The organism is Microlunatus endophyticus (genome assembly GCF_014646195.1).
Classification (GTDB): domain Bacteria; phylum Actinomycetota; class Actinomycetes; order Propionibacteriales; family Propionibacteriaceae; genus Microlunatus; species Microlunatus endophyticus.
In genome coordinates this window covers 1-57,671 of the sequence record NZ_BMMZ01000005.1, presented here as the reverse complement: position 1 = coordinate 57,671, position 57,671 = coordinate 1, and the positions used below count along the sequence as shown (strand labels likewise).

Here is a 57,671-nt window from a genome sequence, read left to right as displayed (position 1 = left end):
TCGCGGCCGTCCGGGATGCGCTCGGACCGCTGGGCCGGATCCGGGTCGATGCCAACGGCGCCTGGGACATCGAGGAGGCGTACGCGGCATTGACCGACCTGAGCGCGTTCGATCTCGAATACGCCGAACAGCCGTGTGCCGCGGTCGAGGACCTGGCCAGGCTGCGGCGTCGGCTGTGGGCCGGCGGAGTCGCGGTCCCGATCGCCGCCGACGAGTCGATCCGGCGCGTCGAAGATCCCTACCGGGTCGCCGAGCTCGAGGCCGCCGACATAGCCGTGCTCAAGGTGCAGCCGCTGGGCGGGGTGCGGGCCTGCCTGGAGATCGCCGAGCGGATCGGGCTGCCGGTCGTCGTGTCCAGTGCCGTGGAGACCAGCATCGGGATCCGGGCCGGGATCGCTCTCGCGGCCGCGTTGCCCGAGCTGCCGTACGCCTGCGGGCTGAACACCATTCGGCTGCTGGCCGATGATCTTGCCCGGGCGCCGCTGGTCGCGGTGGACGGGACGCTGCCGGTCGGTGACCTCGAGATCGATGCCGGCGCCGTCGGCAGGTGCAGGGCGTCCGACGAGCTGGCCGACGGCTGGGCGGCCCGGCTCGCCGAGACCCTGGAGCTGGCCGAGTTGGAGCTTGATGATCTGCTGGTCGATGATCTTGGGACGACCGTCCAGGGCGTGGCGCGGTGACCGGGTCGACGGCCTGCGCCCGGGTCGTGGTCGAGGAGTTGATCAGCTACGGCGTCCGAGACGTGGTGCTGGCACCCGGATCGCGGAATGCACCGCTGGCGTACGAACTCTTCGAGGCCGACAAGATCGGCTTGTTACGGCTGCACATCCGGATCGACGAGCGCAGTGCCGCCTTCACCGCACTCGGGCTGGCGAAAGGATCCGCGACGCCGGTGCCGGTGATCACCACGTCCGGCACCGCCGCCGGCAACCTGCACCCTGCGGTGATGGAGGCCTGGCACTCTCGGGTGCCGTTGATCGCGATCACCGCCGACCGGCCGCTGTCGGTGGTCAACACCGGTGCCAACCAGACGACCCGGCAGTCCGGACTCTTCGCCGGGCACGTCCGGGCCGAGGTGCAGCTGTCCAGTAATGATCTTGCCCCGCGGGCCTGGCGCTTCCAGCTCAACCGTGCCCTGGTCGCCGCCTCCGGTCTGCGGAGCATGATCGGCGGACCGGTGCACGTCAACATCGGCTTCTCCGAGCCCTTGGTGCCCGAGCCGGTCGATGCCATCGAGGAGGACTACCGCGAGGTCACGCCGAGCACCGGGCGGCCTCCCGTCACCCGGTTGCCGGTCGGCCCGCAGACCGTGGTGGTCGCCGGTGATCTGCCGCCCGAGGATGGTGCGGAGATCGCCGCCATCGCCGAACGGGCCGGCATCCCGCTGCTCGCCGAGCCGTCCAGCAACGCCCGCGGCGGCGGCACCGCGATCAGCAGCTATCGGCTGCTGTTGCAGTCGTCACTGGTCGACGACATCGAACGGGTGATCGTCGTCGGGCACACCACGTTGTCCCGTCCGGTGACGCGACTGCTGCAACGCCAGGACATCGAGTTGATCATCGTGGATGCGGCTCCGGAGTGGAGCGATCCGGCCATGAACGCCGACCGGGTGATTGCGGCTTTCGAGCTGTCTCCCGGGTCCGCCGAAAGTGACGGACCCGACGAATGGCTGGCCCGATGGCAGCAGGCGGACCGGGCACTGCGGCCCCTGATCACCCGGACGATCGCCGATCCGGCCACCGACGCGCCCATGATCACCGGGCCGGCGCTGGCCGAGCTGGTCTGGCAATCGCTCGGGGCCGAGGACCTGCTTTTCGTCGGATCGTCCAACCCGATTCGTGATCTTGACCTGGCCGGCCGGTCCGCAACGCCGCCCGTGACCTACGCCAACCGCGGCCTGGCGGGGATCGACGGCTCGGTGTCGACGGCGATCGGCCTGGCGCTGGCCGCCGACCAGCCGGCGCACGCTCTGCTGGGCGATCTGACCTTCCTGCACGATTCGAACGGCTTGATCATCGGTCCGGCCGAACCGCGGCCGCGGGTGCGCTTCATCGTCGCCGACGACAACGGCGGCAGCATCTTCGCCACCCTGGAACAAGGTCATCCGGCCCAGATGAGCGCTTTCGAGCGACTCTTCGGCACACCGCATGGGACCGATCTGGCGGGGATCGCAGCAGCTTCAGGCGTCGACTACCTCAAGATCACCAGACTCGACGATCTTCGCGAGCACCTCCGGCTCCCGCCACACGGACTGGAGATCATCGACGTACGCGTCGACCGCGATCACCGCCGGACGTTGGACGAGCGGCTCAACTCGCTCGCAGCCACGCTCTGACCCGGGCCGTGGCGATCACGTCGTCCTCGTTGTAGTTGAGCACCCGCACTCGGGCCAGCTCGCGCAGCTCCGCCGACTCGGCGTGCACCGCGTCGGTGAACCAGCGCGTCGAGTTCAAGCCACCGGCGTCGTCGTCGCGCCAGGCGAAACCCGCGCCGGCCGTGGCCACCGGCTTGAGCCCGATGCCGTGCACGCCGAAGTAGTTCTGCCTGACCAGGGTCAGCAGATCGCAGAAGTGCTCGGCCGCGAAGTCCAGCGCCCAGCTGAAGATCGGCTCCGCCGGATGAGCCTCGGCCAGCCGTCGCAGCGCGGCGGTCTCGAAACCGCTGTAGTGGTAGACGCGTACGCTGCCGGTCTGCTCGGCCTGCTCTCGCAACCAGGTCAGGGCCCGGACCGCCAGCCGGTGCTCGTCCTCGGCATCGACCTCGGTGAAATCGGCGAACGGGTGGTAGACCCCGTCACTGGAGTCGCGGAAGCCCCACAGATAGATCGTCCCCTCGACGGTGGTCTCGATGTCGAAGTCGATCTCCAGCTCGGCGCCTGGCACCTCGATCGGACCGCTGGTGATCCGCTCGTACTCCACCCCGGCGGTGATCAACCGGGCGCGGCGGGCGGCCTGCCGCAGCCGCTCCTCGGCGCCGGCCCGATGGGTGACCTCCGGCAGATACCAGCCGAACAACTCGTCCAGATCGACGCCGGCCAGCTGATCGACGGTGGAGATGCCATGCGCCCGCAGGGTGGCAATCTCGCGGACGTCGAGCGAGCCCTTGCCGATCCGCAGGCTGACGTCGTCGTCGGGCAGTTTCGAGCGGCAGTAGTCCCACCACTGGCAGCCGGAGCACTCCGCCACCACGATCGGCTGGACCAGCAGTGGCGGGTCGTCGGGCCGGCCGGTCTGCCGGGCAGCGATCCTGGCGACGTCGACCCGGAAGGCGTGCTCGTGGTCGTACCGCTCCAGGGCGCTGCGCGCCGTCCAGCCCGAATCGTCACTACGGGAGAAGGTTCGCAACAGCGGCTCGGCCAGGTCCATCCAGGTGACCATCGCTTCCCGAGCCCAGTCGTCGGTGCCGATCAGGCCGGCCAGCGGCCGGCCGGGCGCATCCCAACCCAGATCGCCGAGCATCCGCTGATAGTGCGCGAGTTGCAGCAGATCCGCCTCCCGGGAGGTCAGCCGGAAGCCGTAGCCGGCGACTTCGTCGGCGAAGTCGGGCGCCGGTGCCTCAAAGCTGCTCACCAGCACCGAACTGTTTGGCCGCGGGGCGGTCGTCGGTCTCTTGCGCTCGTGGATCTTGTGGTGCTTGATGTCGACGACGTGATAGCCGGGGCTGCCGTCGGCCCGATCCTCGCCGCGGACCAGCACGTCGGGCCGGCCGGACCGATGCCGGACGGGGTCCCGGGGCAGCAGGCCGCCGACGATCAGGCCGGCGCCGGAGGCCACGGCCTCGGCGAGCGCACCGGACTGGATGTGGGCCGGCAACTCGTCGGCCAGCCGCAGATCGATCACCTGGCCCCGGGAACCGTACGCAGCGATCAGCTGGGCGAGCACTTCCTCCTCGAACTGCTCGCCGCCCTCGAAGAGCTCTGCCAGCCGGTCGTCGACCTCCCGGGCCTGCAGCGGGATGGTCGCGTCGAAAGCGTTCTGGGTCTTGACCGCGCAACTGCGGGCCGCGTAGGCGCCGAGCACGAAGGAAGCGGATCGATCACCGGCGGTGTCCCCGGTCGGATCCGTGTACTTCCCCGCATCCCTGGTCCTGGCAGCCGTCGTCATGACAGCCAAGGGTGCCACCCGGCGCCGACAACCTGCGTTCCGCCGCGCATTCGGGGCGAGTGTGTCGGGTGGGGCACAATGCTCTATATGGCAAAACGCGGTTCAGTGGTGTTGAAGGTGTCCGGGCTGCGGCGCGCCTTCGGCCCGGTGACCATTCTGGACAAGTTCAATCTCGAGGTGCGCGAGGGCGAGGCGGTCGCGCTCACCGGACGCAACGGCGCCGGCAAGTCCACCTTGCTGCGCTGCCTGGTGGGCGCCGACAAGCCCGACGACGGCACCATCGAGGTCAACGGCACCAAGCTGACCGAGTCCGCGGTCGAGATCCGCCGCGATATGGCCACGGTCATCGACGACCTGGACTTCTTCCCCGATCTGAGTGTGGTCGAGCATCTCGACCTGCTGGCCCGCGCCCATGGGCTGAGCGATCCGGAGCCGGTGGTCGACGAGATCCTGCACGAGGTGCAGTTGATCCCGCAGTCCGGCCAGCTGCCGGGCACGCTGTCCTCAGGCCAGCGGCGCAGGCTCGCCCTGGCGACCGCGTTCGTACGTCCCCGCAAACTGCTGATCCTGGACGAACCGGAACAGCGCCTGGACACCGAGGGCATCGCTTGGCTGTCCGGCCGGCTCAAGGAAGAGCGGGAGAACGGTCTGGCGATCGTGTTCGCCAGTCACGAGCCGTCCCTGGTCAACACCGTCGCGACCCGGATCCTGCACCTGGGAGCCGCTCGCGCCGGGGAGCCGCTGGCCCCGACACGTGACGAGAGCCTGGCCGAGCCGAGCCTGACGCCCGAGGACGTGGTGGCGGGGACCCCGACCACCGCCGAGCCCGGCGGCCAGCAGCCCGCCCAGAAGACGACCCAGAAGCAGCCGGCCAAGAAGCCGCGGCCCAGCCAGGGCCGCAAGCCCAAGACGCCCAACCAGCGGTCGACGGCCAACCAGCGGCGCAACCGGTGAGTGACCGATGAGTACCGCAGACTTCCCGCTCGCCGAGAACGGGCAGCGCGCCCCCCTGATCGCGGAGGATCCGGCAACAGCCAAAGAGCTGAAGCTGATGATCAAGGACTGGCGGACCGGACGGGCTACCCGGTCGCTCGGTCAAGCACTGTCCGACGGTTACATCGCCGTCTTCGGCTTCCTGCTGGTCGGCGCCATGATCGTCAACGTCGTCGTCCAGGCCCAGGGCGTGGTCTCCGAATGCAGCAGCCAGGCGTGTACGTCGGCGCGCGAGTTGCTGCCCTGGGCGACCTTCGCCCTGTGCGTCGCCGCCGCGCTGGTCCTCAGCCGGCTCTTCGGCCCGGTGCTCGCATCCGCGGCCGAGGGCTTCTGGCTGTTGGACGCGCCGGTGCAACGCAGCCGGCTGCTCTGGCCGCGGCTGCTGGGCATCACGATCGCCGGACTGGTGATCGGCATGCTGGCCGGCGGGCTGATCTCGGCACTGACCGGCTCGCCGCTGGACGAGATCATCGTCTGGGGCATCGGTACGGGCCTGGCCGCGTCCGCCTCGATCGCCTTCGCCGCCGCCGAGCAGGGTGCCGAGCGGCATCTGCCGACCCGGCTGGTCAGCTATCTCTTCGGCTTGGTCGGTCTGGTCGCGCTGCTGGCTGTGATCGCGGTCGCGGCCGGCTGGCTGGCGCTGACCATCGACGTCACCCGCGGCACCCAGATCGGTTTCGCGCTGATCGCGGCCTCGGCGATCGTGCTGGTGCTGTCGGCGGTCCTTGCGCTCGGCCGGCTGAACCAGATCCGCCGCACCCGGCTGCTGTCCGGCGGTGCGCTGGTCAGCGGCATCTCCGGCGCCTTCTTCGCATTGGACTTCGGCCTGATCCGCGACATCGTCGTCGACCGCCGGGCAATGGAGATCGGCCACGTACGCTCCAAGCCCGGCCGGGGGATCGGCCTGACCCCGTTGATCTGGCGCGAGGCCCAGCGATTGGCCCGCAGCCCGCAGCCGCTGCTGTGGGTGGCCCTCAGCCTGGTCGTCCCGTACGCCGTCGACGCGCTCGGGATGGGCAGCGTGATGCCGATCTTCGCCGCGCTGGTGCTCTTCGGTGCGATGGTGCCGATGCTGAACGGTCTGCGGGTGCTGACCCGGACCGGCGGACTGGCCCGGTCCATGCCGTTCTCGACCAAGGCGATCAAGCGTGCGGTGGTCGCCGTCCCGGCGGTCGTCGCGCTGCTCTGGGCGATCGCGGTGGTGCCGGCATTCCTCGGCTTCGAGGGCGAGCACCATCCCTTCGGCACCGCGGTCCTGATGGCCGTCGTCACCGGCGCCGCGGGCTTTCTGGGAGCGGTCCGCTGGACCACCGGCAAGCCGCCGAATTTCGGCGGTCCGGCCGTCGCGAGCCAGTTCGGTGCCATCCCGCCCGGCCTGATCATCGGCCTGATCCGCGGCTTCGACATGGCGCTGCTGATCACCGCGCCGTTGTTGCTCGGCCTGTCCCCGGTGATCTCGCTGGTGATCGCGGCGATCGTCGCGATCGTGCTGCTGAGCCTGGACTGGGAGTCGATGAAGTCCCAGGCCGAGGAGCAGCAGAAGCAGCTCAGAGCCGAGCGGGAACGCCGCGGCTGAGCCGATCGGCGATCACCGCACCGAGCGCGTCGATCCCGGTCCGGATCTGCTCCTCGGTCGAGGTCACGTAGCTGAGCCGTAGCGTGTTGCTGCGCGCACCGGTTGCGTAGAACGGCCGTCCGGGGACGTACGCGACGTTGCGGTCGACCGCCTCAGCCAGCATCGGCTCGGTGTCGATCGTCTCGTCCGGCAGCGTCACCCAGCAGAACATCCCGCCCTCCGGGTTGGTACAGGTCACACCCTCCGGCAGCTTGCGGGCGACCGCGTCGATCATGATCGCGGCGCGCTGTCCGTACGCCTCCCGGATGATCTTGATCTGGTTGGTCAGCACGTCGTCCAGCAGCTCGGTGATGATCATCTGGTTCAGCGTCGGGGAGTGCAGGTCCGCAGCCTGTTTGGCCTGAACGAGTTTGTCGATCACATGCCGTGGGCCCTGCACCCAGGCATCCCGCAGTCCTGGAGCGAGCACCTTGGAGAAGGTGCCGAGCATGATCACGTTGAGCTCGTCGGGACTGCTGTCCCGGCGTGCCAGCTCGAAGATCGTCTCGACCTCGCCGCCGCGGAAGCGCAGCTCGTTGTAGGGACCGTCCTCGATGATCGTGACGCCGCGGCGCCGGGTGATCTCCAGTAGCGCCTCGCGGCGGGCGAGCGGAAGCGTACGGCCGGTGGGATTCTGGAAGGTCGGGATCGTGTAGAGCAGCTTGGCGTCCAGTCCGGCGAGTTGATCATCCAGAGCCTCGGGGACGATCCCGTCGTCGTCCGTGGCGACCTCGACGAACCGGGGAGCGTACGGCGCGAATGCCTGCAGGGCGCCCAGGTAGGTCGGTGACTCGACCAGCACCACGTCACCCGGATCGATCAGCACCCGACCGAGAAGATCGAGTCCTTGCTGGCTGCCGCTGGTGATCTGCACCATGTCCGGCGAGATCCTGCTGCGTTCGGCGATCCAGTTCCGCAGCGGAAGGTGACCTTCGGTGGTCGAATACTGCAGTGCCGCGGGACCATGATCGGTCAGCACCCGGTCGGCGGCATTCTTGATCTCCTCGATCGGGAACAGCTCCGGCGCAGGCAGCCCGCCGGCGAAGGAGATCACCTCGGGCCGCTGGGTGATCTTGAGGATCTCCCGGATGGCGCTGGAGGTCATCGACCGGGCGGTGCTGCTGATCGGGATCATGACGGCAGTGTGCCAGGGGCGAGCAGCGGCCGTACATCCTCCCAGCCGAGCCGATGATCAGCGATGTAGTAGAGCGTCATGCCGGGGTTGAGCCGGGTGTCCGACGGGGGATTGGTGGTGAAGCTGCCGTCGTCGGCGAGTGCGCAGACGGTGACGTTGTGGGTGTCCTTGAGCCGGAACATCAGATCGCCGAGCCGGTGGCCCTTCGCGTCGTCGAGGAGTCGTACGGAGTAGGTGTCGGCACCGCGTCCGATGGTCCTGATATCGGCGTAGAAGCGGGTCACTCCCGGGACCGCAGCGGCCTCGCTGAGCATCGGCAGATCGTGGCGCTCGACACACTCGAGCTGTGGACCGAAGGTCCGCAGCAGCCGCTGGGTGGTGTCGGTGTCATGCGCCGCGGTGACCACGTGCAGATCGGGATGCAGTTGGTGGACCAGCAGCGTCGTGACGATCGCCCCGTCGTCGTCACCGTCGTGCTCGTCCACGATCACGGCCCGGGCGTTGCCGATGCCGGCCCGGTCGAGCACCTGCGGATCGCGGAAGTTGCCGCGGACGAAGCTGACGTCGTCGCGGTGCGGCAACGGATGCTCGTGCGCCTGTTCCGGAAGCGCGCAGATCACCACGTGCGCCCCCTTGTCGTCACAGAGCTGCTCCGCCAACGGTCCGGTCCGGTCGGCGGCATAGCCGAGGATCACGAAGTGATCGGTCTTGTCCACGCGGGCGACTCCCTTCATCCGTTTGGTCCGTCGCGCGGCAGCCGCGTCCAGGACGTCTCCGACCAATGCCGCCACGATGCCGATGGCCGTCATCATCACCAGGACCCCGGCGATCCGACCGGCGACGCTGACCGGGGTGAAGTCGCCGTAGCCCACCGTGAAGGCGGTCACCAGGAACCACCACCAGAAATTCTTCGGCCTGGTGATCGCGGCCGATGACGGTTCGGCGATCAGCATGATCACCCAGGCGATGACGAACACCGCGGCCAGCATCAGCACATACAGCCGCCAACCGCGAAGCCGTGAAGCGGCGGCCCGCAGGATCAGCCAAACCAGCACCGGGCGATGTCCCTCTCACGTCGACTGCCGACCATCGTGCCAGTGCAAGGGGGCGAGCCGCCGCCGCAACACGAGAGCAGGACCGCAGTTGTCGCCAGTTCAGTGGTGGCGTAACGTGAATTGCGCCGTTGGTTCGTGAGACGGGACTCAGGATGAATCCGGTCGCTTTCGGTGTACGTCAACGGAGCCCACATCTGGGGGCTCGGGACGGAAGCCGTTGTGGCCGATCGTCAGCAGCATCCCCGTTCCTACCGACCGTCTGCGCCGGCGCTGGGAGATGCGAATGCGCCGGCTCCTTCGAGGGCCAATCTGATGTCCCGAGGTGGCAATACGACCCGCCGCACGGAGAGCGGATCGTGGCTGGACTCGGAGGTGAATTCTTTGAAGTACGCCGAGGACTTCGCACAGCTCGCTGAGCAGTTGCACGCCGAGCATCAGCAGCAGCCGACACTCGAGCGGATCGCGAGCCTGGCGGTCCAGGCCGTCGATGCCTGCGACGCCTGTGGGATCATCCTGCGCGAGCGGGACGGGCGGCTGACGACCGCGGCGGCGTCGGATCCGATCGCTGCCCAGGCCGCACAGTTCCAGGAAGATCTCGGCGAAGGTCCGAGCGTGGACGAGGTCTGGGAGCTCGGGACCCTGACGGTCAACGACCTGAGCAGTGAACTGCGGTGGCCGCGCTGGGCGCCGGCTGCGGCAGAGCTGGGTGTCCGGTCCGTCCTGAGTCTTCGCCTGGAGATCACCGGTTCGCCGCTGGCCGCATCGCTGAATCTCTTCGCCCACCAGCCGTACGCCTTCGACGCGACCGACCTCGGCATCGCCAGTGTCTTCGCCCGGCACGCCGCCAGTGCCTTGGCAGCGGCCCACGTGGAGGAGGGTTTGAGGGCCGCGGCCCGGTCCCGCCAGATCATCGGTGTTGCGCAGGGGATGCTGATGCAACGCTTCGGGCTGACGCTCGACCAGTCCTTCGAACTGTTGCGGCGCTACTCTCAGACCCACAATGTCAAGCTCCGGGTGCTCGCCGAGACTCTCGCTGAGTCCGGTGGCATCAAGACGACCGGCGTCGACGGCGCCCCGGCTGACCCCGCCGCCGGTCTTGATCAGGCATTCGGGATCGGCCCGGACGACTGATCACCCGAAACTGCCGCTGGCCGGATCCGGTCGCTTCCGCTGTCGACGGTGGAAGCTCGCCGGGCTGGGTAGTGGTGGCGCAGGTTCCCGGGCAACAGACCTAGGAGTTCTCGGGCGCCAGGATCCGCCGGTCAAGCAAACGGCCGGCGGATCCGCCCCCGGGGTCCTGTCCCTTCTGCTGGCAGCGAAAGGTTGACGATTCCGGCCGGCGGCCGGATTAGCGTTGCTTCATGACCGAAGCGCCACAGCCCCCGCAACCGCAGCGATCCGACGCGATTCCCGGCGCCGACGTCGTGCCGCTGGGGCGGCATCGACGGCCCGGTGATCCGCTGCTGCGGACCCTGCTCGGGGGCGTGCTCCGCCGAGCCCGGCATGATCAGAAGCGCACCCTGTCCGACGTTGCCGAGACTGCGGGCATCTCGGTCCCGTACCTGTCGGAGATCGAGCGTGGTCGCAAGGAGCCCTCCTCTGAGATGCTCGCCGCAGTCTGCGGCGCGCTTGATCTTGATCTGCTGGACCTGGTCTGGAGGACCTACGTGGACCTCCTCGATCATGAGGTCCAGGAGACCCTGACCGTACGTCCCCAGCGGGTCGGCGCTGGACGCATCGGGCATCCGGCCGGTCGCCCCGGCGACGTGCTGGCGCTCGCGGCCTGATCCTCAGCCGATCCGGTACGCAGCCGCGGAGGCTTCGCGCGGCTGCATCACTCGGTCGACGACGCCGTAGCCGACCGCCTCCTCCGGGGTCAGGATCAGATCCCGATCGGTGTCGGTCTTGATCTTGTCGATCGGCTGCCCCGTGTGCCGGCTGAGCACCTCATTGAGCTGGGAGCGCAGCCGTGCGATCTCCTTGGCCTGTACGGCGAGATCGGGCAGGGTGCCCTCGGCACTCCCGGACGGCTGGTGCAACAGGATCCGGGAGTGCGGCAGCACCGAGCGTTTGCCCGCTGCACCCGCAGCCAGGAGCACCGCAGCCGATGATGCCGCCTGACCGATGCAGACGGTCGCGACCTGGGCACTGATGAACTGCATGGTGTCGTAGATGCCCATCAGCGCGGTCAGCGACCCGCCGGGCGAGTTGATGTAGAAGCCGATGTCCTGCTCGGAGTTCTCGGAGTCCAGGTGCAGCAGCTGCGCGATGATCACATTGGCGACACCATCGTCGATCGGCGTACCCAGGAACACGATCCGGTCGCTCAGCAGCCGGGAGTAGATGTCGGAGACCCGCTCGCCGCGGATGGTCTTCTCGACCACGGTCGGAATGGAGTACTGGCTCATGATCATCTTCTCCTAGAGTCGCGCCGACCGGGTGCGGACCGCCGGTCGCACGTCGGCGACCTCGCTGACGACGGCATCGATGATTCCGTAGTCCAGCGCCTGCTGGGCGGTGAACCAGCGGTCTCGCAGCGAATCCGCGTCGACGGTGGATTTGGACTGTCCGGTGTGCTCGGCGATCAGCGTGTTCATCAGCTGGTTGGTGTATTCGAGGTTCTCGGCCTGGATCTCGATGTCGGCACTGGTCCCACCGAGCCCGGCCGAACCCTGGTGCATCAGCACCCGCGCGTTCGGCAGGCTGTAGCGCTTGCCCTTGGTGCCGCCGGACAACAGGAACTGCCCCATGCTCGCCGCCAGCCCCATGGCCAGGGTGCTGACGTCGTTGGGGATCAGCTTCATCACGTCGTAGACAGCCAGTCCGGCCGAGACCGAGCCACCCGGTGAGTTGATGTAGAGACTGATGTCGGCCTTGGAGTCCTCAGCGGACAGCAACAGCAGTTGGGCGCAGAGCCGATTGGCGATCGCGTCGTCGACCGGCTGGCCGAGCAGCACGATCCTCTGCTCCAGCAGCCGTTGGACGAGTTGATCAACGAGACCGGAGCGGAACTGCGGCTCGCCTTCCCTGGTGGTATTGATCATGATCGTTTCTCCTCTCATGACCAACGGTGCCCGTCCCTGACCTGGAATCCACCCCGATCTGCCGGCAGCTAATCTGCCTCCGGCATACCCGCCGAGGGGTCGGTAATTCCCTGATCCGTGCGGCGTGTCGTCACCGCACCGACCGGGAGACCGCGACACGCCGCACATATTGAGGGATATGTGACTCCTCGGCGGGTGGGAGGGTCAGGTCCAGCCGCGGCGCTCGGCCAGCCAGTCGGCGACCACGACGGCGCTCCAGCGCTGGTGCTCCCGCAGATAGGGTGAGCCGTCCGGCTCCGGGCTGGTCGAGGCGATCGCGTAGTAGAGCGCGAGGTCGGCGAGCAGGCTGTCGATCGCGTCCTTGTCCTGCGGTGTGACCACCGGGCTCGCGGCCAGGATCGCGTCGACGTCGTGCCCGTCGCCGCGGGCCGACATCAGGAGCGTCACCAGATCGACAAAGGGCTTGCCGAGCGCCGGAAAGTTCCAATCCACGATCCAGGCACGTCCGTCGGCGCCGATGATCATGTTGTCGTCGCGCAGGTCGCAGTGCACCAGTGTGGTCCCGTTGCAGCGCTGCGGCAGGGCAATGATCAGGTCCCGCAATTCGGCGACGTGGTCGCCGAACCGCTCGGTGATCATCTGCTCCTTGTCCGGGCCAAGACCGCCCAGTGCCTCGCTCAGCGGTTCCCACGCGTATCCGGGCGGAGCCGGTGTCAGAGCCTGCGCGGCCGTCTCGACCGCCCTGACGGCGACCCTGAGGTCGGCATCGGTCCATGGCCGGTGCGGCGGGCGCCCGTCGATCTCTGCGAAGGCCAGCAACTGCCAATCCCCGCCGTCGATCCCGGACCGGGCGTCGAAGATCAACTCCGGTGCCGGGACGGCGACCGGAAGCGTACGCCGCTTGAGCGCCTCGTTGGCATAGGACTCCAGCAGCCACTCCTTGCCCCAACCGGCGATCTTGGCGAAGACCCGGCGGCCGTCGTCCAGCTGCAACCGGGCGGCGAAGCCGGGCGTGTAACCGCTGAGCTCATTCGCCGCCGAGACCACCCGCGCACCGAGTTGATCTTGGGTCCAGTCCTGGACCGCGGCCGGCAGGTCGGCCCAGGCCGGACGTTGTGCGGTTGCGGCGTGCGGCACGGTGAGCGGGGTGGGCGTACGAGCGGACATAACCGGATCATGGTCGTACCGGTGCCGGATCGCGAGTCAATTGCCGTACGGCCGCGTCGAATCTCGCCGGCTGAGACCTGGATCACGAGGTGCATCTCACAAATCGGGGATAGTCGGTTTCGGTTCCGGCGCGGCTAATCTGAGCGGCGTGAGGACGTCTGCTCCCGGGCCGGTCGAGCGGCCGCGGCTGCTGGTCGCGACCGAGGAGATCGCAGACCCGGGACCGCTCGCCGACGCGATGCCGGATGCCGCCACGACGGCCTGGATCCGGCGGGGCGAGGGCATGATCGGCTACGGCGAGGCGGCTCGCCACAAGGCGACCTCGCTGGCTGACGCCGAGCAGTGGTGGCGGGAGCTCCGCGATCAGCTGGTGGTCGAGTCCGCGTTGGGTGGCGACGACCTGCCGGGCACCGGGTTCGTCGCATTCGGCAGTTTCGTCTTCGACCCGGACAACACCGCCGCGGAGTCGGTGCTGATCATTCCCGAGTTGATCATCGGCCGCCGGGCCGGTCGTGCCTGGCGGACCACCATCCGGCCCTCGGACGCGCCGCCGATCAGCGCGCCCCGGATCGAACCGGTCGAGGCCCCAGGAGCGGTGACCTTCGCAGACGGCAAGCTGAGCGGTCCGGAGTGGGAGCAGGCGGTCGCGGAGGCCGTCGGCCGGATCATGACCACCGAGCTGGACAAGGTGGTGCTGGCCCGGGAGCTGGTCGCCATCGCCGACAGTCCGATCGATCCGCGACGGCTGGTCAGCCGGCTCTCCGAGGAGTACGCGACCTGCTGGACCTATCACGTGGACGGACTGGTCGGCGCCACGCCGGAAATGCTGGTGCGACGCGAGGCCGGCCTGGCCACCTCGCGAGTGCTCGCCGGCACCATCCGGCGATCGGCTGATGCCGGCCAGGATCTCGCCTTGGCTGCGTCGCTGGCGCACTCGAGCAAAGACCTCGAGGAGCACGAGTACGCGGTGACCTCGGTTGCGCGGGCGCTGGCGCCCTACTGCTCCGGGATGAACGTCCCGGACGCGCCGTACGTGCTGGAGCTGCCGAATGTGCTGCACCTGGCAACCGACGTGACGGCGGTCGCAGCACCCGAGGCGAGTTCGCTGGCGCTGGCGGCCGCATTGCACCCGAGTGCGGCGGTCTGCGGTACGCCTACGGCACTGGCCCGGTCGACGATCGCCGAGCTCGAGCATCTCGACCGGGACCGCTACGCGGGCCCGGTCGGCTGGATCGACGCCGACGGTGACGGCGAGTGGGCGATCGCCCTGCGGTGCGGCCGGATCGATGCCGACGATCCGCGGCAGATCCGGCTTTACGCCGGCTGCGGCATCGTCGGCGGCTCGAATCCGGAGGCCGAGCTGGCCGAGTCGGTCGCCAAACTCGTACCGATGCGGGACGCCCTCGCCGGTTGATTCACTGGCTGTGGACGCGGGGACGCGGCCGCCATGGCTGCGACGCGCGATCAGAAGGCGAAGGATCGGCTGGCAGCAGCTCGTCGACCTGCTCGGTGCCGGCGGCATCTTCGTCCGCGCGCTCAAGATTTGAGGATCCGGGTCGATTCCTTTCCTGGCTGAGTTCGCGGCACGCCGCCGAAATGAGGGAATAAGTGACCCCTCGGCGAGGTGAGGGTTTTCGCAAGGATGAGGTTGCGTAATTACCCGCGCTGGCTAGGGGAAACGTCTCGCCCCCGCGTGGAATTGACCGATTCGATAACGCCGGGTTCACTAGCCCCATACCGACGTGACTGGCGGGGTGGTCCCGTCGTAGAGTGACCGATAGCTAGTGAAGAGTTTCACTAAGTCCCTCAGTATCACCCTCAGTATCAAGTCGTCCGGAGAGTTGGAATGACTGGCAGCGAACGCGGCGCGATCACTAGCGATGTGATCGTCGTCGGAGCCGGACCAGCAGGTTCGGCGGCTGCGACGTACCTGGCCCGCAGTGGACTCGACGTCTCCCTGCTGGAGAAGACCAAGTTTCCCCGGGAGAAGGTCTGCGGCGACGGGCTCACCCCGCGCGGCACCAAGCAGTTGATCAAGCTCGGCATCGACATCTCCACCGACAACGGCTGGGCCCACCAGCGGGGCCTGCGGTTCTGGGCCGGCGGGCGGCACTGGGACCTGGACTGGCCCGACCTGGTCGACTACCCGAATTTCGGCGTCACCCGGCAGCGGGCCGATTTCGACCAACTGCTGGCCGAGAACGCGGTCGCCTCGGGCGCGAAGCTGTACGAGTTGGCCAATGTCACCGAGCCGATCATCGATCCGGTCACCGATCGGATCACTGGTGTGGTCACCAAGGACGGCCAGCGCTTCAGCGCGCCGCTGGTGGTCGCCGCCGACGGCAACTCGACCCGGATCAGCATCGCGATGGGCATCAACCGGCGCGAGAAGCTGCCGATGGGCGTCGCGGTCCGGACCTACTACAAGAGCCCGCTGCACGACAGCCCCTACATCGAGTCCTGGCCGGAGCTGTGGACCGGCAAGCCGGGGGAGTCGGATCTGCTTCCCGGCTATGGCTGGATCTTCCCGCTCGGCGACGGCACCTGCAATGTCGGCCTCGGCATCCTCAACACCTCCAAGGCGTTCGGCAAGGTCGACTACAAGCAGATGCTGAAGGTCTGGATGGACAACACTCCGCAGGAGTGGGGTTTCCGGGACCAGAACCAGGTCGGCCGGGTGCTCGGCGCCGCGCTGCCGATGGCCTTCAACCGGACCCCGCACTACAACCGCGGGCTACTGCTGGTCGGCGATGCGGGCGGCATGGTCAGCCCGTTCAACGGCGAGGGGATCCCGTACGCGATGGAGTCGGCCGAGATGGCTGCCAACGCGATCGCCGAGGCACACTACCGCGGTGTCGGCACTCCGAGCGCGGAGAAGGCGTTGTACGGCTACCCGGCGCAGTTGAAGGAGACCTGGGGCGGCTACTACTCGCTCGGCCGTGTCTTCACCAAGATCATCGCCCAGCCGACGATCATGAAGGCAGCAGTGCGCTACGGCCTGCCGCGCAAGGTGGTCATGCAGTTCACCTTGAAGATGTTGTCCAACCTCACCGATCACCGCAACGGTGACATCTACGACCACATCGTCAATGGCCTGTCCAGGATCGCGCCGTCGACATGATCAACAGCGAACCCGAGCAAGCGGCCCCGGTGCGGCACCGTCAGCCCGGTGCGATAGGGATGGACGTGCGCAAAGAGACGGGCGCCAACAGATGGGCACGAGAACCAGTGAAAGGGACTAGGGCATGAGCCTCTACGTCGGCTTCGTGATCGCCCTGATCATCGCCGCGGCATTCGTCGTCCTGACGATCGCCGCCAGCATGATGGTCGGTGGCCCTGGTCGGTACAACCGAGCCAAGCTGGACTCCTACGAGTGCGGCATCGAGCCCACGCCGCAGCCGGCCGGTGGCGGTCGCTTCCCGGTGAAGTACTACCTGACCGCGATGCTCTTCATCGTGTTCGACATCGAGATCGTCTTCCTCTATCCGTGGGCGGTGTCCTTCCACCAGATGGGCGTCTTCGCCCTGGTCGAGATGGTGCTCTTCATCGTCACCGTCTTCGTCGCCTACTTCTACATCCTGCGCCGGGGAGGCCTGGAATGGGACTGACCGGACTCACGCCGACTGGATTCACGCTGAGGAGCAACCACCATGGGGCTTGAGGAAAAGCTGCCGAGCGGCATCCTGCTCACCACGGTCGAGGCCCTGGCCGGCGCTGCGCGGAGCGCGTCGTTCTGGCCGGTCACCTTCGGCCTGGCCTGTTGCTCGTTCGAGATGATGACCATGGGCACGCCGCGGTTCGACTCCGCCCGCTGGGGCCAGGAGGTCTTCCGGAACAGCCCCCGGCAGGCCGATCTGATGATCGTCGCCGGCCGGGTCAGCCAGAAGATGGCACCGATCGTCCGTCAGGTCTACGACCAGATGGCCGAGCCCAAGTTCGTCTTGTCAATGGGGGTCTGCGCCTCCAGCGGCGGCATGTTCAACAACTACGCCATCGTCCAGGGCGTGGACCACATCGTCCCGGTCGACGTGTACGTCCCCGGTTGCCCGCCGCGACCGGAGATGCTGATCGACGGCATCTTCAAGCTGCGCAAGCTGAAGGTCGCCAAGCTGCCGATCGGCAGCCACCGCGAAGAGGTCGAGGCCGAGAATGAGCGGCTCGCCCTGGCCAAGCCCGCGACGATCGAGCAAAAGGGCCTGTTGCGGTGAGCGACCCCAGCACCCCGAAGAACACGCCGCGGGACGATTCGAACGGGCAGCAGCCCGGTAAGGACGCCGAGGAGACGAAGGACAAGGTGCCCAGTACGCCACCCGACGCCACCCCCGAAGGGGGTCCCGAAGAGCGCGCGGACCTCGAGCCGACCCCGACCGGCCCGGGCAGCGCCCAGGGTCCGGAGATCCTGGCCGTCCGCGACGGCATGTTCGGCGTCAAGGGCACGCCCGACACCTCCGGCTACGGTCGGCTGCGCCGGGTGATCGAATTCCCCGGTCCGAGCCAGCGGCCGTACGGCAGTTGGTACGACGCCGCGATCGACCGGATCGCGGCGCTGATGCCGAATGCCGGCCAGGTGATCACCCGGGTCGTCATCGACCGCGGTGACCTGACCCTGCACGTGGCCCGCGAGCACCTGCTCGCTCTTGTCAAGAACCTGCGTGACGACGCCCAGCTGCGCTTCGAGTTCTTCAGCGGCGTCTCGGGGGTGCACTATCCGACCGACACCGGCCGGGAGCTGCACGCCGTGTATCACCTGGGCTCGATGACTCACAACCGTCGGCTCCGGCTCGAGGTCTCCGCGCCGGATTCCGATCCGCACATCCCGTCGGTGGTCAGCGTCTATCCCGGCGCGGACTGGCACGAGCGGGAGACCTTCGACATGTTCGGGCTGATCTTCGACGGTCACCCGCATCTGACGCGGATCCTGATGCCGGACGACTGGCCGGGTCACCCGCAGCGCAAGGACTACCCGCTCGGCGGCATCGACGTCGAGTACAAGGGTGCGCGCATTCCGAGCCCCGAAAACCGGAGGTCATACAACTGATGACCAGCACGACCAGCGACCAGGATCTTTTCGCCGGCCAGGGCGAAGAGCCCGCCGAGGGCACCGTCTACACCGCGATGGGCGGCGACTGGGACGACATCGTCACCGAGCAGCATGACCGCGGCGACGAGCGGATCGTGGTCAACATGGGCCCGCAGCACCCGTCCACCCACGGGGTGCTCCGGCTGATCCTCGAACTCGACGGCGAGACCGTGACCGAGCTGCGGTCCAGCATCGGCCACCTGCACACCGGCATCGAGAAGAACACCGAATTCCGCACCTGGACCCAGGCGGTCGCCTTCATCACCCGGGCCGACTATGTGATGCCGCTGCACAATGAGCTCGCCTACGTGCTGAGCGTGGAGAAGCTGCTCGAGATCGAGGATCAGATCACCGAGCGGACCAAGATCATCCGGGTGATGATGGCCGAGTGGATGCGGATCGCCTCGCACCTGGTCGCCCTCGGCACCGGCGGTATGGAGCTCGGCGCCACGACGATCATGACTGTCGGCTTCCGCGAGCGGGAGAAGATCATGGACGTCTTCGAGGCGATCACCGGCCTGCGGATGAATCACGCCTACATCCGCCCGGGCGGGGTGGCCAACGATCTCCCTGATCACGGCCTGCAACTGCTCAAGGACACCCTGAAGTCGATCAAGAAGCAGATGCCCGAGCTGAGCAAGCTCGCCAACGCCAACCCGATCGTCAAGTCCCGGTTGGTCGGCGTCGGCCATCTCGACCTGACCGCCTGCATGGCGCTCGGTGTCACCGGACCGATCCTGCGGGCCGCCGGCTATGACTACGACCTGCGCAAGGCCCTCCCGTACTCCGGGTACGAGGACTACGAATTCGACATCCCGGTCCGTGACGAGGGCGACAGCTACGCCCGGTTCCGCAACCGTATCGACGAGATGTGGGAGAGCGTACGGATCATCGACCAGTGCGTGGCCCGGCTGGAGGAGACCCAGGGCCAGCGGGTGATGATCGACGATCCCAAGATCGCCTGGCCGGCCCAGCTGTCGATCGGCTCGGACGGCCAGGGCAACTCCAACGAGCATCTCAAGCACATCATGGGCCAGTCGATGGAGTCGCTGATCCATCACTTCAAGCTGGTCACCGAGGGCTTCCGGGTGCCGCCGGGACAGGCGTACGTGCCGACCGAGAGCGCCAAGGGCGAGCTCGGCGCCCATGTCGTCTCCGACGGTGGCACCAAGCCGTTCCGGGTGCACCTGCGGGACCCGAGTTTCCATCACCTGCAGGCACTTCCGGCCCTCAGCGAGGGCGGCATGATCGCCGATGTGGTGGTCAACATCGCAACCATCGATCCGGTTCTTGGAGGTGTCGACCGATGAGTCACGACGTCAGGCGTGAGGATGGCCGGTTCGGGCAGGTGCCGGCCGGAGTGGACGCCGAGGATCCGAACGCCCATCGACCGGAGCCGATCGACGTCTCGGTGACCGACACCCTGATCGACGACAAGACCGTCGACGAGCTGCGCCAGATCGCGGCCCGCTACCCGCAGTCCCGGTCGGCGATGCTGCCGATGCTGCATCTGGTGCAGAGTGTCGAGGGTCGGGTGACGCCGGCCGGCATCGAGATCATCGCCCAGATCCTCGACGTCTCCACCGCAGACGTGTCCGGGGTGGCGACCTTCTACACCATGTACAAGCGGCGCCCCAACGGCGAATACAACGTCGGCGTCTGCACCACCGCGCTGTGCGCGATCATGGGCGGCGACGACATCTTCGACCGGCTCAGCAAGGAGCTCGGCGTCGGCCACGACGAGACCACGCCGGACGGCAAGATCACCCTCGAGCGGATCGAGTGCAACGCGGCCTGCGACTACGCGCCGGTACTGATGGTCAACTGGGAGTTCCTGGACAACCAGGATCCCGACTCGGCCACCGAGACGGTCACCAAGCTGCGCAACGGGGTGGAGATCACCTCCACCCGCGGCGCCCGGATCACCACCTGGAAACAGGCCGAACGGGTGCTTGCCGGCTACTCCGACGACCGCGCCGACGAAGGCCCGACCGCCGGTCCGGCCTCGCAGCTCGGCGTCCGGCTGGCCGCCGAGAACAACTGGAAGGCACCGACTCCGCAGGAGGCCGCCGACGCGCTGGCCGCGGCCCGGGCTGCAGAAGGCGAAGAGGGGGCGAAGTGACCGAGACGATTTCCGCCGAGCCGTACTCGCCGGATCCGATCACACCGGTGCTGACCGCGAACTGGGGTGACGACCGGGCCTGGAAGATCACCAACTACGAGCGGCGCGGCGGCTACAAGGCGCTTCGTACGGCTCTGCAGCAACCGCAGGGCGACCTCGTCCAGCTGGTCAAGGACTCCCAGTTGCGCGGCCGTGGCGGCGCCGGCTTCCCGACCGGCAACAAGTGGGGCTTCCTGCCCGACAACGGCGCTCCGCGTTACCTGGTGGTCAACGCCGACGAGTCCGAGCCCGGTGCGTGCAAGGACATGCCGTTGATGATGGCCAGCCCGCACACGCTGGTCGAGGGCATCGCGATCTCTTCGTACGCGTTCAACGCCCATTACGCCTTCATCTACGTCCGGGGCGAGGTGCTGCATGTGATCCGGCGGTTGCAGCAGGCCGTCCGCGAGGCGTACTCGGCCGGCTACCTGGGCCGCAATATGCTCGGCATGGGCTACGACCTCGAGGTGATCGTGCATGCCGGTGCGGGCGCGTACATCTGCGGTGAGGAGACAGCGCTGCTGGACTCGCTGGAAGGACGGCGCGGCCAGCCACGGCTGAAGCCGCCGTTCCCCGCGGTCGCCGGCCTGTACGGCTCTCCGACGGTGATCAACAACGTCGAGTCGATCTCCACCATCCCGTCGATCGTGGCAGGAGGTGCCGACTGGTTCACCTCGATGGGCGTCGACAACGGCAAGGGCATGGGCATCTTCTCGCTGTCCGGTCACGTCAGGAACCCGGGCCAGATCGAGGTGCCGCTGGGCACCACGCTGCGGCAGCTGCTGGACATCACCGGCGGGATCCGCGAGGGACACCAGCTCAAGTTCTGGACCCCCGGCGGATCGAGCTCGCCGATCTTCACCGCCGAGCACCTGGACACCCCGCTGGACTACGACTCGGTCGCCAAGGCCGGCTCGATGCTCGGCACCCGGTCGTTGCAGATCTTCGACGAGACCACCTCGGTGGTTCGCGCGGTGACCCGCTGGCTGGAGTTCTACAAGCACGAGTCCTGCGGCAAATGCACCCCGTGCCGTGAGGGCACCTGGTGGCTGGTGCAGATCCTCAAGCGGATCGAGGCCGGCCAGGGCCAGGAGGGCGACGTCGAGAAGCTGCTGGACATCTGCGACAACGTCGGCGGCAAGTCCTTCTGCGCCCTCGGCGACGCGGCGGTGACCCCGATCAACTCGGCGATCAAGCACTTCCGGGACGAGTTCGAGGCCGGCTACCACACGCCGGCGTGGGAGCTCTTCCCGTACGAGAAGAACGTCATCTACGCTCAGCCCGCGGGAGTGGCACAGTGACCGTCACCCAGAACTCCTCCACCGAGGTGGAGAAGAAAGAAGACCTCGTCACGATCACCATCGACGGTGTCGAGGTCAGCGTGCCCAAGGGCACCCTGGTGATCCGCGCCGCCGAGCTGATCGGGATCGACATCCCGCGGTTCTGCGACCACCCGCTGCTCGACCCGGTCGGTGCCTGCCGGCAGTGCATGGTCGAGATCCCGGACATGGGCAACGGCCGCGGCTTCCCCAAGCCGCAGGCCTCCTGCACCATCACCGTGATGCCGGGCATGAAGGTGGAGACCCAGCAGACCAGCGCCCGGGCCGAGAAGGCCCAGAAGGGCGTCATGGAGCTGCTGCTGATCAACCACCCGCTGGACTGCCCGATCTGTGACAAGGGCGGTGAGTGCCCGCTGCAGAACCAGTCCCTCAGCCACGGCGCCGGGGAGTCCCGCTACGACGGTGTGAAGCGGATCTATCCCAAGCCGATCAACCTGTCGGCCCAGGTGCTGCTGGACCGCGAGCGCTGCGTGCTCTGCGCCCGTTGCACCCGTTTCAGCGAGCAGATCGCCGGTGACCCGTTCATCAAGCTGGTCGAGCGGGGCGCGCTGCAGCAGGTCGGGATCTACGAGCGGCAGCCGCTGGAGAGCTACTGGTCGGGCAACGTCATCCAGATCTGTCCGGTCGGTGCGCTGACCAGCGCCGACTACCGCTTCCGGGCCCGCCCCTTCGACCTGGTGAGCGTGCCGTCGGTCGCCGAGCACGATTCGTCGGGTTCGGCGATCCGGGTCGACTACCGGCGCGGCACCGTGATGCGTCGGCTGGCCGGCGACGATCCCGAGGTCAACGAGGAGTGGATCAGCGACAAGGACCGCTTCGCCTTCCGCTACGGCCGGGGCGAGGATCGGTTGACCACCCCGCTGGTCCGCGATGGTGACGTGCTGCGGCCGGCCTCCTGGCCGGAGGCCATCGACGCGGCGGTCGAAGGACTGCGCAAGGCCGGCAACTCGGTCGGCGTGCTGACCGGTGGCCGGCTTCCGGTCGAGGATGCGTACGGCTACAGCAAGTTCGCCCGCGCCGTGCTCGGCACCAATGACATCGACTTCCGTGCCCGTCCGTACGGGTCCAACGGGAATGGGGCCGAGGAGGCCGACTTCCTGGCGGCGGCTGTTGCCGGAACCGGCAGGGGAGTCACCTTCAGCGACCTGGAGAACGCCTCCGCCGTCCTGATGGCCGGTTTCGAGCCGGAGGACGAGGGCGGCATCGTCTTCCTGCGGTTGCGCAAGGCGTTCCGCAAGACCGGGCTCAAGTCGTTCCAGCTGGCGGCCTACCTCTCCGACGGCGCGGCGAAGATGGGTGCCACCCTGGTGCCGACCGTTCCCGGTGACGAGGCGAACGTCCTCGCCGAGTTGCCGGCCGGCATCGAGCTGGATGAGAAGTCGGTGATCATCGTCGGCGAGCGGCTCGCGCTGGTGCCCGGCGCACTGACCGCGGCGCTGGAGTTGTCCGGACGTACCGGAGCCCGGCTGGCCTGGATCCCGCGCCGTGCCGGCGAGCGCGGTGCCGTCGAGGCAGGCTGCCTGCCCAACCTGCTGCCGTACGGCCGCCCGCTCGCCGATCCGTCGGCGCGGGTGGACGTGGCCGCCGTCTGGGGCACCGGCTCGCTGCCGTCGGAGCCGGGCCGGGATGCCGAGGAGATCCTGATCGCCGCTTCTGGTGGACAGCTCGAGGCCCTGGTCGTCGGCGGCGTCCAGCCGTCGGACTTCCGCGATCCGAGCATCGTCCGGGTCGGCCTGGAGAATGCCGGCTTCGTCGTCAGCCTCGAGGCCCGCGCCTCCGAGGTCACCGAGCGCGCCGATGTGGTGCTCCCGGTGGCGCTGCTGGAGGAGCGCTCCGGAAGCTTCATCAACTGGGAAGGACGCGAGCGCCCGTTCCCGGTCGTGATCAAGAAGCCGAACGCGATGAGCGACCTGCGGGTGCTGGCCGCACTCGCCGACGGACTGGGCACCGACCTCGGTGTCCGGACCACCGAGCAGGCCCGTGCCGAGCTGGCCGAGTTGGGTGCCTGGGAGGGCGAGCGTGCCGCGGCCCCGCAGGCGGCTGCCGGCAACCCGGAATCGGTCGATGGGTCGAACGCCGTGCTGTCCACCTGGCGGCTGCACCTGGACGATGCCCGGGTGCTCGAAGGTGAGGCCACCCTGATCAGGACGGCGCGCAGGGCGGTCGCCCGGCTGAGCGCTCGGACGGCTGCCGGCGCCGCGATCACCGATCAGGTCGTCGTCAGCACCGATCGCGGAGCGGTCACCTTCGAGGCCGAGATCGTCGACGACATGGTTGACGGTGTCATCTGGCTGCCGACCCGCGCCATCTCGGATCGCGGACCGGGTGGACTGGCCGTGAGCGAGCACCTGGCGGTAAGTTCCGGCGAGCTGGTCAGGATCGAAGGGGTCGTACGGATCGAAGGAGCACAGGCATGACACTCGTGCCGATGGATTTGAGCATCTTCATGAACGACCCGCTGTGGATCGTCATCCTGAAGGCTCTCTTCGGCTTCGTACTGCTGATCCTGTTCGTGCTGTTCGCGATCGTCTTCGAGCGCAAGGTGCTCGGCCGGATGCAGAACCGCCCCGGGCCGACGATGAACGGCCCGTTCGGATCGCTGCAGTCCCTGGCCGACGGCCTGAAGTCGATGCTCAAGGAGGACATCACTCCCAGCGGCGTCGACAAGATCGTCTTCATGATCGCGCCGGCGATCAACGTGATCCCGGCGGTGTTGATCTTCGCGGTGATCCCGTTCGCCGGTGTCGTCCCGGTGGGCAGCCACCACACCCGGCTGCAGGTCACCGACATGCCCATCTCGGTGCTGCTGATCCTCGGCGTCACCTCGGTCGGCATCTATGGTGTGGTGCTCGCCGGGTGGGCGTCGAATTCGACCTTCCCGCTGCTGGGCGGCATCCGTGCGTCCGCGCAGATGATCAGCTACGAGGTCGCGATGGGGCTCAGCCTGGTTGCGGTGTTCCTCTACGCGGGATCGCTGTCGACCTCCGAGATCGTCGACGCCCAGCGAAAGCTCTGGTACTGCCTGGCGCTGATCCCGTCATTCGTGATCTTCGTGATATCGATCTTCGGCGAGTCCAACCGGACCCCCTTCGACCTGCCGGAAGGCGAGTCGGAGATCGTCGGCGGCTACCTGACCGAATACTCCTCGATGCGGTTCGCGATGTTCTACATGGCCGAATACATGGCCATGACCAACGTGTCCGCGGTTGCGGTGACGATCTTCCTCGGCGGCTATCACGCGCCGATCCCGTTCAACTGGCTCGGTATGGACCACGGTTACTGGGGGCTGCTCTGGTTCGTGATCAAGACCGTGCTCTTCATGTTCTTCATGGTCTGGGTCCGGGCCGCGGTGCCTCGGTTCCGCTACGACCAGTTCATGAATCTGGGTTGGAAGTGGCTGATCCCGATCTCGCTGGTCTGGGTGCTGGTCGTGGCCACCATGCAGACGCTGCTCAAGCCCGGCAACGACCTGCGCAGCAGTCCGGTGTTCTGGGTGATCGTCGCCGTCATCGTGCTCGCCATCCTGGCGGCGGTGTTGTTCGGGGGCGGTCGCGAGGAAGAGGAGCCCGAACCGGAGGACAGCGGTGAGTTCGACGCCTTCGCCGGCGGCTTCCCGGTGCCGCCGCGCCGGGGCCAGGTGCTGCCGGAGCTGGCCGGAGTGGTCAGCGCTGAACCGGTGGCCACGGCGCAAGACCCGGCCCACGACCAACAGCCCGCGAATGGAGACAGCTGATGGGACTGCTTGATCCGATCGCCGGATTCGGTGTCACGTTCAAGACCTTCTTCAAGAAGACCTTCACCGAGGCTTACCCGGCCGGTCCCAAGATCACCGCGCCGCGCTATCACGGCCGCCACCAGCTCAACCGCTGGCCCGACGGTCTGGAGAAGTGCGTCGGCTGCGAGCTGTGCGCCTGGGCCTGCCCGGCCGACGCGATCTACGTCGAGGGCGCATCGAACACCGAGGACGAGCGGTACAGCCCGGGTGAGCGGTACGGCCGCGTCTACCAGATCAACTACCTGCGCTGCATCCTCTGTGGCCTGTGCATCGAGGCCTGCCCGACCCGGGCGCTGACGATGACCAACCATTTCGAGCTCAGCGACTTCACCCGCGAGGACATGATCTACGAGAAGCACCAGCTCCTCGCGCCGCTGCTGCCCGGCATGGAGGCGCCGCCGCACCCGCGCCGGCTCGGGAACAGCGAGAAGGAATACTTCCTCGGCCTGCCCGAGACCAAGCCGATGCCGGCCGACTCCAACGCCGGACTGCCCAACGCCGGCTGGCGCAAGAAGGACCGCGAGAAGGCCCAGGCCCAGGTCGCCGAGCTGTACGCCGACACCCCGCAGTCCGCCACCGCGCTGGCCGCGATGGGCAAGGCCAAGGCGCTCCCCCAACGGGCGGAAGGGGCGCAGCGGGCCGAAGATTCCTCCGCAGACAACTCTGAAACGGGTGACCAACAGTGATCGTTCCGCTGGTGACCGGCGCCTCGTTCGCATTCTGGATGTTGATGCCGGTGATGATCCTCGGCGCGCTCGGGACGATCCTGGCCCGCAAGCCGGTGCACTCGGCCCTCAGCCTGGCCGCGGTGATGGTGTCGCTGGCCGTCCAGTACGCGGCCCAGCAGGCGCCCTTCCTCTTTGCGGTGCAGATCATCGTCTACACCGGCGCGATCTTGATGCTCTTCCTCTTCGTGATGATGATCGTCGGCGTCGACACCTCCGAGTCTCTGGTCGAGACGATCAAGGGCCAGCGGGTGCTGGCGATCCTGGCCGCGCTCGGCTTCTTCATCCTGTTGATCTTCGCCGTCGGCAACGCCCTGGTCGGCCGGCCGACCGGGCTGGCCCAGGCCAACAACGCCAACGGCGGCAACGTGCAGGGTCTGGCCGCGCTGATCTTCGGCCGCTACGTCGTCGCCTTCGAGGCGACCTCGGCGCTGTTGATCACCGCTGCGCTGGGCGCCATGGTGCTCGCGCACCGGGAGCGGACGCGGAAGAAGAAGACCCAGGCCGAGCTGGTCACCGAGCGACTCAGGAAGTACGCCGAGACCGGTGCCCATCCGGGCGCGCTGCCGCCACCAGGCGTCTACGCCCGGCACAACGCGGTGGACACCCCGGCCCTGCTGGCCAATGGCGAGATCGCGGAGGTGTCGGTGTCCAGTACGCTGCGCCAGCGCGGTTCCGTGCAGAACCCGGCCGACCTGATCGCGCCGACCAAGCAGACCGTGCAGGCGATCGCCCCGGACCGGGCGGAGAATCCGGCGACCGCGGTCGCCTCCTATGTCCCGCACCCCGCCACCCCGGCCCGCGGCATCCAGCCTGAGCTCGAGCCCGGCGAATCCGAGGAGGAGAACTGATGGATCCCCAGGCCTACATCGTGATGTCGGCGATCCTCTTCTCGATCGCCCTGCTCGGCGTGATGATCCGCCGCAACGTCCTGATCGTCTTCATGTGCATCGAGTTGATGTTGAACGCCTCCAATCTGGCGCTGGTCACCTTCTCCCGGATGCACGGATCGTTGGACGGCCAGATCGCCGCCTTCTTCGTGATGGTGGTGGCCGCCGCGGAGGTCGTGGTCGGGCTCGCGATCATCGTGACGATCTACCGCACCCGCCGTTCGGCCTCGGTCGACGATGCCAACCTGCTGAAGTTCTGAGAGGACCGGCCAGTGACCCCGCTCGAAGTGACCCAGGCGACCGGCCTGTTCTCACTCTCCTGGCTGCTGATCGCCATCCCTGGTGTGATCGCCGCGCTCCTGCTCGTCGCGGGCAAGGTCTCCAACCCCTGGGGACACATCCTCGCCACCCTGGCACCGATCGCGTCCTTCGTCCTCGCGCTGCTGCTCTTCCTGCAGCTGCTGGGCCGTGGCGTCGGTGACCGTTCGGTCAACCTGAAGCTGTACGACTGGATCGCCGTCGGCAACTGGCACATCGAGGCCGGTCTGCAGATCGACCAGCTGTCGATCATCTTCGCGTTGTTGATCACCAGTGTCGGCAGCCTGATCCACATCTACTCGATCGGCTACATGGCCCACGATCCCAACCGGCGCAGGTTCTTCGCCTACCTGAATCTGTTCATCGCAGCGATGCTGCTGCTGGTGCTGGCCAACAACTACTTCGCGCTGTTCGTCGGCTGGGAGGGCGTCGGCCTGGCGTCGTACCTGCTGATCGGTTTCTGGCAGGATCGTCCGACCGCCGCGACCGCGGCCAAGAAGGCCTTCGTGGTCAACCGGGTCGGCGATCTGGGCATGTCGGTCGGCATCGCCTTCATGTTGTACCTGTTCGGCTCGGTGCAGTTCTCCGACGTCAACGCCGGTGCGGCCAACATGACCTTCACCCAAGCAACAATCCTCGGCCTGCTGTTGCTGCTGGGCGCCTGCGGAAAGTCCGCCCAGGTCCCGCTGCAGTCCTGGCTGCTGGACGCGATGGAGGGCCCGACCCCGGTGTCGGCGCTGATCCACGCCGCCACCATGGTCACCGCCGGTGTCTACCTGATCGTCCGCAGCCACGCGATCTTCGCCCAGACCGAGACCGCGGCCCTGGTGGTCTCGATCATCGGCACCGTGACATTGCTGGCCGGTGCCTGGATCGGCTGCAGCAAGGACGACATCAAGAAGGTGCTGGCCGGCTCCACCATGAGCCAGATCGGCTACATGATGCTGGCCGCAGGCATCGGCCCGGCCGGGTACGCCTTCGCGATCTTCCATCTGGTCAACCACGGCTTCTTCAAGGCCAACATGTTCCTCGGCGCCGGTTCGGTGATGCACGCCACCGACGACGACGTGAACATGCGGCACTACGGGGCACTCCGCAAGGCGTTGCCGATCACCTTCGTCACCTTCGGCATGGGCTACCTGGCGATCATCGGATTCCCGTTCCTGTCCGGCTACTTCTCCAAGGACCACATCGTCGAGGCCGCCTTCGACCGCAGCTGGATCCTCGGTGTGCTGGCCCTGATCGGTGCTGGTGTCACTGCCTTCTACATGACCCGGTTGATGATCATGACCTGGTTCGGCCGGGATCGTTACGCCGACGGCGTGCACCCGCACGAATCACCGCTGATCATGACGGTTCCGCTGATCCTGCTGGCGATCGGCTCGGTCTTCGCCGGTCTGCTGCTCAACGACTGGATCGGCGGTTGGCTGGATCCGGCGGTCGGTGGCCAGTCGGGCCACTCGGGCATCTTCGACTTCAGCCTGATCGGCGGCATCACGCTGCCGGTGGTCGCCATCGGCGTGGTGATCGCGATCCTGATCTTCGGCCGCGGTCGCCAGATCCCGGTCGAGCAGCCTGCGAGCCGGTCGCCGTTCACCCTGGCCGGCCGCAACGACCTCTACGGCGATGCGATCAACGAGGCCGTCTTCATGCGGCCCGGGATCGGACTCGTCGAGGGTGTCACCAAGACCGACACCGGTGGTGTCGACGGTGCGATCCTCGGCGTCTCCGGCATCATCGCCGGTGTCGGCGCCCGGCTGCGCCGTTGGCAGAGCGGATTCGTCCGGTCCTACGCCCTCACCATGATCGCCGGCGCATTCCTGGTTGGCATCGTCGTCGTCCTCGGCCGGCTGGCCTGAGAACCGGCTTGAGAAGGAGATCCTGACGTGTTCCCCTGGCTGACCATCCTCGGTCTGCTCCCGCTCATCGGCGGCCTGGCGATGATCTTCGTCCGCGGCACCGCCGCCAAGCAGGTCGGTCTGGCGTTCTCGCTGGTCACGCTGGTGCTGGCGATCATCGTCGCCTTCACCTACAACACCGGTACCAAAGGCTTTCAGCTCGCTGAGCAGGCCACCTGGATCAAGGCGATCGGCGCGCACTACGCACTCGGCCTGGACGGCATCGGCCTGACCCTGGTGCTGCTGACGGCCTTCCTCACCCCGGTGGTGCTGATCGCCTCCTGGAACGACCCCGATCTGCCCAAGCCGGGTGAACCTGTGTCACCGGATGGGACGGCCGTCACCCATCGGTGGGGCGCGCACGCCTTCGTCGGCCTGATCCTGGCCACCGAGGGTTTCGCACTCTTCGCCTTCACCGCGACCGACGTCTTCCTGTTCTACCTGTTCTTCGAAGTCATCCTGTTCCCGATGTACTTCCTGATCGGCGGTTTCGGCGGGGCGCGGAGGGCGTACGCGGCCGGTAAGTTCCTGCTCTTCGGCCTGTTCGGCGGGTTCGTGATGCTGGCCGCAGTGATCGGGCTGGGCATCGTCTCCGCCCAGCACGGTGCGCCGAGCTACCTGCTGACCGACCTCACCCAACTGCACCTGTCGACCAATGTCGAGCGCTGGCTGTTCGTCGGCTTCATGATCGCGTTCGCGATCAAGGCGCCGATGGTGCCGTTCCACACCTGGCTGCCGGACTCGGTGGAGCAGTCCACCCCCGGCGGGGCGGTGATGCTGGCCGGCGTGATGGACAAGCTGGGCACCTTCGCCATGATCAGATTCTGCCTGCAGCTCTTCCCGGATGCGTCCAAGTGGGCGACTCCGGTGGTGATGGTGCTCGCGATCATCTCGATCATCTACGGCGCCCTGATGGCGATCGGCAGCAAGGATCTGCACCGGCTGATCGGCTGGACCTCGGTCAGCCACTTCGGTTTCATCGTGCTGGGCATCTTCGCCTTCACCACCCAGAGCGCCAGCGGTGCCACGTTCTACATGCTCAACCACGGGCTGTCCACGGCGGCGCTCTTCCTGGCCGCCGGCTTCATGATCAAGCGCCGCGGGTCCCGCGACATCAGCGACTTCGGCGGTGTGGTCAAGGCGACGCCGCTGCTGGCCGGGCTGTTGCTCTTCGGCGCACTGTCCGCGCTGGCCCTGCCAGGCATGTCGAGCTTCATCAGCGAGTTCATGGTGCTGGCCGGTACGTTCTCCCGGCACCCGATCTATGCGGTGGTGGCGACCATCGGCATCGTGCTGGCCGCGCTGTACGCGCTGATCATGTACCAGCGCACCGCGACCGGTGTGCCGACCGCGGCGGTGACCGAGAAATTCACCGTCGACCTGTCCGGCAAGGAGCGGCTGGCGCTCATCCCGGTGGCCCTGGTGATCCTGGTGCTCGGCTTCTTCCCGAAGCCGATCCTGTCGATCATCAATCCGACCGTCTCCGACACGCTGACCCAACATGTCGGGCTGACTGATCCGCAACCCCACGCCTCGGAAGGAGGTCGGTGATGCCGGCCCTCTCGCTGATCGGGATGGACATCCCGACGCCGCACATCGAGTACGGCCTGCTGATGCCCTTCCTGATGGTCGTCGTCGCGGCCTGCCTCGGGGTCCTGGTCGAGGCCCTGGCGCCGCGACCGCTGCGGCACTCGCTGCAACTGCTGGTGGCCTTCCTGGGCATCATCCTGGCGCTGTTCGTCACCATCTTGAACTGGGCGGGCGGCGACAAGGCGATCATCGCCCTCGGTGCGTTGAGCATCGACGGGCCGACGTACTTCCTGTGGACCGTGCTGCTGGTCTTCGCCGGCGTCTCGTTCCTGATCTTCGCCGAGCGGCGGCTGGAGGGCAACGCGTCGGCGTTCACCCCGAGTGCCGCGGCCGTACCGGGAAGCACCGGAGAGCAGGAGGCGATCGAGGCCCGGTTCGAGCACACCGAGGTCTACCCGCTGGCGATGTTCGCGCTCAGCGGCATGATGCTGTTCCCGGCGGCCAACGATCTGATCATGATGTTCGTCGGCCTGGAGATCCTGTCGCTGCCGCTCTACCTGCTCTGCGGGCTGGCTCGGCGCCGGCGGCTGCTCAGCCAGGAATCGGCGATGAAGTATTTCCTGCTCGGCTCGTTGTCGTCGGCGATCTTCGTCTACGGCATGGCGCTGCTGTACGGCTTCGCGGGCTCGTTCGACCTGTCGGCGATCTCGGACTCGCTGCAGTCCTCGACCCAGAAGGACGGTCTGCTGCTGGCCGGCATGACGCTGGTCGGGGTCGGGCTGCTCTTCAAGGTGGGCGCGGTCCCGTTCCACTCCTGGACCCCTGACGTCTACCAGGGTGCCCCGACACCGATCACCGGTTTCATGGCGACCTGCACCAAGATCGCTGCCTTCGGCGCGCTGTTGCGGCTGTTCTATGTCGCCCTCGGCGGCCTGCGCTGGGACTGGCAGCCGGTGATGTTGGTGGTCGCGCTGGTGACGATGTTCGTCGGCTCCGTCGTCGGCATCGCCCAGACCGACCTGAAGCGACTGCTGGCCTACTCCTCGATCGGTCACGCCGGTTTCATCCTGGTCGCGGTCACCGCGGCCAGCCAGACCGGCAACGGCAAGCCGGCCGACAGCCTGTCCAGCGTGTCCTCGGCGCTGTTCTACCTGGTCGCGTACAGCGTCGCCACGATCGGCGCGTTCGCGATCATCACGATGGTCCGGTTGCGCGGCGGGGAGTCGACCTCGTTGGCCAGTTGGGCCGGGCTGGGCAGGCGCTCCCCGGTGACCGCGGCGGTGTTCTCGCTGTTCATGCTGAGCTTCGCCGGTATTCCGCTGACCGGTGGATTCATCGGCAAATGGTCGGTGTTCGCCGCCGGCTGGGCCGGGGGACAGCAATGGCTGGTCGTCGCCGCCGTGGTGATCTCGCTGATCGCCGCGGTGATCTACCTGCGGGTGATCGTGACGATGTTCTTCACCGAGCCGAAGGCGGATGCTCCGGTGGCCGAGGTCGCCCGCCCGGGCTGGACGACACTGGTCGCGGTCGGCTTCGGGGTCGTCGCCACCATCGTGCTGGGTGTCTATCCCGGTCCGGTTCTCGATCTTGCCGCAAGCGCCGGCGAGTTCCTGCGCTGACCTGAGCGGGCGGCGGCCGGTCGTACGCTCTAGTACGGTGGGCAACCGGTCGGCTGTTGTGAGGGGGCCCGGGTAGTGGGTGAAGGCGGTGTGGTGAAGGCGGTGAGCGCGGAGCCGATGACCGGATTCGATGCGACGCTTCGTGATCGGATGGCGGGGATCGAGAGCGCCCTGCTGGCCGCCGTCGAGTCCGACAACCCGGTCCTCAACGAAGCCTCCCGTCACATCATCCAGGCCGGCGGCAAGCGGTTCCGCCCGCTGCTGGTAGTGCTCGGATCCCAGTTCGGCAAGCCGTACGACTCCGGCAGCGAGATAGAGCGCCGGGTCGCGGTCGGGGCCGTGGTCGTTGAGTTGACCCACGTCGCCAGCCTCTACCACGACGACGTGATGGACGATGCCACCGTACGGCGCGGATCGCCGAGCGCCAATGCCCGCTGGGGAAATCTACTGGCCATCCTGGTCGGGGACTATCTTTTCGCCCGGGCGACCGACCTGGTCACCGATCTCGGGCTGGACATCGTCAGGACCTATTCGGCGATGTTCAACCGGCTGGTCCGCGGCCAGATCGCGGAGACGGTCGGACCTGCCGAGGGCGTCGACCCGCGCGAGCACTACCTGCAGGTGCTGGCCGACAAGACCGCCGCGCTGATCTCTACCAGCGCCCGCGTCGGGGCGATGATCGGCGGTGCCGACCCGGCGACCCAGGACCTGCTGGCCGACTTCGGCGAACAGTACGGTGTGGTCTTCCAGCTCAGCGACGACATCATCGACATCACCAGCGACGAGACCGGCAAGACGCCTGGCACCGACCTCCGCGAGGGCGTGGACACCCTGCCGATCCTGCTGGCCCGGCGCTCCACCGATCCGGCGGACGCCCGGCTGCTGGAGCTGCTGGCGGGGGAGCGGACCGACCCGGAGGTCGACGAGGCACTCGGTCTGTTGCGCAAGCACCCGGCGATCGAGCAGGCGCGTGCCGATGTCGCGGCCCGTGCGGAAGCGACCCGGCGGATCCTCGACCCGCTACCGGACGGCCCGGCCAAACAGGCGCTGGCCGATCTCTGCGATTCGGTCGTGACGCGTACGACGTAGGCCTGCCCGGGTCCCCTACGAAGCGTCGATCAGGGGCACCGGGTAGGCGCTGAACCGGCGGTCGGCGCTGACGACTGTCAGCCCGTCCGATCGCGCTTGCGCGATCAGCAGACGATCGAACGGATCTCTGTGATGCAGCGGCAGGCCGGCAACCGCGAGACCGTGCTCGGCCGACAACCCGAGAGTGCGGACCCCCGCCTCGGCCACCTGTTGCTTGAAGTCGTCCGGCACCTCGAGCTTTCCGACGGCTGCCTTGACGCCCACTTCAGCGAACGACACGACGCTGAACAGCAGATCGTCGGCAGATCCGATTGCCTCGATCGCCGCTGCGGACAATGTGCGCTCCCCAGAGAGCTGCCACAGCACGACGTGGGTGTCGAGCAGAAGCCTCACGATTCGAGGATCTCGTCGAGTTCGGATTCGGTGAACTCGAAATCCTCGCCCACCGTGATCTTGCCGCGCAGCGATCCGCGGGCCGCAAGAAACTGCGCTCCCGGAGCAGCCGCGCCGATCGGGACCAGCCGCACGACCGGCACACCGTCGCGGGCGATCTCCACTTCTTCGCCGGCCTCGGCCAAGGCGATGAGTCGGGACAGTTCCGACTTCGCCTGTCCGACGTTCACTGTGGTCATGAGGAAAGCGTAGGACCTTGGCTAACCGTGGCCAAGTGAGTTAGGGTGCGCGGCGGATGTCGGCCACCGGACGGTGTTGCAGACCCGTCAGCGTGGTGGCGACGAACTCGCGCAGCGCTGTCCGGAAGTCCAACTGCATGGCCGCCAGCTCCGGGTGCTCCTGGTAGGCCGCGGTCATCCCCTCCGACGGCCGGCACATCCCCCAGACGCCGCCCAGACCGAGGTTGACCGCGCCCGCGATCGCGAGCCGGTCCGGGGTGCTGAGCTCGCCGACCACCGCTGCGACCAGGTCGGTGAGCCGGATCGCCTGGGCGTAGGCGGTCTGCTTGTACGTCGCCGCGACCGCCCCCGACACGTTGTGCTCCAGCACGGTGCCACTGGTCGCGATCAACTCGCACAACACCGGCCGGTCGGTGGCGGTTCGGGCGACGGCATCGGCGACCCGCTCGATCGGGTCGGCTTGTTGATCTTCGCGCAACGCAACCGCGAGCTCGTCCAGCCAGTCGTCGTACTGCTGTTCCAGGAGTGCGAGCAGCACCGCTTCGCGGGTCTCGAAGTAACGCAGCACATTCGACTTGGCCAGTCCCACCCGCCGGGCCAGCTCGTTCAGGCTGAGCTCGCCGACTCGGGTGGTGTCGGCCAGCATCGCTGCGGCCGTGGCGAGGATCTCGGTCCGCCGCTGGCTGCGTTGCTCGGCGGTCCGGGCGCGGGTGAAGCTGCCGGCGGGCACTCGGTCGACCTCCTTGAATAAGAGACCAGTGGTCTGTTACTGTTATAACAGACCGTTAGTCCTGTTATCCATCTTACCGAGGAGCACCATGTACGCCGTACCCGATCAGAGCGGCCGGCGGATCGTCGTCACCGGTTCCAACAGCGGCACCGGGCGGGAGGCCGCGAAGCGACTGGCGGGCGCGGGCGCCGAAGTCATCCTTGCGGTTCGGACGCCCGCCAAGGGCGAGGACGCGAGGACGGAGATCCTCGCCGCACACCCGGAGGCCGCCGTCGAGGTGCGACAACTGGATCTGGCCGATCTGGCCAGTGTCCGCGAGTTCGCGGCCGGGATCGTGTCCGACGGCCGGCCGCTGCATGTGCTGGTCAACAACGCCGGCGTGATGGCGGTCCGCAAGCGGCTGCAGACTCCCGACGGCTTCGAGCTCCAGCTCGGCACGAACTTCCTCGGACCCTTCGCGCTGACCAACCTGCTGTTGCCGGTGCTGTTGCAGGCCGACCGGCCGCGGGTCGCGACGATGAGCAGTGGCACCGCGAATTTCGGCCGCATCCGGTTCGCCGATCTCCAGTCCGAGCGCCGCTACAGCGCCTGGCTCGCCTACGCCCAGTCCAAGCTCGCGGATCTGCTGATGGCGCGCCAGCTGGCGGCGGTCGCCGAACAGCGCGGCTGGCCGTTGCTCAGCACTGCAGCCCACCCCGGCTACACCCGAACCAATCTGCAGACGGCCGGCCGTAACCTGACCAGTGATCAACAACGGCCCCCGATCCGCCGCACGATCATCCCGTCCCAGGACGTCGAGACCGGGGCCGAGCCGCTGCTCTTCGCGGCTGCCGATCCGCAGGTCGAGCAGGGCGCGTACTACGGCCCGTCCCGCTTCAGCCTGGTGGGCCCGACCCGTCGCGAGAAGCTGCCCCGCAGTGCCCGCAACATGGTGGTCGCAGCCAGGCTGTGGCAGGAGGCGGAACGCTTGACCGGCACCGGGCTGGGTGAGCAGTAGTTATTCGGATCGGTACTGATGGCTATTTACTACAAGGGCTTGATAAAGCTCTGACGACCATGATCGGATAGAGGCACCTGCAATGCGAAGGAGCATCTGTGCCCTCACCAATCCGAGTGGCAGTCCTGAGTTTCTGGCACGTGCACGCCGGGGACTACACCAAGAGGACAGTCGAACATCCCGACACCGAACTCGTCACCATCTGGGACGACGACGAAGAACGTGGCAAGGCCGCAGCCGAGCAGTACGGTGTCGAGTACACCAGCGATCTTGAAGCGCTGCTGGCTCGCGACGACATCGACGCGGTCACCGTCACCACCGAGACCAACCGGCACCGCGACATCATGGTCGCCGCGGCGAATGCCGGCAAGCACATCTTCACCGAGAAGCTGCTGGCGCCGACCGTCGCCGAGGCCGAGGAGATCATCAAAGCAACCGACGACAACGGCGTGAAGCTGATCGTCTCGTTGCCGCGGCTCTACGACGGCTACACCCCGACGGTCGGCGAATTGATCAACTCCGGCAAGTTGGGTGAGATCACTTACGGCCGGGTCCGGCTCTCGCATGACGGCTCCAGCCGGGGCTGGTTGCCGGAGCGCTTCTACGACCCCGAGCCGGCGATCGGCGGCGCGCTGACCGACCTGGGCTGCCATCCGGTCTACCTGACCCAGCTGTTCCTGGGCAGTACGCCGGCGACGGTCAGTGCGACGTACGGCGCCTACACCGGTCGCGCGGTGGAGGACAACGCGGTCGTCACCGTCGGCTATGCCAACGGGGCGATCGGCGTGATCGAGGCCGGTTTCGTCTCGCCGAATCCGTTCGAGATCGAGATCGGCGGCACCGAAGGCATCATCACCTTCAACGACAAGGACGGCGTGGTCGTCGCCCGGGGCAAGGCGTTCGGTGACGGCCCGGAGCAAATCGCGATCGCCGACAAGGCGCCCTCGGCCTATCACCAGTGGGTCGACCACATCCAGCAGGGCACCCGCGCCGACGCCAACATCGCCGCCGCCGTGGAGCTCACCCGGTTGGTGGTCGCGGCCAACGAATCGGCCCGCACCGGCAAGACCATTACGTACGCCAAGAACTGAAGTCTCACAGAAATCAAGGGAGCATTGATGCTCAAGGTAGGACTGATCGGCGGCGGCGGTATCGCCAACGCGCACATCCGCGGCTATGCCGCCAATGCCGACAAGATCAAGATCGCAGCGGTCGCCGATGCCGTCGAGGCAACGGCCGAGCAGCGCGGCACCGAGCTGGGCGCGACGGCGTACACCGACTACGCCCAGATGATCAAGGAGGAGCAGGACCTGGACGCGGTGGACATCTGCCTGCCGCACCACCTGCACGCCGATGCGATCATCGCCGCGGCCGAGGCCGGGCTGAACATCCTCTGTGAGAAGCCGCTGTGCCTCTCGCCCGAGGAGGCCCGGCGGGTCAACGCCGCCGTCAAGGACAACAAGGTGACCTTGATGAGCGCGCACAACCAGCTCTTCATGCCGACGGTCGCCAAGGCCAAGGAGTTGCTGGCCTCAGGGGTGATCGGACCGGTCTATGAGGTTCGCACCACCGACAGCTTCTTCAACAACTTCGACCCGGCCAACATGGGCTGGCGGGCCCATGTCGAGACCGCGGGCGGCGGCGAGCTGATCGACACCGGCTATCACCCCAGCTACCTGCTGCTCAGCCTGGCCGGCGGTGTGCCGGTCGAGGCAACGGCGATGCTGGCCACCCACCGGCTGACCTTCTCCGAGGCCGAGGACAGCGCCCAGGTGCTGGTCCGCTTCGACAACGGCGTGATCGGTCAGCTGGTGACCAGCTGGGCCTATCAGCCGGCAGCGATCACCGAGCGCTTCTCCGCGGTCGGTGAGCTCGGGTCGCTGTACGCCGACGGGTCGACGCTGTCGTACCGGCTGCGGGACGGCAAGGAGGAGACCTTCACCTTCGATCCGGTCGACACCTTCGCCGCCGAGATCGGGCACTTCGCCCACTGCCTCGAGACGGGCGAGCGCCCGCCGCACACCGAGGACGAGGGCATCCAGGTGCTCGGCATGATCCTGGCGGCGTACGAGAGCGCCAAGAACAAGACGATCGCCCCGGTGCTCAACGTGCTGGCCTGATCCGCGCACAAGAAATCGCCCCGGTTCCGAGTGTTCGGAACCGGGGCGATCTTTTGTCCTTCGAGCTGTATCAGGACTTGGGAACGATATAGCCCTGCTGCAGTGCCAACGAGAATCCGGCGGTCATGTTGTAACCGGCGAGGTTCCACAGGGCGCTGGTGCCGCTATTGTCGACCGGCGGCCAATTCGTGAAGTCCTTGGTCGAATATTCGAACTGGTAGTTCTTGGTCGCGTACCAGATGTACGGCACCTGCTGGTTCACCAGTTGCGCCCAGTCCCAGGTCAGTTTCTTCATCTGATCGCCCGGTGGGACTGAACTGGCCTCTTTGTTCAGTTCCTGGGTGATGTCGACCTTGCCCAGCCCTGGGACATTCATCGTCGGGCCGAATCCGATACCGCGTTTACCGGCGTAGGTGCCTGCGGTCGAGTAGTTCTGGCCCGGTCCCATCATCGCGCCGTACATGGCCAGCGGATCGTTGCTGTTCGGGCTGAAACTGCCGATATCGAAGTCACCGTTGTGCTGATCGGCATCTTGTTGGGCGCCCGAGGTCGCATTGACGCTGGTCTTGATCCCGAAGGCGGTCAGCGCCTTGGCAGCCGAGTTGTCCGAGGTGACCTGGTTGGAGGTCGCCGAGTTGACGGTGATCGTCAGCGTGAAGGGCTTGCCGTTCGGCATCATCCACTGTGAGCCCTTCTTGGTGAAGCCCTTGGACTGCAGCAGCTGGGTCGCCTTGTTGGTGTCCAGCGGGTACGGGTTCAGCTGGTTCAGTTGGTCCTGGGTCAGGTTCAGCTGCTCCAGGCTGGGGGAGATGCCGGTGTTGATCTTCTTCCAGACACCGCCGCCGTTCTTCGTGGTGCCGAATGCTGCCTCGGTCATCTGCTGCCGGGGGATGACGTAGGCCAGCGCCTGCCGCACCTCGGTCATCGACAACGGATACTTGTGGCTGTTGAAGCCCAGCACATAGCCGAAGGACGGAGGCACCGCAGTGTTGGCGTCCTGGACCTTGGTCCACTGCTTCAGGATCGGCGGCGGCATGTAAACGCTGGACAGGTCGGTCTTGCCGGAGAGCAGCTGCGGATAGACCGCCTCGTTCTGACCGTTGGCCCACTCGACACCGGCGACCTTGATCTTGTCCGCACCCCAGAAGCCGTTCCACTTGGAGAGTTTGGCTTCCTGATTGGTGATGTTGTCCAACTGGAAGGGGCCGTCCCCGATCAGCTTGTTGACCTTCATCGCCGCGAGATCCTTGAACGTGTCGCTCATCCTGGTGAATTGCGGGAGCTTCGCGGCCTTGGCGGGATCGGTCTGCATCGTCCGGAAATAGGTCTTGACGTCCTTGGCGATGCCATCGGTGACGAACTTGCCGTAGACGCTGTACGGATAGACGATGATGTTGGCCAGGATGTCGTTCTCCGCCAGAGTGGTCGGCTCGCCCTTCTTGAGCACGAAGGTGACCGTGTCGTTGTCGGTGATCTTGACATCGGTGATGTCGTTCCAGAAGCCGTCACCGCGCAGCCCGTCCAGGATCGCGGTGTCGTAGAGGTCCTTGCTGGTGACCGGGGTGTTGTCCTGCCATGTGGCGCCCTGATGCAGATTGACCACCAGCTTGCCGTTCTTGGCCGTCCAGCTCTGGGCCAGCTGCGGCGTGTAGTCGGTCATGCTGGGGAAGTTCTGGTCGGCCAGCCGCAGCGAGATGAAGTCGCTCTGGATGCCCAGGCCGTTGACGTTGTACGGGTTGTAGGACCAGGTCGTGCCCCAGAAGCAGCACGGGAAGAAGTTGAGGTACTTGCCGCTGGTCGACGCCTGACCGCCGCCGCCGCTGCCGGCCGGACCGCTACCGGCGGTGCCCGCCGAACAAGCGGCCGCCACGACCAGTGCCAGGCACGCCGACAGGATGGCTGCGAGTCGTCTGCGGACCGGGCGTGCGATTCTAGATATGACTCCGTCAAATCGACGGGGGTAATTCATTGGAGCTCCCTGCAGTGGGTTCAACGATGTAAATGCAACCGCACTGTACGAAGTCCAATCCTGTGGACATAGTCGTGTGCCAAGATTTGCCAACCTATTTGCCAACCCATTTTCCGAGCGCTCAACGCCGCGCTTCCGCCCGGTCTCTGTCCCGCCCCCGAACCCGCGAAACCCGCGATCCGGCGAAACTCGCGACAACGGGAGTTCCGGCGCCCTGGAGACCGATTCTGGCCGCGCAATTCGGGTTGTCGCGAGTTTGGCTTGGCGGGAGGCGTGGAACCGGGGTCATTAGTCGAGTTGTCGCGAGTTTGGAGTGCCGAGACGCAACGAGGCCCGGCCGCCATGGCCGGGCCTCGTAGCGCTTTGCAGTCCGTCAGTCGCGGGCTCTTGCGGCGCGGATCTTCTCCTCGCGGGCCTCGCGGCGATCCCGCGCCTGCTGGGTCAGCGACGGATCGATCCGCCGGGCGACCCGGGTGCCGATGAAACCGGTCACCACGACCAGCAGGCAGACGATGATCGCCAGGTCATCGCCGACCGCGCCGCTGGGGGTCTTAATCGCCGGCCGGATGATGAGCGACAGGAACAGCATCGCCAGCCCCATCCGCATCAGCAGCTTTGCTGCCATTCCGATCATGGTCACCTCCCGCGGTGGTACCGACCATATGCGCCAGCGGCGGCACCTGATCGGAGAAGTGGCAGGCCGTACGATGCCCGCCGCCGATGTCGGCCAGTTTAGGCGCCTGTTTGCGGCAGACGTCCTGGACCAGCGGGCAGCGGTTGGCGAAAACGCAACCGGTGGTCGCCGGTTCACCGATCAGCCGCTCACCCTTGGCGTCCTCCTCGGTCTGGGTGCGCTTGCGGGCCATCTTCGGGTCCGGCACCGGGATCGCCTGCAGCAGCATGTGCGTGTACGGATGCCGCGGCTTGGTGATCAGGGCCTCGACCGGCCCCTCCTCGACGATGTGCCCGAAGAACATCACCGCGATCCGGCCACCCTGGGCGAAATACCGGACGACGCCGAAGTCGTGGCTGATGAAGACGTAGCCGATTCCCCGTTCCCGGGCGAAGCGCAGCAGCAGATCCAGGATCGCCACCCGCATCGAGACGTCCAGCATGCTGGTCACCTCGTCGGCGACGATCAGTTTCGGATCGAGGCTGATCGCCCGGGCGATCGAGACCCGCTGCCGCTGGCCGCCGGACAACTGGTGCGGGTAGCGCTGTAGGAATTCCGGTGTCGGGTCCAGGCCGACCTGTTCCAGCAGTTCGAGCATCTTGTCCTGCACATTGCGCCAGTTGGCGAGCTTGTGCTGGAGCATGCCGGGTGCCAGCGTGCTGCCGATGGTCAGGCCCGGGTTGAGGGAGCCGTACGGGTCCTGGTGCACCATCTGCACCTGGCGCCGCCACTGCTTGCGCTGCCTGCCTTTGAGCTTGGCGATGTCCTGGCCGTCGAAGGAGATGGTGCCGCCGGTGGGCTCGTGCAGTCCGGCGATCATCCGCCCGAGGGTGGTCTTGCCGCAGCCGGACTCGCCGACCAGGGCGACGATGTCCCCAGGCTCGGCGGTCAGGTTGATCCCGTGCAGCACCGGCCGGCCGCTGCCGGTCGCGTACGTGTGGGTGACGTTGGTTACTTCGAGCAGGCTCACGCCTCAGACCCCTCCCGGGCGCCGTTCAGCGAACGGTTGGTGACGAAACACGCCACCAGATGGTCATGATCATCTCCGAGCAGCGGTGGCTCGGCCTTGCGACAGCCGTCCTCGGCCAGTGGGCACCGCGGTGCGAACCGGCAGCCCTCGGGCAGTCGGGCCAGATTGGGCACCGAGCCGCCGATCGGCTTCACCTTCAGGCCGGCGTCCAGCACGCTGGGAATGGCGTTGATCAACGCCTCCACGTACGGGTGTCGGCGGCCGCCGGAGAAGATCTCGTCGACGGTTCCCGACTCGACCAATCGGCCGGCGTACATCACCGCGACCCGGGTGGCCAGCTCGGCGACCACAGCGAGGTCGTGGGTGACGAAGATGATCGTCACCCCGAGCGACGCGTGCAGATCGTTGAGGATCTCGATCACCAGCCGCTGGTTCAAGACGTCCAGTGCGGTCGTCGGCTCATCGAGGATCACCAGCGACGGCTTGAGCAGCAGGGCGACCGCGATCGCGACCCGCTGCTTCATACCGCCGGAGAGTTGGCTCTCGTAGCTGCTCCAGATCCGCTCCGGAGGCAGCTGGACCAGGCCGAGCAGGTGCTCGAAGTAGGCACGGCCGTCCTTCGGGTCGTCGAAGACCTCAGGGTGGGCCTGCAGGATGTGCTCGACCTGCTTGCCGATGGTGAGTACCGGGTTGAACGCATTCATGGCGCCCTGGAAGACCATCGAGATCTCCGCGCCGCGCAGCTTGTTCAACTCGGTCTTGTCCATGGTGGTCGTCGATCTGCCGCGGAATCTGACCTCGCCCCGGGTCACCCGGCCGGGTGCCGGGACGATGCCGAGCAGTGAGTAGGCCAAGGTCGACTTGCCGCAGCCGGATTCGCCCACCAGGGCGTAGATCTCACCGGCCTTGACGTCGAGGGTGACGTCCTGGACCGCCTTGACCGAACCCGGCCCGTCACCGAAGGCGACGGTCAGGTTGTCGACCTGGAGGAGCAGGTCGGTATCAACAGATGTAGTAGTCACTGAACACGCAGCCTCGGGTTGAACACGCTGTCGAGAGCGCGGGAGAAGAACACGAACGCGACCTGCAGGATCACGATCGCTGCCATCGGGGAGAACAGGTAGAAGGCGCTGTCGGTCGTGTAGAGAGCGCCCTGCGACATGGCCAGGTTGATCATGATGCCCCAGTTGGTGCCGGCGATCGGTGCGACACCGAGCAGGAACAGACCGACCTCGGCGTAGATCGCGCCGGTGATCGCCAGCAGGAAGTGGATGGCGACGTACGGTCCGACATTCGGCAGCAGCTGCCGGCCGACCATGTTGCCCATCGAGACGCCCTGCAGCTTGGCGGCCTCAACGAAGTCGCTGCTGCGCAGGCTGAGCGCTTGGGATCTGATCGCACGGGCCAGACCGGCCCAGGCCGTGATCGACAGGATGCACGCCAGGATGAATGGGTTGGTGGTGTGGATCACCGCCGCCAGCACGATGATCAGCGGCAGTCCGGGGACGGTCAGGAAGACGTCGGTGATCCGCATGATCACCGAGTCGGTGAGCCCGCCCGCGTAACCCGACAGCAGGCCGAGGAGCACGCCGATGAAGATCGTGATGATCGCTGCCAAGACGCCGACGATCATGATCGGTCGGGCGCCGACGATGATCTGGCTCATCACGCCCTGGCCGAGCGAATCGGTCCCGAGCGGGTGGGTCCAGGAAGGCGGTAGGTACGCATTGTTGGCGTCCTGGTCGTTGCTGACCTTGACGAAGACAGGCCCGAAGATCGCCACCAGGCAGTAGATGGCCACGATCACGCCACCGACCAGAGCACCCTTGTCGGCGCGGAGGATCCGCCACAGATCGCTTACGAATCTCATGCGACAGTCCCTCCGACAGGAAGTGTGGTTGCGTCATCGGTGCCGGAGTCCGGGCCGGGAGCATCGGCGCGGCGCCGTGCCGCCGGGTTGATGATGCGCGGATCGACCAACGGATACAGCAGGTCGACCAGCAAGTTGGTGACGACCACCGAGACCGTGATCAGCAGGAAACAACCCATCATCAACGAGTAGTCACGGTTGTTGACCGATTGGATCATGTAGTAGCCGATGCCGGGATATTGGAAGTAGTACTCGATGAAGAACGAACCGCCGAACATGAAGCCGATCGACAGGGCGAGCTGGGTGACCATCGGCAGCATCGAGTTGCGGCCGACATAGGAACGGCTGATGACCCGCTCACTCAGACCACGGGATTCTGCTGCCCGGACGTATTCGGCGCCCAGCACCGACACTGCGCTGCCCTTCATCGCCAGCGCCCAGCCGCCGAAGGAGGTCACCACCGAGGCGAACACCGGCAGCACCGCGTGGTAGAGGACGCTGACCAGATACGGCCCGTTGAGCCCCGGCCTGGCGTCGACTCCGTAGGCGCCACCGGACGGGAACACCTGATAGGTCGCGGTCAGGACATAGATCAGCAGGATGGCGATCAAGTAGTTGGGGACGGCGCTCAGGAAGGACACGACGAAGGTCATGATCTTGCTGAATGCGCTGTCGGGGAAGCTTGCCATCGCCGAACCGATCGCGACGCCGATGATGAAGCTGATGATCAGCGACACTCCGACGACCAGGATGGTCCAGGGCAGCGCTTGGGAGATGACCGCGACGACGGTGGTGCCCGGATTGGTGATCGGGACGCCGAGATTGCCGTGCAAGATGTTGACCAGGTAGTCCTTGTACTGCGTGAGGACCGGAGCATTGGGCAGTACGCCGTAGACCGCGGCGACCCGCTGCTGGATCTCCTGGTCGGTCAGGCCGCCCTGCTGCCGGAGCTGGGCTTCGAGCGCGGCCATCGGGTTCCCCGGCATCAATCTGACCATGAAGAACGACAGCGTGAGCACGATATAGATGATGATCAGGGCCATGAGTACGCGCTTGGCCAGATATCGGAGCATCGGTGAATCCGTTCGAGCGATAGCGCAAGGTCATGATCACCGCAGGCCCGCGGTGATCATGACCTCGCAGATGAGCATTACTTCTTGGGTGCGATATACCCCTGTTGCAGTGCCAGCGAGATGCCTGCCGACATGTTCGCGCCGACGATGTTCCACAACGGGCTGGTGCCGGACTTGTCGACCGGCGGCCAGTTGGTGAAGTTCTTCGTCGAGTACGTGAACTGGTACACCTTGGTCGCATACCAGATGTAGGGCACCTGGTCGTTGACCATCTGAGCGTAGTCCCAGGTCAATTCGTTCAGCTTGGGACCCGGGCCGACGTTACGGGCCTGAGAGTCCAGAGCAGTCGCGATGTTCTCGCTGCCCAGTCCCGGCACGTCGACCTTCGGGCCGAAACCCAGGCCGCGCTTGCCGGCGTAGTTGCCACCGGTCGGGAAGTTCTGGGCGGTACCAAGGATGTTGTCGAGTTCGCTCAGCGAGTCGACGCCGCTGACGAAGTACATACCGGCGTCGAAGTTGCCGTTGTGCTGGTCGGCGTCCTGCTGGGCACCCGAGGTCGCATTCACGTCGGACTTGATGCCGAACGCCGTCAACGCCTTGGCTGCGGAGTTGAACGAGGTAACGACATCGGACGTGTCGGCGTTGGCGGTGAACGTCATAGTGAACGGCTTGCCGTTCGGCATGATCCACTTACCACCCTGCTTCTTGAAGCCCTTGGACTCCAGCAGTTGGGTCGCTTTGGCCGCATCGACCGGGTACTTGTTCAGCTGGTTGATCTTGTCCTGCGACAGGTACAGCTTCTCCATCGTCGGCGAGATGCCGGTCATGACCTGCTTCCAGGTACCACCGGCGCCCTGGCCAGTTCCGTAGGAAGCCTGGCTCATCTGCTCACGCGGAATCACGTAGGCCAGCGCCTGGCGGACCTCCTTCATGTTGAACGGATACTTGTGGCTGTTGAAGCCCAGAACGAATCCGAACGACAGGGGCAGTGCAGTGTTGGCGTTCGAGGTGCTCTTCCACCGCTTCAGGATCGGCGGTGGCAGGTAGACGTTGGAGAAGTCCGCCTGGTTGGAGAACAGCTGCGGGTAGATCGTCTCGTTGGCGCCGTTGAGGTAGTTGATGCCGCCGATCTTGATCTTGTCCGCGCCCCAGAAGCCCGACCACTTGGAGAGCTTGGCCTCCTTGGTGGTGATGTTGTCGAGCTGGAACGGGCCATCACCGATCAGCTTGTCGACCTTCTCGGCCGCCAGATTCTGGAAGACCTTGCCCATCCGCTTGTACTCGGGCATCTTGCCGGCCTTGTCAGGATCCTTCTGATACTCGACGAAGTAGGCCGGTACATCCTTCTCAAGCTGCGGCGTGACGAACTTGCCGTACACGCTGGACGGGTAGGGAAGGATGTTGGCGAGGATGTCGTTCTCGGCCAGCGGAACCGGCTGACCCTTGCGCAGCGTGAAAACGACGGTCGAGTCGTCGGTCGCCTTGACGCCGGTGATGTCGTTCCAGAAACCGTCGCCCCGGGTGCCGTCCAGCAGCGCGGTGTCGTAGACGTCCTTGCTGGTGACCGGAGTTCCGTCCTGCCACTTCGCACCCTGGTGCAGGTGCACGGTCAGCTGATCACCTTTGACGTCCCAGCTGGAGGCCAGCTGCGGGGTGTAGTCAGTGAGGCTCGGGTAGTTCTGAACTGCCAATCGCAGGGTGATGAAGTCGTTCTGAATCCCCAGCTGGTTGACGTTGTAAGGGTTGTTCGACCAGGTCGTTCCCCAGCTGCAGCAGGGGGAGAAGGACAGATACGGCGCGGCGCCGCTCTGTCCGCTGCCACTGTTGCCTCCGGCGGATCCGCCGCCGGCGGCGGTGCCTGCGCTGCAGGCTGCAGCGACAGAGACTGCAGCACCTGCGGCCACAACGGCCAACAGGCGCTTCTTGGCCAGGGGACGCTGACGCCTCCCGGCCCAATCGATTAGCCGTGCGCGAGCACGACGAAGTTTTGACATGGATCCTCCTTGACCCCAAGTCGGACGCTCCGACGGGTCCATCAGAAAGGATCATAGAATTACTCACCCAGGATTAGTAAAGAGGGTGGAGGAAATTTGGAACTCTGCCCCTGGGTGTTACGGTGGCTTGTTACCAGATCTTGACCCGATCCTCAGGTGCGAGCCACAGTCGATCTTGCTCGGTGACCCCGAAGGCCTCGTAGAACGCCGGGACGTTGCGGACGATCTGGTTGCAGCGGAACTCGCTCGGTGAATGCGGATCGGTGGCCAGCCGCTGGATCGTCGCCTCCGGACGGCTCTTCTCCTGCCAGATCGAGGCATAGCTGTAGAAGAGCCGCTGGTCGCCGGTCAGGTCGTCGATCACCGGTCCGTCCTGGTCGCCCAGGGCGATCCGGTAGGCCCGGTAGGCGATCGAGAGTCCGCCCAGGTCGCCGATGTTCTCGCCGATGGTCAGGGCGCCGTTGACGTGGTGACCGGGAGTGTTGTGCGGCTCGAGGGCGTCGTACTGGCCGATCAGCGATTTGGTGCGCTGCTCGAAGGCGGCCCGGTCCTCATCGGTCCACCAGTTCAGCAGTCGGCCGTCCCCGTCGCAGGTCGAACCCTGGTCGTCGAAGCCGTGGCCGATCTCGTGGCCGATGACCGCGCCGATGCCGCCGTAGTTGACGGCATCGTCAGCCTCGGCGTTGAAGAACGGCGGCTGCAGGATGGCGGCGGGGAAGACGATCTCGTTGCGCAGCGGGTGGTAGTAGGCGTTGACCGTCTGCGGGGTCATGAACCACTCGTCCCGGTCGACCGGCTTGCTGAGCTGGTCCAGGGTCCGGTTCAACTCGTACTGATGGGCCCGGATGACGTTGCCGACCAGGTCGCCGGCCTTGATCTCGAGGCTCGAGTAGTCCCGCCACTTGACCGGATACCCGATCTTGGGCCGGAATTTGGACAGCTTGTCCAGGGCCTTGGCCCGCGTCTCGTCGGTCATCCAGTCCAACTCGCTGATCGAGGCCCGGTAGGCGGCGATCAGATTGTCGACGAGCTCGTCCATCCGCTCCTTGGCCGCGGGCGGGAAATGCCGCTCGACGTAGATCTTGCCGACCGCCTCGCCGAGTGCGTCCTCAACCAGTTCGACGCCGCGCTTCCAGCGCTCCTTCAGTGAGGGGATGCCGTTCAAAGTCGTACCGTAGAAGGCGAAACGGGCGTCGACGAACTCGGCCGAGAGGTACGGCGCGAAGCTGTTGACGATCTTGAACCGGGCCCACGCCTGCCAGGCTGCAAGCTGATCGGCCGTGATCAACTCAGCGGCTCCGGCGAAGAACGACGGCTGCTGCACGACGACCTCGGCGAAGGCGTTCTGCTCGATCTCGGCGGCCGCCAGGAAGCTCCGGATCTGCAGGCCCGATGCGGCCGCATCAAGCTCATCGAGTTTGGTCAGGTTGTAGGTGGCTTGCATGTCCCTGCAGCGCACCCGGTCCCAGTGCTGACCGGCGATCGCGGTCTCCAGCTCCAGCACAAGCCCAGCTTGTGCCTCGGCGTCCGCGATGCCTGCCAGGCCGAGGATCTTGGCCAGGTACTCCACGTACTGGCCGCGGATCTCGGCGTACTTCTCCTCGCGGTAGAAGGACTCGTCGGGCAGTCCGAGGCCGCCCTGGCTGGTGAACATGATCATCCGCTGCGGATCACCCGGGTCGGCGTCGGAGTCGAACCGGAACAGTCCGGACACCCCGGTCCGGGCGAAATGGCCCAGCAGGGTGATCAACTCGTCGACACCGGCGATCGCGTCCACCTCGGCCAGCAGCGGCTGGATCGGCGTCGCGCCGGCCGCCTCGACCGCGTCGGTGTCCAGGAAGCTCGCATACAGCGTCGCGATCTTGCCCTCCTCGGACGCCGGGTCGTCTGGAGTGAGGCCGGTGATGATGTCCTTGACCGCTTCCTCGGCGCCGTCACGGAGTTTGATGAAGGCGCCGGTCCAGCTCTGGTCGGCGGGGATCTCGGCCGTCGCCAGCCAGCGGCCGTTGACATGGCGGAAGAGGTCGTCCTGGACCCGGATCTGCGGGTCGACGGCGGACAGGTCAAGCGCGGGTGCAGTCTGCTCGGTGGGATCAGAGATGGTCACATGGCCAGATTACGGGACGAAGGGGTGCGTACGATGCCCGTATGGCGCGCTTCGACAGTCCGGTCCCCGGCACTCACGATCCCTACCGGGCTGCTGCCGATCGGTACGCCGGCACCGACTACCGCAAGGTCGGCAACTCCGGCCTGCTGCTGCCGCCGATCTCCCTCGGGCTGTGGTGGAATTTCGGCGACGACCGGCCGTTCGCGACCCAGCGGGAGATCCTGCGGTACGCCTTCGATCACGGCATCAGCCATTTCGACCTGGCCAACAACTACGGGCCGCCGTACGGCTCCGCCGAGGAGAACTTCGGCCGGATGATGACCAAGGACTTCCGGCCGTACCGGCACGAGATGATCATCTCCACCAAGGCCGGCTGGGACATGTGGCCGGGACCGTACGGTCAGCTCGGCGGCCGGACGTACGTGCTGAACAGTCTGGACGAGTCACTGAAACGGATGAATCTGGACTACGTCGACATCTTCTACAGCCATCGCTTCGACCCGGACACTCCGCTGGAGGAGACCATCGGTGCGCTGGACACCGCGGTCAAGTCGGGCAAGGCGCGCTTCGTCGGGATCTCGTCCTATTCCGCCGACCGGACCCGGCAGGCCAAGCAGATCGCCGACTCCCTCGGTACGCCGCTGGTTATTCACCAGCCGTCCTATTCGATGGTCAACCGCTGGATCGAGGACGGGCTCACGGATGCCCTCGACGAGCTGGGAATGGGCGCGATCGCCTTCACAGCGCTGGCCCAGGGGCTGCTGACCGATCGCTACACCACCAAGGGCGGCGGCGAACAGGGTCCGGGCCGGCCGAGTTTCACCGTCGACGCGGCCAAGAACGCCGAGGTCGTACGCCGCCTGGACGCGCTGTCCGAGATCGCCCGGCGACGGGGCCAGACGCTGGCCCAGCTGGCGCTGGTCTGGGTGCTGCGGCGGCCGACGGTGACTTCGACGCTGATCGGTGCTTCCAGTGTCAAACAGGTCGCGGAGAACCTGAAGGCGCTGGACAATCTGGAGCTCAGCGACGAGGAACTGGCCGAGATCGACCAGTATGCCGTCGAGGCCGACGTGGATCTGTGGCGCTCGGTCTCGGAAAGCTGAGATCAGGACCCCTTGCCGCGCTCGAGCAGGTGCAGCAGGTACTCGCCGTAGCCGGACTTGATCAGCTCCTGGCCGCGGGCGGCGAGTTGGTCGTCGGAGAGAAATCCCTGTCGCCAGGCCGCTTCCTCGGGCGAGCCCACCTTCAGGCCCTGCCGGGCCTCCAGGGTGCGGACGAAGTTCCCGGCGTCGTTCAGCGACTCGAAGGTGCCGGTGTCCAGCCAGGCAGTGCCACGCGGCAGGACGCCGACCTGCAGTTTGCCGGCGGCCAGGTAATGGCTGTTGACGTCGGTGATCTCGTACTCTCCGCGCGGTGACGGCTCGAGCCCGGCGGCGATCTCCAGGACGTCGTTGTCGTAGAAGTAGAGGCCCGGCACCGCGTAATGGGATTTCGGCTTCTCCGGCTTCTCCTCCAGCGAGATCGCATGCCGGTCGTCGTCGAACTCGACCACACCGTAGCGCTCGGGATCAAAGACCCAGTAGGCGAAGACGGCGCCCCCGTCCAGATCCTGGAAGCGCGCCAGCTGGGTGCCCAGTCCGGGGCCGTAGAAGATGTTGTCGCCCAACACGAGCGCAACCTTCTCGGTCCCGACGAATTCCTTGCCGATCACGAACGCCTGTGCCAGTCCGTTGGGCTGTGGCTGGGTGGCGTAGCTGATGGAGATGCCGAACTGCGACCCGTCGCCGAGCAGCCGGTGGAAGCTCTCGGCATCGTGCGGAGTGGTGATCACCAGCACGTCGCGGATCCCGGCGAAGATCAGCGTCGACAGCGGGTAGTAGATCATCGGTTTGTCGTAGACCGGGACCAACTGCTTGCTGACACCGATGGTGACCGGATGCAGCCGGGTGCCTGAGCCGCCGGCAAGTATGATGCCTCGCATCCACGCAAGTGTACGAACATCGCCCGCCGGATGACGGGAGATCGCTAAACTGCCCAGGGTGAACAGCTACTTGGTGACCGGGGGCGCGGGCTTCATCGGGTCGAACTTCGTGCACCATCTGCTGTCGTGCACCGACGCGACGGTGACCGTGCTGGACAAGCTGACCTATGCGGGCAACAAGGCTTCGCTGGACGGACTGCCTGCCGACCGGTTCCGGCTGGTGCAGGGTGACATCTGCGACGCGGAGTTGGTCGACGAGCTGGTTCGCGATCATGACGTCGTCGTCCATTACGCTGCAGAATCACACAACGACAATTCGCTCAGCGATCCCTCGCCCTTCGTCCAGACCAACGTCGTCGGCACCTTCACGCTGCTGGAGGCCGTCCGCCGTCACGATGTGCGCTATCACCACATCTCCACCGACGAGGTGTACGGCGATCTCGAGCTGGACGATCCGCACCGGTTCACCGAGTCCACGCCCTACAACCCGTCGAGCCCGTACTCGTCCACGAAGGCGGGTTCGGATCTCCTCGTCCGGGCCTGGGTGCGATCCTTCAAGGTCGCGGCGACGATCAGCAACTGCTCGAACAACTACGGCCCGTACCAGCATGTGGAGAAATTCATCCCCCGCCAGATCACCAATGTCCTGGACGGCGGACGGCCCAAGCTCTACGGCGCCGGGCTGAATGTCCGGGACTGGATCCACGCCGAGGACCACAGCCGAGCTGTGCTGCGGATCATCGAGGCCGGGCGGATCGGCGAGACCTATCTGATCGGCGCCGACGGCGAGCACAACAACAAGGACGTCGTGGAGATGATCTTGGAGTTGCTCGGCCGGCCGCGGGACGACTACGACCACGTCAACGATCGGGCCGGACATGATCTTCGGTATGCGATCGACTCCACCAAGCTGCGCGCTGAGCTCGGCTGGCGGCCCGAATTCGCCGACTTCGCGGCCGGATTGAAGGCGACCGTCGAGTGGTATCGGGAGAATGAGGCCTGGTGGCGCCCGCAGAAGAATGACACCGAGGCGAAATACCGCGCGGCGGGCCAGTGATCATGAACGGGCTCTCGGTGACCGGGTCGCCGATCCCTGGCTTGTTGATCATCAACGTGCCGGTGCACGGTGACAACCGCGGTTGGTTCAAGGAGAACTGGCAGCGGGAGAAGATGATCAAGCTCGGGCTGCCCGACTTCGGCCCGGTGCAGAACAACGTGTCCTTCAACTCCTCGGTCGGGGTCGCGCGCGGGCTGCACGCCGAGCCGTGGGACAAATACGTCGCGCTGGCGACCGGGCGGGTCTTCGGCGCCTGGGTCGATCTGCGCGCCGGTGACTCCTTCGGCACGGTCTACAGCCAGGAACTGGGGCCCGACACCGCGATCTTCGTCCCGCGGGGTGTGGCCAACGGTTATCAGACGCTCGAGCCGGACACGGTCTACAGCTACCTGGTCAACGAGCACTGGAGCGAGGACGCGCGCTCGGAGTACACCTTCCTCAACCTGGCCGACGAGACCGCCGGGATCCAGTGGCCGATCCCGCTGGCCGACTGCGAGTTGTCCGCCGCCGACAAGGCGCACCCGCGGATGGCCCAGGTCACCCCGATGCCGCCCCGTCGGACAGTGATCATCGGCGGCAACGGCCAGGTCGGGCGGGCGCTGACGGCGGCTCTGCCCGATGCCGAGGTGACCGATCGGGCGGTGCTCGACCTGTCCGATCCGCAGTCGCTGGAGAAATTCGACTGGCGGTCCTACGACACAGTGATCAATGCCGCCGCCTACACAGCTGTCGATGCGTCCGAGACGCCGGAGGGGCGCAGGGCGGCCTGGGCCACCAACGTCGCCGGTGTCGCGGCCCTGGCCGAGATCGCTCGGCGGCACCGGTTGACGCTGGTGCACATCTCCTCCGATTACGTCTTCGACGGTTCGACCGGGCCGCACGGCGAAGATGAACCGCTGACGCCGCTCGGGGTCTACGGGCAGACGAAGGCTGCCGGGGACGTGATCGTCGCCGGTGTCCCGCAGCACTACATTCTGCGCACCAGCTGGGTGGTCGGCGATGGCGGCAATTTCGTCGGGACCATGATCAAGCTGGCCGATTCCGGCGTCCGGCCGTCGGTTGTCGACGACCAGATCGGCCGGTTGACCTTCGCCGACGACATCGCGCGCGCCGCGGGACATCTGCTGGCTGGCCGCCCCGCGTACGGTGTCTACAACCTGACGAGCGCGGGCGAGTCGCAGTCCTGGGCCAGTATCGCCAAGTCGATCTTCACCGCACGTGGTCGGTCCGCCGAGGACGTCACGCCGGTCAGCACCGAGGTGTACGGCGCCGGCAAGGATCTGGCTCCGCGCCCGCGCAACAGTCTGCTCGACCTGAGCAAGATCGTGGCCACCGGATTCGAGCCACGGGATGGTGGCGAGGCACTCGCCGATTACCTTGATCAACGATCCTGACGGTGTGGGCTAGAGTTCCCGGCAGAGTGACTCTCGGGGGCACAAGCCAGCATTGAGAGGATCAACGATGACCCTTCGCGTCAACCGGCGTTCCCTGCTCTTCGGGTCGGCTGCCCTGGCTGGTGCCGCAGGACTGGGAGCGTGCAGTTCCGGCTCGGGCACAACCTCACATAGTGGCTCTGGTCCGGGCGCGGCGGTCGCCGTCGGATCGGCCGAGAAACCGCTGCCAAGACCGGCGAAATTCCAGGAGGCGCCCGCACTCAAGGGCAAAGGGTTGCCTCCGGTCGAGCAGCGGCTGCCGGAGAATCCGTATGTGATCCCGCATCGCTGGGTCAAACCCGGCAAGTACGGCGGCAAGCTGAATCTGAACACGGTCACGACCCAAGGTGCAGCGGTGGCGGACTCCGACCGGGAGTTCTTCTACGGTCACTCGCCGCTGCGTTATCTCAACGACGGGAAGTCGATCGGACCCGGCATCGTCGAGTCCTGGGAGACCAATGACGACTCGTCGGAGTGGACGTTCCACTTCCGCAAGTGGCTCAAGTGGTCCGACGGCGAGCCGTGGACGACAGCCAGCGTGCTGTGGTGGTGGGACAACTTCATCCTGGCCCAGAAGATGGCCCAGACACCCCCGGACGATGCCCGCTCAGGCAAGGGAACGCTGGCGAAATTCACTGCAGTCGACGACACCACTTTGAAGCTGACCTTCGACACGCCGGCGCCGCTGACCGCAGATCGGATGGCCGCCTGGGTCAACGGCAATACAGGTCGGAACGGCCCGATCTGGACGATGCCGCATCACTACCTCAAGCAGTTCCACCCCAGCGGCGGCAAGGACGTCGGCAAGGACTGGGACGCCGACGGCGGGCTGATGGCGACCAAGGCGGATTGGCATCGTAATCCGGACTGCCCGACTCTGACCGGGTTCAAGTGCAGGTCCTTCGACAACAACAAGGGTGTCGTGCTGGAGCGCAATCCCTACTACTACGCGGTGATGCCCAACGGTGATCAGCTCCCGTACGTGGACGAGATGCAGTTCACGGTGATCACCGACCCGGAGGTCGGCAAGCTCCAGGTCGAACAGGGTGCGGTCGACTACACCCAAGGCTCCTTCAACGGCCTCATCCTCAGCGATGTCGAAGGCCTGCGGAAGTCGACCAAGACCGCCGGCACCGAGTTGGTGCTGTGGGACAGCGGATCCGGCACCGGATCGATCTTCTTCCTCAACTACGACTACATCGAAGATGATCTTCGCGAGCTGTTCCGGGAGCCGAAATTCCGGCAGGCGATCTCGTACGCCTTCAACCGGGACGCGGTTCAGAAGTCCGTCTACTACAACACGGGCGAGAAGACGACCGGGACGCTGAGCGCCAAAGCGGTCGACTTCCAGGTCAACCAGACCGGCAAGGACATCTACAAGCAGTGGCGGGACGCCTATGTCCGACACGATCCCGAGAAGGCCAGGCAATTGCTCGACGAGCTGGGCCTGAAGGATCAGGACGGCGACGGCATTCGCGAGCTCCCGAACGGCAAGAAGCTCGCGCTGCGACTGGAATACTCGGCCGACGAGTCCGCAGAGCACTCGGCCAAGGACAACCAGCTGGTCGCCGACCTGGCGAAGGTCGGGCTGAAGATGACCAGGACGCCGATCCCGCCGCAGAGCTTCGATGATCAGTGGATGTCGGGCAAGCTGATGGCGCACACCAACTGGGAGGTCGGCGACGGTCACCCGCTGATCTATCCGGGCTGGATCGTACCGACCCAATATGCGCACTGGGCCCCGCTCGAAGGGCAGTGGTGGCAGCAGCAGGGGACCAAGACCAACTCCACCGAGCTGAACGTCGATCCGTGGAAGCGACATCCGCCCCGGATGGAACCGGACAAGGGTGGACCGGTGGCGAAGCTGTGGGACCTCTTCAACCAGGCCAAGGTCGAGCCGGATGAGATGAAACGGCACGAGCTGGTCTGGGAGATCTTCAAGATCCACATCTCCGACGGGCCCTTCTTCATGGGGTGTGTGGCGAACTACCCGCAAGTGATGGTGATCAAGTCCGATCTGATGAACGTCCCGCGCCGGGAGAATCTCGCCCTCGGGGGCTTTGTGAACCCGTGGATCCACCCGACACCGGCCGTCTACGATCCGGAGTGTTACTACTGGCAGGACCCGAGCAAACACACCTGATACCGGGCGTGATCAGTTCGCGTAGTGGGGATTCGGGTTCGAGCTCGTGGCAGGGCTCCGGGGGCAGCAGCGCGATATCGCAGTGACCCGGCCGTTTCGAAGTTGGTCGCGGACCTGAGCCGAAGTCCGGAGCTTCGATCCTTGGGGTAGTCCCAGCGGGTCGATGTCAGCCCGTCGACGAGGAAGACGATCACCCACCCGGCGATCGGTCCGATCGAGCTGGATTGCGAGGCGCTGCACGACCAGTCCCGGGATCAGTGGTTGATCATCTACACGGCACGTCCGGGCACTCCAGCGCACGAGGCGCTGCAGTTGCTGCGGGTCATCGGGGTCGAGGAGATGAGCTCGCGGACGTAGCAGGCGCAGGAGACTCAGGTGCTCGGGCGATCAGGTCGACCTGCCGTAGGAAGATCCGCTCCAGGACGCTTTCGGACCCGGCTGGTTCGGCGGGTGGGTTGGTCCTGGTCGGTGGTTTCCGGGCGGGGTTGAGGGCAGCCCAGAGTGTTTGGGCGAGGTTGCCGGTGCCGAGGTCGAAGGTGCCGCCGGGGTTGACGATCAGGACGCGCCCGTAGCTGGTTTTCCAGACGTGGGTGTCCGGGTCGGGTTGGCGGACTGCTGTTTGTCCGAAGGTCTTGTGCCGGTGTTCGCGCCGGGTCAGCGGGCCGAGGTTGTCGATGCCGGTCTGTCCGGGTGGGCCGCCGCGGTCGGGTGGTTGGTACGCGATGGTGTGATCGAGATCGTTGTGCCGGTTGAGGCTGTTGGACCAGGGGAACCGGGATGCCGGGGACAGGGTGAGCAGGGTTTCGCGTATCCGGGCGGGGATCTCGTACCGGTCGACCGCCGTGATGGCACCGGTGTCGATGATCGGTTGGAGTTTGACGGTGCACGCCTGGCCGAGCCATTGCCGGACTGTGTCGAGATACACCGGGCCGAGGCCTTCGACCCGGGCCAGTCGAGCCTGCGGATCGGCCGGCCCGAACGGGCCGTTGAGGGACTCCTCGCTGATGTGGAGGTGCAGGATCGCCGACGGCTGCAGCTTGGTGAAATCGAGCTGTTTGATCAACCCGGCCACCAGATCGGCGATCACCGCCTCACGAACCGCATCCGATGCGGCATCCTGCGCCCGGTCAGCCCTGACACCGTCCGCCACCGCCTCCCCGGCCGAGACCGCACTGCCAGCAGCGGCCGCACTCACATCGGCTGTGCTGTCGTGGACTGCATCACCGCAGGTTGCGCCACCGGGGACCGCGTCGTCCACGGCAGGATCGTGCTGGGCAGGATCGTGCTGGGCATCGGGGTTGTTGGTTGACGCGCCGGCCGTGGCATCGCGACATGGCCCGCCGCCACCCGTGTCGCCATCGTCGACGTGAGTGAGGGTCTCGACCGCCTGGTCGAACAGGCCCGGTTGTTGGGCTTCCAGCTGGATCCGGACGGCGAGTCCGGGATTGGTCTGCAACAACTGCGAGGCCACTGCCCGCCATTCGTCCAGGCCATCGGTCCCGGGAAGCGGATCACCATCACCGTCGCCGGCACCGCGGACCGGGACACCCGGCGGCAGATCGGCTTTGCGGGCCTTCAAGATCGTGGCCAGCGCGGTGATCGCCGCCCACGACGCCCGGGCATCAGCCTCGGTGGTGTGGAAGTACAGGTCAGTCATGCCGTGCAGATCCGGTCGGCCCTTGCGCACATACCGGTCTCGGATTGCTTGGGCAGCTTCCCGTTCCAGGCGTTCTTGGTCGACGCGTTTGATCTGGGCATCGAGCAGGTTGTCCAACCGTTGCCCCGGCGTCAACCGCGGCAACGATCCGGACAGGTGCCGGTCGATGTCTTCGGCCTGCTCTTTCGACAGATGCCGGCTCCGAAACGCCACCCGATGCACCGTGTCGCGGCGGACCCGACCGAACCGGACCTGGGTCCACAGTCCTGGCATCCTGTCCCGCGCATCCAGGGCGTCTGCGATCAGATTCCTGGCCTGGTCGGGATTCATCCCGATCTCCACGCCCAACGCACCGGCAGCGGTCTCGGCCACATCCGGGGTGCCCTCGCCACCGAACAGGACCGCATCCTCCCCATACCAATCCAACCGCTCATCCGGGCTCAGGACACTGTCGGAGGGATGCAGATCCGCCCACTGGGCCGCCGCCAGCAACAGATCACAACCGGCCCGCTTCTCGGCCAGCATCGAAGCCCGGGCGGCAGCCAGCACGCTGCGCTCGTCCAACTCCCCCGATGCCGAATCCATGATCGAACACTAGCCAGGACCTCAGACGGAATCCATCCCTATGTTCGAATCTGTGGATAAACCCTTCAAACCTGTCATCTCGCAGGACATCGGTGACGGTTCTGCATCAGGACATCGGTGACGGTTTGGGTGTTCTTGGTGGT

At 66.4% G+C, this 57,671-nt stretch carries 48 protein-coding genes and 3 pseudogenes (1 of these 51 running past the window's edge); 32 read left to right on the top strand and 19 right to left on the bottom strand.

Translation table 11 applies throughout. The features are described 5' to 3' along the window. Both IEY07_RS11365 and menD read left to right on the top strand, forming a co-directional pair. A protein-coding gene (locus IEY07_RS11365) for an o-succinylbenzoate synthase (RefSeq protein ID WP_268239212.1) crosses the window boundary here: on the top strand, positions 1-680 show its 3' portion. 343 nt of this gene lie to the left of the window's left edge; the window shows 680 of its 1,023 coding nt (coding positions 344-1,023); its start codon lies off the left edge, out of view; it ends in the stop codon at positions 678-680. Next, on the top strand, positions 677-2,335 hold the full coding sequence (gene menD / locus IEY07_RS11360; RefSeq protein ID WP_188895500.1) for a 2-succinyl-5-enolpyruvyl-6-hydroxy-3-cyclohexene-1-carboxylic-acid synthase: 1,659 nt from the start codon (positions 677-679) through the stop codon (positions 2,333-2,335). The genes IEY07_RS11365 and menD overlap by 4 nt, the downstream gene beginning before the upstream one ends. On the opposite strand, the gene IEY07_RS11355 is transcribed toward menD, so the two are convergent. Beyond that, complete coding sequence (locus tag IEY07_RS11355) at positions 2,310-4,103, bottom strand: TM0106 family RecB-like putative nuclease (RefSeq protein ID WP_188895499.1); 1,794 nt, start codon at positions 4,101-4,103, stop codon at positions 2,310-2,312. The genes menD and IEY07_RS11355 overlap by 26 nt on opposite strands. A 78-nt stretch (positions 4,104-4,181) precedes the next feature. Between IEY07_RS11355 and IEY07_RS11350 the strand changes: the two are divergent. Both IEY07_RS11350 and IEY07_RS11345 read left to right on the top strand, forming a co-directional pair. Then, positions 4,182-4,832 (top strand): annotated as a pseudogene (locus tag IEY07_RS11350) (ABC transporter ATP-binding protein); the annotation flags it as partial. 232 nt (positions 4,833-5,064) lie between these two features. Next, the gene (locus IEY07_RS11345; RefSeq protein WP_188895498.1) at positions 5,065-6,672 is read left to right on the top strand and encodes a DUF6297 family protein; all 1,608 of its coding nucleotides are present in this window, start codon (positions 5,065-5,067) and stop codon (positions 6,670-6,672) included. On the opposite strand, the gene IEY07_RS11340 is transcribed toward IEY07_RS11345, so the two are convergent. Continuing rightward, positions 6,644-7,846 (bottom strand): aminotransferase-like domain-containing protein, encoded by a 1,203-nt coding sequence (locus tag IEY07_RS11340; RefSeq protein WP_229669979.1) that lies wholly within the window; start codon positions 7,844-7,846, stop codon positions 6,644-6,646. The genes IEY07_RS11345 and IEY07_RS11340 overlap by 29 nt on opposite strands. After that, a complete protein-coding gene (locus IEY07_RS11335) occupies positions 7,843-8,901 on the bottom strand; it encodes a potassium channel family protein (protein ID WP_188895497.1) in 1,059 nt (352 codons plus the stop codon). Before IEY07_RS11335 ends, IEY07_RS11340 begins: the two co-directional genes overlap by 4 nt. Positions 8,902-9,273: 372 nt before the next feature. On the opposite strand from IEY07_RS11335, the gene IEY07_RS11330 reads away from it, so the two are divergent. Together IEY07_RS11330 and IEY07_RS11325 are read left to right on the top strand one after the other, a co-directional pair. Further along, on the top strand, positions 9,274-10,032 hold the full coding sequence (locus IEY07_RS11330; RefSeq protein WP_188895496.1) for a GAF and ANTAR domain-containing protein: 759 nt from the start codon (positions 9,274-9,276) through the stop codon (positions 10,030-10,032). Between the two features lie 230 nt (positions 10,033-10,262). Further along, entirely contained in the window at positions 10,263-10,688 is a 426-nt protein-coding gene (locus tag IEY07_RS11325; RefSeq protein WP_188895495.1) for a helix-turn-helix domain-containing protein, read from the top strand. A 3-nt stretch (positions 10,689-10,691) separates the two neighbouring features. On the opposite strand, the gene IEY07_RS11320 is transcribed toward IEY07_RS11325, so the two are convergent. The 3 genes from IEY07_RS11320 to IEY07_RS11310 form a co-directional block, all read right to left on the bottom strand. Next, positions 10,692-11,309, bottom strand: a complete 618-nt coding sequence (locus tag IEY07_RS11320; RefSeq protein WP_188895494.1) for an ATP-dependent Clp protease proteolytic subunit — start codon at positions 11,307-11,309, stop codon at positions 10,692-10,694. Positions 11,310-11,321: 12 nt separating this feature from the next. Next, positions 11,322-11,945 (bottom strand): ClpP family protease, encoded by a 624-nt coding sequence (locus IEY07_RS11315; RefSeq protein WP_188895493.1) that lies wholly within the window; start codon positions 11,943-11,945, stop codon positions 11,322-11,324. Between the two features lie 204 nt (positions 11,946-12,149). Beyond that, the gene (locus IEY07_RS11310) at positions 12,150-13,112 is read right to left on the bottom strand and encodes a phosphotransferase family protein (RefSeq protein ID WP_188895492.1); all 963 of its coding nucleotides are present in this window, start codon (positions 13,110-13,112) and stop codon (positions 12,150-12,152) included. Positions 13,113-13,260: 148 nt separating this feature from the next. On the opposite strand from IEY07_RS11310, the gene IEY07_RS11305 reads away from it, so the two are divergent. From IEY07_RS11305 to IEY07_RS11225, 18 genes and pseudogenes are all read left to right on the top strand, one after another. Continuing rightward, positions 13,261-14,526, top strand: coding sequence for an isochorismate synthase (locus tag IEY07_RS11305; RefSeq protein ID WP_308422935.1), 1,266 nt, complete (start codon positions 13,261-13,263; stop codon positions 14,524-14,526). Positions 14,527-14,536: 10 nt separating this feature from the next. After that, positions 14,537-14,659, top strand: coding sequence for a hypothetical protein (locus IEY07_RS24460; protein ID WP_268239211.1), 123 nt, complete (start codon positions 14,537-14,539; stop codon positions 14,657-14,659). Between the two features lie 299 nt (positions 14,660-14,958). Then, the gene (locus IEY07_RS11300) at positions 14,959-16,233 is read left to right on the top strand and encodes a geranylgeranyl reductase family protein (RefSeq protein WP_188895491.1); all 1,275 of its coding nucleotides are present in this window, start codon (positions 14,959-14,961) and stop codon (positions 16,231-16,233) included. Positions 16,234-16,357: 124 nt separating this feature from the next. Continuing rightward, entirely contained in the window at positions 16,358-16,720 is a 363-nt protein-coding gene (locus tag IEY07_RS11295; RefSeq protein WP_188895490.1) for an NADH-quinone oxidoreductase subunit A, read from the top strand. Positions 16,721-16,762: 42 nt separating this feature from the next. Next, on the top strand, positions 16,763-17,320 hold the full coding sequence (locus IEY07_RS11290) for a NuoB/complex I 20 kDa subunit family protein (protein ID WP_188895489.1): 558 nt from the start codon (positions 16,763-16,765) through the stop codon (positions 17,318-17,320). Continuing rightward, a complete protein-coding gene (locus IEY07_RS11285) occupies positions 17,317-18,150 on the top strand; it encodes an NADH-quinone oxidoreductase subunit C (protein ID WP_188895488.1) in 834 nt (277 codons plus the stop codon). Before IEY07_RS11290 ends, IEY07_RS11285 begins: the two co-directional genes overlap by 4 nt. Next, positions 18,150-19,502: an NADH-quinone oxidoreductase subunit D gene (locus tag IEY07_RS11280; protein ID WP_188895487.1), complete on the top strand. Its 1,353-nt coding sequence runs from the start codon at positions 18,150-18,152 to the stop codon at positions 19,500-19,502. The genes IEY07_RS11285 and IEY07_RS11280 overlap by 1 nt, the downstream gene beginning before the upstream one ends. Next, positions 19,499-20,314 (top strand): NADH-quinone oxidoreductase subunit NuoE, encoded by an 816-nt coding sequence (nuoE, locus tag IEY07_RS11275; protein ID WP_188895486.1) that lies wholly within the window; start codon positions 19,499-19,501, stop codon positions 20,312-20,314. Before IEY07_RS11280 ends, nuoE begins: the two co-directional genes overlap by 4 nt. Further along, positions 20,311-21,654 carry an NADH-quinone oxidoreductase subunit NuoF gene (nuoF, locus tag IEY07_RS11270; protein WP_188895485.1) on the top strand — a complete coding sequence of 448 codons (1,344 nt, stop codon included), beginning with the start codon at positions 20,311-20,313 and terminating at the stop codon, positions 21,652-21,654. The genes nuoE and nuoF overlap by 4 nt, the downstream gene beginning before the upstream one ends. Then, a complete protein-coding gene (locus tag IEY07_RS11265) occupies positions 21,651-24,110 on the top strand; it encodes an NADH-quinone oxidoreductase subunit G (RefSeq protein WP_188895484.1) in 2,460 nt (819 codons plus the stop codon). Before nuoF ends, IEY07_RS11265 begins: the two co-directional genes overlap by 4 nt. Next, positions 24,107-25,426 carry an NADH-quinone oxidoreductase subunit NuoH gene (nuoH, locus tag IEY07_RS11260; RefSeq protein ID WP_188895483.1) on the top strand — a complete coding sequence of 440 codons (1,320 nt, stop codon included), beginning with the start codon at positions 24,107-24,109 and terminating at the stop codon, positions 25,424-25,426. Before IEY07_RS11265 ends, nuoH begins: the two co-directional genes overlap by 4 nt. Beyond that, positions 25,426-25,926, top strand: a pseudogene (gene nuoI, locus IEY07_RS11255) (NADH-quinone oxidoreductase subunit NuoI); the annotation flags it as partial. The gene nuoH and the pseudogene nuoI, both read left to right, overlap by 1 nt. A gap of 227 nt (positions 25,927-26,153) precedes the next feature. Continuing rightward, a complete protein-coding gene (locus IEY07_RS11250) occupies positions 26,154-27,044 on the top strand; it encodes an NADH-quinone oxidoreductase subunit J (protein WP_268239215.1) in 891 nt (296 codons plus the stop codon). Then, entirely contained in the window at positions 27,044-27,343 is a 300-nt protein-coding gene (gene nuoK / locus IEY07_RS11245) for an NADH-quinone oxidoreductase subunit NuoK (RefSeq protein ID WP_188895482.1), read from the top strand. Before IEY07_RS11250 ends, nuoK begins: the two co-directional genes overlap by 1 nt. Positions 27,344-27,355: 12 nt before the next feature. Next, on the top strand, positions 27,356-29,260 hold the full coding sequence (gene nuoL, locus IEY07_RS11240; protein ID WP_229669978.1) for an NADH-quinone oxidoreductase subunit L: 1,905 nt from the start codon (positions 27,356-27,358) through the stop codon (positions 29,258-29,260). A 27-nt stretch (positions 29,261-29,287) separates the two neighbouring features. Then, positions 29,288-30,850 (top strand): NADH-quinone oxidoreductase subunit M, encoded by a 1,563-nt coding sequence (locus IEY07_RS11235; protein ID WP_188895481.1) that lies wholly within the window; start codon positions 29,288-29,290, stop codon positions 30,848-30,850. After that, positions 30,850-32,448 (top strand): NADH-quinone oxidoreductase subunit NuoN, encoded by a 1,599-nt coding sequence (gene nuoN, locus IEY07_RS11230; RefSeq protein ID WP_229669977.1) that lies wholly within the window; start codon positions 30,850-30,852, stop codon positions 32,446-32,448. Before IEY07_RS11235 ends, nuoN begins: the two co-directional genes overlap by 1 nt. Before the next feature lie 75 nt (positions 32,449-32,523). Further along, entirely contained in the window at positions 32,524-33,537 is a 1,014-nt protein-coding gene (locus IEY07_RS11225; RefSeq protein WP_229669976.1) for a polyprenyl synthetase family protein, read from the top strand. Positions 33,538-33,552: 15 nt separating this feature from the next. Here IEY07_RS11225 and IEY07_RS11220 read toward each other — a convergent pair whose 3' ends face one another. The 3 genes from IEY07_RS11220 to IEY07_RS11210 are packed head-to-tail and all read right to left on the bottom strand — an operon-like array spanning position 33,553 to position 34,899. Then, entirely contained in the window at positions 33,553-33,930 is a 378-nt protein-coding gene (locus IEY07_RS11220) for a type II toxin-antitoxin system VapC family toxin (RefSeq protein ID WP_188895480.1), read from the bottom strand. Beyond that, positions 33,927-34,169, bottom strand: coding sequence for a type II toxin-antitoxin system Phd/YefM family antitoxin (locus tag IEY07_RS11215; RefSeq protein ID WP_188895479.1), 243 nt, complete (start codon positions 34,167-34,169; stop codon positions 33,927-33,929). The genes IEY07_RS11220 and IEY07_RS11215 overlap by 4 nt, the downstream gene beginning before the upstream one ends. A gap of 40 nt (positions 34,170-34,209) precedes the next feature. Beyond that, positions 34,210-34,899, bottom strand: a complete 690-nt coding sequence (locus IEY07_RS11210; RefSeq protein ID WP_188895478.1) for a TetR/AcrR family transcriptional regulator — start codon at positions 34,897-34,899, stop codon at positions 34,210-34,212. 88 nt (positions 34,900-34,987) lie between these two features. Between IEY07_RS11210 and IEY07_RS11205 the strand changes: the two genes are divergently transcribed. The 3 genes from IEY07_RS11205 (at position 34,988) to IEY07_RS11195 (ending at position 38,016) form a co-directional block, all read left to right on the top strand. Continuing rightward, on the top strand, positions 34,988-35,896 hold the full coding sequence (locus tag IEY07_RS11205) for an SDR family oxidoreductase (protein WP_188895477.1): 909 nt from the start codon (positions 34,988-34,990) through the stop codon (positions 35,894-35,896). A 98-nt stretch (positions 35,897-35,994) separates the two neighbouring features. Next, the gene (locus IEY07_RS11200; RefSeq protein WP_188895476.1) at positions 35,995-36,987 is read left to right on the top strand and encodes a Gfo/Idh/MocA family protein; all 993 of its coding nucleotides are present in this window, start codon (positions 35,995-35,997) and stop codon (positions 36,985-36,987) included. Positions 36,988-37,014: 27 nt separating this feature from the next. Beyond that, positions 37,015-38,016, top strand: a complete 1,002-nt coding sequence (locus tag IEY07_RS11195; protein WP_188895475.1) for a Gfo/Idh/MocA family protein — start codon at positions 37,015-37,017, stop codon at positions 38,014-38,016. Between the two features lie 70 nt (positions 38,017-38,086). On the opposite strand, the gene IEY07_RS11190 is transcribed toward IEY07_RS11195, so the two are convergent. The 8 genes from IEY07_RS11190 to IEY07_RS11155 form a co-directional block, all read right to left on the bottom strand. Beyond that, entirely contained in the window at positions 38,087-39,985 is a 1,899-nt protein-coding gene (locus IEY07_RS11190) for an ABC transporter substrate-binding protein (RefSeq protein WP_188895474.1), read from the bottom strand. Between the two features lie 373 nt (positions 39,986-40,358). Further along, entirely contained in the window at positions 40,359-40,610 is a 252-nt protein-coding gene (locus IEY07_RS11185) for a hypothetical protein (RefSeq protein WP_188895473.1), read from the bottom strand. Then, on the bottom strand, positions 40,537-41,628 hold the full coding sequence (locus IEY07_RS11180) for an oligopeptide/dipeptide ABC transporter ATP-binding protein (RefSeq protein ID WP_188895472.1): 1,092 nt from the start codon (positions 41,626-41,628) through the stop codon (positions 40,537-40,539). The genes IEY07_RS11185 and IEY07_RS11180 overlap by 74 nt, the downstream gene beginning before the upstream one ends. Next, positions 41,625-42,650, bottom strand: a complete 1,026-nt coding sequence (locus tag IEY07_RS11175) for an ABC transporter ATP-binding protein (RefSeq protein ID WP_188895471.1) — start codon at positions 42,648-42,650, stop codon at positions 41,625-41,627. Before IEY07_RS11175 ends, IEY07_RS11180 begins: the two co-directional genes overlap by 4 nt. Then, positions 42,647-43,498 (bottom strand): ABC transporter permease, encoded by an 852-nt coding sequence (locus tag IEY07_RS11170; RefSeq protein WP_188895470.1) that lies wholly within the window; start codon positions 43,496-43,498, stop codon positions 42,647-42,649. Before IEY07_RS11170 ends, IEY07_RS11175 begins: the two co-directional genes overlap by 4 nt. Beyond that, positions 43,495-44,571, bottom strand: coding sequence for an ABC transporter permease (locus IEY07_RS11165; protein ID WP_188895469.1), 1,077 nt, complete (start codon positions 44,569-44,571; stop codon positions 43,495-43,497). Before IEY07_RS11165 ends, IEY07_RS11170 begins: the two co-directional genes overlap by 4 nt. A gap of 77 nt (positions 44,572-44,648) precedes the next feature. Next, positions 44,649-46,475 carry an ABC transporter substrate-binding protein gene (locus IEY07_RS11160; RefSeq protein WP_229670038.1) on the bottom strand — a complete coding sequence of 609 codons (1,827 nt, stop codon included), beginning with the start codon at positions 46,473-46,475 and terminating at the stop codon, positions 44,649-44,651. Positions 46,476-46,695: 220 nt separating this feature from the next. Further along, positions 46,696-48,672: a M13 family metallopeptidase gene (locus IEY07_RS11155; protein ID WP_308422933.1), complete on the bottom strand. Its 1,977-nt coding sequence runs from the start codon at positions 48,670-48,672 to the stop codon at positions 46,696-46,698. 41 nt (positions 48,673-48,713) lie between these two features. Here IEY07_RS11155 and IEY07_RS11150 point away from each other — a divergent pair, with 41 nt between their 5' ends. Beyond that, positions 48,714-49,775 (top strand): aldo/keto reductase, encoded by a 1,062-nt coding sequence (locus IEY07_RS11150; RefSeq protein ID WP_188895467.1) that lies wholly within the window; start codon positions 48,714-48,716, stop codon positions 49,773-49,775. A gap of 2 nt (positions 49,776-49,777) precedes the next feature. Here IEY07_RS11150 and rfbA read toward each other — a convergent pair whose 3' ends face one another. After that, the gene (gene rfbA / locus IEY07_RS11145; RefSeq protein WP_188895466.1) at positions 49,778-50,653 is read right to left on the bottom strand and encodes a glucose-1-phosphate thymidylyltransferase RfbA; all 876 of its coding nucleotides are present in this window, start codon (positions 50,651-50,653) and stop codon (positions 49,778-49,780) included. Positions 50,654-50,711: 58 nt separating this feature from the next. Here rfbA and rfbB point away from each other — a divergent pair, with 58 nt between their 5' ends. From rfbB to IEY07_RS24715, 4 genes and pseudogenes are all read left to right on the top strand, one after another. Then, positions 50,712-51,710 (top strand): dTDP-glucose 4,6-dehydratase, encoded by a 999-nt coding sequence (rfbB, locus tag IEY07_RS11140; protein ID WP_188895465.1) that lies wholly within the window; start codon positions 50,712-50,714, stop codon positions 51,708-51,710. A gap of 17 nt (positions 51,711-51,727) precedes the next feature. Continuing rightward, on the top strand, positions 51,728-53,104 hold the full coding sequence (locus IEY07_RS11135) for a sugar nucleotide-binding protein (protein WP_444543323.1): 1,377 nt from the start codon (positions 51,728-51,730) through the stop codon (positions 53,102-53,104). 67 nt (positions 53,105-53,171) lie between these two features. Next, on the top strand, positions 53,172-55,286 hold the full coding sequence (locus tag IEY07_RS11130; RefSeq protein WP_188895464.1) for an ABC transporter substrate-binding protein: 2,115 nt from the start codon (positions 53,172-53,174) through the stop codon (positions 55,284-55,286). A 165-nt stretch (positions 55,287-55,451) separates the two neighbouring features. Next, positions 55,452-55,643 (top strand): annotated as a pseudogene (locus IEY07_RS24715) (MmyB family transcriptional regulator); the annotation flags it as partial. On the opposite strand, the gene IEY07_RS11120 reads toward IEY07_RS24715, so the two are convergent. Further along, positions 55,609-57,528 carry a hypothetical protein gene (locus tag IEY07_RS11120; RefSeq protein WP_188895463.1) on the bottom strand — a complete coding sequence of 640 codons (1,920 nt, stop codon included), beginning with the start codon at positions 57,526-57,528 and terminating at the stop codon, positions 55,609-55,611. The pseudogene IEY07_RS24715 and the gene IEY07_RS11120 sit on opposite strands and share 35 nt — an antisense overlap. Between the last annotated feature and the right edge of the window lie 143 nt (positions 57,529-57,671).

Coding starts and splice junctions, on each gene's coding strand:
- IEY07_RS11355 (WP_188895499.1), bottom strand. CDS start 4,103: ATGACGACGGCTGCCAGGACCAGGGATGCGGGGAAGTACACGGATCCG.
- IEY07_RS11345 (WP_188895498.1), top strand. CDS start 5,065: ATGAGTACCGCAGACTTCCCGCTCGCCGAGAACGGGCAGCGCGCCCCC.
- IEY07_RS11340 (WP_229669979.1), bottom strand. CDS start 7,846: ATGATCCCGATCAGCAGCACCGCCCGGTCGATGACCTCCAGCGCCATC.
- IEY07_RS11325 (WP_188895495.1), top strand. CDS start 10,263: ATGACCGAAGCGCCACAGCCCCCGCAACCGCAGCGATCCGACGCGATT.
- IEY07_RS11320 (WP_188895494.1), bottom strand. CDS start 11,309: ATGAGCCAGTACTCCATTCCGACCGTGGTCGAGAAGACCATCCGCGGC.
- IEY07_RS11315 (WP_188895493.1), bottom strand. CDS start 11,945: ATGATCAATACCACCAGGGAAGGCGAGCCGCAGTTCCGCTCCGGTCTC.
- IEY07_RS11310 (WP_188895492.1), bottom strand. CDS start 13,112: ATGTCCGCTCGTACGCCCACCCCGCTCACCGTGCCGCACGCCGCAACC.
- IEY07_RS11300 (WP_188895491.1), top strand. CDS start 14,959: ATGACTGGCAGCGAACGCGGCGCGATCACTAGCGATGTGATCGTCGTC.
- IEY07_RS11295 (WP_188895490.1), top strand. CDS start 16,358: ATGAGCCTCTACGTCGGCTTCGTGATCGCCCTGATCATCGCCGCGGCA.
- IEY07_RS11290 (WP_188895489.1), top strand. CDS start 16,763: ATGGGGCTTGAGGAAAAGCTGCCGAGCGGCATCCTGCTCACCACGGTC.
- IEY07_RS11280 (WP_188895487.1), top strand. CDS start 18,150: ATGACCAGCACGACCAGCGACCAGGATCTTTTCGCCGGCCAGGGCGAA.
- nuoE (WP_188895486.1), top strand. CDS start 19,499: ATGAGTCACGACGTCAGGCGTGAGGATGGCCGGTTCGGGCAGGTGCCG.
- nuoH (WP_188895483.1), top strand. CDS start 24,107: ATGACACTCGTGCCGATGGATTTGAGCATCTTCATGAACGACCCGCTG.
- nuoK (WP_188895482.1), top strand. CDS start 27,044: ATGGATCCCCAGGCCTACATCGTGATGTCGGCGATCCTCTTCTCGATC.
- nuoN (WP_229669977.1), top strand. CDS start 30,850: ATGCCGGCCCTCTCGCTGATCGGGATGGACATCCCGACGCCGCACATC.
- IEY07_RS11215 (WP_188895479.1), bottom strand. CDS start 34,169: ATGACCACAGTGAACGTCGGACAGGCGAAGTCGGAACTGTCCCGACTC.
- IEY07_RS11205 (WP_188895477.1), top strand. CDS start 34,988: ATGTACGCCGTACCCGATCAGAGCGGCCGGCGGATCGTCGTCACCGGT.
- IEY07_RS11195 (WP_188895475.1), top strand. CDS start 37,015: ATGCTCAAGGTAGGACTGATCGGCGGCGGCGGTATCGCCAACGCGCAC.
- IEY07_RS11190 (WP_188895474.1), bottom strand. CDS start 39,985: ATGAATTACCCCCGTCGATTTGACGGAGTCATATCTAGAATCGCACGC.
- IEY07_RS11185 (WP_188895473.1), bottom strand. CDS start 40,610: ATGGCAGCAAAGCTGCTGATGCGGATGGGGCTGGCGATGCTGTTCCTG.
- IEY07_RS11170 (WP_188895470.1), bottom strand. CDS start 43,498: ATGAGATTCGTAAGCGATCTGTGGCGGATCCTCCGCGCCGACAAGGGT.
- IEY07_RS11165 (WP_188895469.1), bottom strand. CDS start 44,571: ATGCTCCGATATCTGGCCAAGCGCGTACTCATGGCCCTGATCATCATC.
- IEY07_RS11150 (WP_188895467.1), top strand. CDS start 48,714: ATGGCGCGCTTCGACAGTCCGGTCCCCGGCACTCACGATCCCTACCGG.
- rfbA (WP_188895466.1), bottom strand. CDS start 50,653: ATGCGAGGCATCATACTTGCCGGCGGCTCAGGCACCCGGCTGCATCCG.
- IEY07_RS11130 (WP_188895464.1), top strand. CDS start 53,172: ATGACCCTTCGCGTCAACCGGCGTTCCCTGCTCTTCGGGTCGGCTGCC.
- IEY07_RS11120 (WP_188895463.1), bottom strand. CDS start 57,528: ATGGATTCGGCATCGGGGGAGTTGGACGAGCGCAGCGTGCTGGCTGCC.